We start from the raw sequence: 57,671 nt of genomic DNA, 5'->3' as shown, positions 1-57,671 counted from the left end.
GCTCGTTATTCCTGAAGCTGGCCGCCGAATCCTCGAAAAAGTCGGTTTTCAGGCCTATCAATTCTCACGGGTTGATACCTGGCTTCATCCATCTGCTGATACGAGTAATCAGGGGTATCAGCTGTGGCAAAGCATGAAGGCCATCGGTTCGGGTGGCATTTTTGGCACGGGGTTCAACCAATCGCATGTATATGTACCAGTTCGTGAATCAGATATGATTTTTTCAGTAATTGGTGAGAACTTCGGCTTTATCGGTAGTTGTATTTTAATCTTACTGTATTTCTTGCTGATTTATCAGATGATTAAAGTCACTTTTGACACGAGAAACGTTTTTTATGCGTACATTTCAACCGGCGTGATTATGATGATCCTTTTCCATGTTTTTGAAAATGTGGGAATGAGCGTTGGCTTACTACCATTAACCGGTATTCCACTTCCATTCGTTAGTGCCGGGGGATCAGCGCTGATTGGAAACATGATTGGGATTGGATTGATCATGTCGATGCAATATCACAATAAGAGTTATATGTTTGGTGAAGATAAAGAATTTTCTTAAGGGGCAAATTATTATGGACAAGAATTATTATTGGACAGAAGAAGACAAGAGTGGGGTTGTAACAATTGGTTTAACTGATGAAGGCCGAAATGAGCTTGGCAACATTACGTTTGTTTCTCTGCCAAAGGTTAACGATCAATTGACAACTAGTGATACCTTGCTGAATGTTGAGGCAGATAAAGCTGTTTCGGATATTGAGAGTCCAGTTGCCGGAACCGTTGTCGCCGTGAATAAACAGGCTGAAGACAACCCAGCACTTTTGAATGAATCTGCCAAGGACAAATCATGGATTGCCAAAATTCAGAAATAATTTCCTTGACGGTTAATATTTTTCTAGGTAAACTAGGATTCAATGAGTAAGAGATTAGATCCAAGATGAGTAATTAATTGAAGCTGCAAAGAGAGCTCCTAATGGTGAGACGGAGTCAGTGAAGATTTTTGAAGATGGTCTTGGCAAAATAATTGTTGGTGAGCGTCAGTGAGCCAATAATGGGTGACGTCCATTATTTCGTTGAGTATGATTCATACTCGTAGAGATTATCGTTGAGAAGCGATAATGAACTAAGGTGGTACCGCGAAAAGCTTTTCGTCCTTGTTAGTAATTAATTAATTGCTAATATGGACGGAAAGCTTTTTTATATTTAGGAGTGAAAACGATGATTCGATTTAAAGATGTATCTAAACAATATAGTACAAAAGACGGTGGGTTAACGGCCGTTAATGATGTAAACATCGAGATTAATGATGGGGAGATTTTTGGGATTGTCGGGTACTCCGGAGCAGGTAAGAGTACATTAGTCCGAATGCTGGATGGACTGGAAGCTCCCTCGACAGGTGAGATCGATATCGATGGAACTGATGTTGCCAAGTTAAATGGCAGTGCCCTTCGAAAGCAACGCCAAAAAATCGGCATGATCTTCCAGCATTTTAATCTGTTATGGTCACGGACAGTAATCGATAACGTTGCCTTGCCACTGGAGATTGCTAAGGTTCCCAAAACCAAGCGGGTTCAACGCGCTGAGGAGTTAATCAAGTTGGTCGGTTTAGAGGGCCGCGAGCATTCTTATCCCTCTGAATTATCAGGTGGACAGAAACAACGGGTTGGCATTGCCCGCGCGCTGGCAAATGAACCGACAATTCTAATTTCTGACGAAGCCACGAGTGCTCTGGATCCCGATACGACAAATGAAGTATTGGAATTGTTGTTGAAGATCAACAAAGAAATGAACTTAACCATCCTTTTGATTACCCATGAGATGCATGCAATTGCGAAGACATGTGACAAAGTGGCAGTAATGGATAGCGGTCGAGTGGTTGAAAGCGGAACAGTGTTTGAAGTCTTCCGCCATCCACAGCAACAGGTTACCAAAAACTTTGTCAGCGAAGAATTCACAACCCAAAAGGGTGATACAACGATGACCTTGGAAGAATTGGTAAAGAAGTATCCTGAAGGGCAGTTAATCCGGTTAGTCTTTCACGGGCCGCAAGCAGAGCTGCCAATCGTGTCAGATGTTATCAAACGTTACCCGGATCTCACAATCAGTATTATTTCTGGTGCCATCCATCAAACCCAAGAAGGGGCACTGGGATCGTTGGATCTCCAATTTATTGGGGACGAGGCCAAAATTAATGATGCGCTTGAGTACCTTAAAAAAATGAGAGTTGGAACCGAGGTGATTCATCATGAGTAATACAACCGGCCTTAAGTCATATTTTCAATTCCATAATGTGGATTGGTCGGCAATGATGTCGGCCACTTGGGAAACAATTTGGATGACATTGTTATCGATGGTTGCCGTGGTTGTTTTTGGTATTATTTTAGGCCTCATTCTCTATGAAACCCGTAGCAAATCGGGTTGGGGCTTTAAAGTCATTAATTGGGTCGTGGGTTTACTGGTTAATATTTTTAGGTCAATTCCATATATTATTTTGATTATTTTGCTGTTGCCGGTATCCAAGACCCTGGTTGGGACAATCATTGGACCCAAAGCTGCCTTGCCGTCCCTAATCGTTTCTGCAGCCCCATTTTATGCTCGGATGGTCGAGTCGTATTTCCGAGAAGTGGATTCCGGGGTTATCGAAGCCGTTGAATCGATGGGAGCAACAACCTGGGGTGTGATTACTAAGGTGTTGCTGCCCGAGAGTAAACCGGCGTTGATTGCAGGCGCTACGGTGACCACAATTTCGTTAATTGGCTATACCGCCATGGCTGGGGCAATTGGTGCTGGTGGCCTTGGCAACCTTGTTTACCAAGAAGGGTTCCAAGCATATAACAACACCGTGACGTTAGTTGGAACGGTTATTATTTGTTTATTTGTTTTTGTTGTTCAATTCGTTGGTGACCGGTTCGTGAAGTGGACCGATAAACGGACATTATAATTTGGAGGTTTTCGTATGAAGAAGAAATTATTGAGTTTAGTTGCAGTATTATTTAGTGCGGTGTTGTTAGTTGGGTGTTCTTCCTCAAGCAGTCAAAGTAAGAAAACAACGACCTTAAAAATTGGTGCATCAGCAGTTCCTCATGCTCAAATCTTGAGACATGTTGCGCCACAACTTAAAAAGGAAGGGGTTACGCTAAAAATCACGACCTTCCAAGACTATGTAATGCCTAATAAAGCGCTGGCAAATGGTGAACTGGATGCGAATTACTTCCAGCATGTGCCATTCTTGGATCAGTGGAACAAGGAAAATCATGGTACTTTAGTGAATGCCGGTGGGGTTCATTTGGAGCCAATTGCCGTTTTCTCTAAGAAAGTTAAGAAGCTTCAAGATCTCAAGAAAAATGCCACAATTATTGTCAGCAGTAATACTCCCGATTATGGCCGAGTTTTGACATTGTTTAAAGATGCCGGTTTAATCACAATCAAGAAGGGTGTCAATATTACATCAGCTAATTTCAGTGATATTGCGTCAAACCCTCGTCACTTGAAGTTCAAGCACAGTTATGAACCAAAGCTGTTACCAACCATTTATAAGAACGGTGAAGGCGATGCGGTTGTCATTAATGCCAATTATGCTGTTCAAGCTGGCTTGGATCCACGAACTGATTCAATCGCCATTGAAAAGAGCAGCTCACCATATGTCAATATTATTGCAACTCGCAAGGGCGACCAAAATAAGCCAGCCATTAAAAAGCTTGTTAAAGCCCTTCAATCGAAGAGTACTCAAAAGTGGATTTACCACCATTACAAGGGTGCCGTTCTACCAGTTAAGAATGTAAAGTAATTCGCTTTCAATTAAGAGCCGACCACTATATACTTGATTTGTAACCGAAATCATTTGATATAGGGGGCGGCTTTTTTGAAAGAAAAAAATGTATTTCATGTAAATGGCTTTATTGGATTGATTTGTGTTCTGATCCTGCTGATTTTGGGCGGTTACATGTTATGGAATGGCAGCCAGTCCAGTTCGGTATTGACCGTTATCTCAGGTAGTATTGTAATCATTCTTGATTTATTATTCGCAAGTTCACTGACAATTATCCAACCAAATGAAGCAAAAGTACTCACTTTTTTTGGTCGATATATTGGTACAATCCGCACGTCCGGATTATTCATGACGGTGCCTTTAACAGGCAAGCAGACAATTTCTTTGCGGGTGCGTAATTTCAATAGTTCAATTATTAAGGTGAATGATTCAAAGGGTAATCCAGTTGAAATCGCGGCCGTTATTGTTTATCGAGTCGTTGATTCAGCCAAAGCAATTTTTAGTGTTGAAGATTATGAACAATTTGTGGAGATCCAAAGTGAATCAGCGATTCGGCATATCGCAAGCCAATACCCATATGACAGTTTCGATGAGGATACGGATAAATTGACGCTGCGAGGAAATTCAACCGAGGTCTCAAAAGCTCTTCAAAAGGAATTGCAGGCACGGTTGGACGTGGCCGGTCTGGAAATTGTTGAAACCAGATTGACGCACTTGGCTTACGCAACGGAAATTGCCAACGCAATGCTACAACGGCAACAAGCCACTGCCATTCTGTCAGCCCGAAAGATTATTGTCCAAGGAGCGGTTGCCATTTCAGAAGATGCCGTATCACAGTTGCAGCACGATTTAGGAACCAGTGTGACTGATGAAAAACGGATGCAAATGATTAATAATGTCCTGGTATCGATCATTACCGAACGAGGAACCCAGAACGTCATTAATACTGATAATCTAGAGTAATGGCAACCACTTTGTTGGCAATTTAATTTAAACGACGAGATTGAGACGAAAGGCGATTTGATCCCAGCATTTAACGGAAAGGATCAATTATTCCTGATTTTGGAATAGTTGATCCTTTTTGTTAAATGGCGGAGATCAGCCGTTTGTCACAAGCTTTATCAGAAAGTTAAGTTGCATTTACAAACACTTTGCCGACCCATGTCTCAACCTGGCCATTTTTTGTCAGATAATCATTGTCATGACGGCTTCTTACAGAGAAGACCGCTACAATTTGATTTGGTAGTGTTGACAATTTATAGCTCTGCATATATAGTTAGTTACATAAGTAATCAACCAACGCAGGAGGAATATCATGACAACCGAAATCGTACGCACAAAAGATTTGCATAAAACATATGACCAAAACGGCCCCAAACCATACGAAGCACTGAAAGGGATTACCTTTTCCGTCCAACAAGGTGAATTTGTTGGGATCATGGGTGCTTCCGGTTCTGGGAAAACCACCTTACTTAATATTATGGCAACTTTAGACCAGCCAACCAGCGGATCTGTTGAAATTGATGGTAAAGATGTGACTAATTTAACCGCTAACCAAATGTCAGATTTCCGTTCAGAAAAATTAGGGTTCATTTTCCAAGATTTTAACTTGCTAGAAACTTTGACAGCTCAGGAAAATATTGCTTTGCCGCTTTCGTTGCAAAATAAAAAAGCAGGCGAAACGAAACAGTCAGTTGAAGCAGCCGCCAAGAAATTAGGGATTGATGATCTGTTATCCAAATATCCAACTCAGCTGTCAGGTGGTCAAAAGCAACGAGTGGCCGCTGCCAGAGCTTTGGTTGCCAATCCATCAATTATTTTTGGTGATGAGCCAACCGGTGCCCTTGATTCAACCAATGCTCGGGAACTCCTGGATACCTTGACGAACATCAATCAACAAGGGGTCTCAATTCTCCTAGTGACTCATGATCCGTTTTCAGCTAGTTTCTGTAAGCGAATTTTGTTTATTAAAGACGGCAAGATCGGCGACGAAATTGATGCTGACGGGAAGAGTCGAAATGAGTTCTACCAACAAATTCTCGAAAAGCTTGGAACCTTTGAACAATAATTAACTTCTAAGGAGTGCATTATGTTATTTAAAATTTCATTATCAGGCGTCAAATCTCGGTGGAAAGACTACCTGGTCCTATTTTCAGGCATGATGATCACCACTGCCATTTTCTATATGTTCGAGGCCATCTCGACCAATGATAAGTTCACCACCAGTAGTCCGGTCGGTCAGAATGCCAAATTTGTCTTCATCTTTGGCTCAATTCTGTTGGCAATTATCACCCTGGTGTATGTGTTCTATGCCAACAACTTTTTGATGAGTATGAGAAAGCATGATTATGGTCTCTTCATGATGCTGGGGGCCAAGTCAAAGGTCATCAGCAAGTTAATTATTCTAGAAACTTTAGTGATTGGGTTGGCTTCTACTTTTGTTGGCATTATCCTGGGAGTTGGGTTTACAAAAGGACTCAGTGGCCTATTGAGTAGCCAAATCCATGTTCCATTAACTAACTTTTCTGCTTTTTATATGCCAGCCGTGTGGTCAACCTTGATCTTGTTTTTGGTGTTGTTTGTAATCGCCGGTTTGGTCAACGCCCGAACTTTCATGAAGACATCTGCTCTTAATCTGTTACGGTCTAATCAAGAAAGTGACTGGAAAGATCCAAAGAAACGGACGCTTTTCGTTCAAGCCGTTGTTGGATTAGTCTTGCTGGCGATCGGTTATTACGCTATGTATGATATTAATCACCTTCAACTGTTGGCAATCGGGATTGGGTTAATTACCATTGTCCTTGGTACCTATTTTGTGTTCAATTCCTTCTTTGTCATGATTTTGGAAGCCGTTCAACGCTCAAACACCAGCTACAAAGGTCTTAACAACTTTACGATTTCTCAGTTAAAGTTTAGAATTCGTGACTATACAAAGATTCTTTCAGTCGTTTCGTTACTGTTTGCTTTGGCACTCGGGGCAATCACAGTTGGAATTGGTTTTCAACGAATGGTGCCGATGATGGCCGCCGGTAACAATGCCTATGCGGTTGGGCTGACTAATCCATCTCCTAAAATGAAATCATTAGTTGGCGGCATTGACGGAAAGACTCAGGTCACCTACCAGCAAAAAGTTGATCCCAGCACCAAAAGCGTTTATTATCGGGCAAGCCAGTTTGAAGCTCAGCCATTCAAATACGCTCACTTTACCAATCAGGCCCAGTTAAAATCAAAGATTGATAATGCCAGTCTGACTCAACTGAAAGACCGCGCATCCACAGCCTATGCCAGCCTTAATAATTTACAGACACCGCTAACCAGAAGCTTACGGATTAGGTTGGTTTCTGATACCACCTTTAATCAAATTAATGCCAAGGCCAATACTTTATTATTAGTTCGGGTAAAAGACATGGATGCAGCTGCCACAACACTTTCAAAGATTACTAATCTCCAAACTCGACAGTACGGTAAAAAGGTGAGTGAAGGGCTTGGAGTCGGCGGTGCCTTTGAAACCTATCAACTATTGAAGGGTGTCTTTGGGAGCTTGGAATTCATGGGCATTTTCCTTGGAATTGCCTTTCTAGCTATGCTGGCCAGTTGCTTGATGTTTAAGATTTTAAGTGGAGCTGCCAGTGATAAAACCAGATTTGAGATGCTCAATAAGATTGGGGCCAGAAAATCCGTTCTTAATCGTTCCATTGCCGTTCAGATCCTGGGACTGTTTATTCTTCCGGCTGTGTTAGGCATTATTGACGTGGCCTTTGGCTTACAAATGTTTATTAAGGCCAATCTGTTACACGGCGCCTATCAAACATTTGGCTGGTCGGCTCTCGGGTTTAGTATTCTCTATCTAATCTACTATGGGATTACGGTGATGATCTATAGCAAAATTGTCGTACCTCAGACAAAGGTGGAGAAATAACGTGATGAAAAGAAAAGGTGGGACGATGCGGAATGCAATTTGAATTTAATAGTTCAGAACCGATTTATCGTCAGGTTGCCGAACAGATTGAAGATGCAATTGCTTCTGGCGGGTTTGAAGAAGGGGCACAAATTCCATCGACAACCGAGATTTCAAAAGAGTTCCACATTAATCCGGCAACTGTCCTGAAAGGGATGAATATTGCCGTTTCAAAGCAGTTAATTGAAAAGCGGCGAGGATTAGGAATGTTCGTCAAGCAGGGAGCCAGACAGCGGATAGTAGAAGCTAAACGCGATGGCTTCTTTGACGCGTTTATCGTTAATTTGGTTCGTGAGGCGCGCAATCTGAATATTTCTGAAGAAGAGCTACTAGATTTAGTGAAACGAGGTTATAGTCAATGAGTATGTTGGAAGTAAGTCACGTCTCCAAATCGTATGGGTCCAAAAGTGTCATTGCGGATGTGAATTTAGCCTTTGAGGAAAATAAAATTTATGGGCTTTTGGGCCGCAATGGGGCTGGGAAAAGCACATTGCTCAATATTATTACCGACCGGATTTTTCCCAGTTCCGGTGAAGTTAAAATTGATTCAGAAAACGTTGCCGACAATGATTCAAAGCTCGGCTTGATGTACTTAATGAGTGAAGTTGATTTGTATCCAAATGGCGCGAAACTTTCCCAGATTGTTAAGGACAGTGAGTTGATATATGGTGGGTTCAATCATAAATTAGCTGACAAAATGATTGCCGAATTTAAAATTGATATGGGACAAAAGTTTGGTAAATTATCGACTGGTTATAATTCAATCTTTAAGCTAATCCTTGCACTGTGTCTGCCAGTCAAATTTGTCATATTGGATGAGCCGGTTCTTGGATTGGATGCTAATCATCGAGAATTATTTTATACAGAATTACTTGATTCCTATGCTGACAATCCACGGACATTTATTTTGTCGACTCACTTAATTGAAGAGGTTGCCAATATTATTAGTGACGTGATTATTCTCGATCAGGGTCGAATCATTTTAAATCAGCCGGTTGAAGATGTGTTGGCAAAGACTCATTCAGTTGTTGGCCAAAAAAATGAGGTCGAAGAATACACGAAGGGGCTCAATGTTGTTGGTCATGATGATATGGGAAATATCCGGGCTAACTATGTTTATGGCGACCTGGATGATCGCCGGTTACCTGATACCGTTCAGCTGTCTAATTTTGATCTCCAGAAACTTTTTGTCTTTTTAACTAATCAATATGAGGGGAGCAAGCGACATGAAAACTAAGCAAGTGATTAAATATCTTTTCAAGAAGCAGCTCCCCTTGATTGGGGTGGTTTATTTAACGCTAATCGCCTTGATCATTATCTTACCATTTCTGTTGTCGGTCATCTCAGGAACCCTTTCAAGCTTCTCAATTGTGGATCAATTACGGGGAGGCTCGGTTTCGGCCGTATTTGGATTTTACATTTTCGTGATCTCGACGTTGTCATATGAGAACTTCAAATTTCTCATTCAAAATGGCGTTTCCAGAAGCACCTTTTTTGAAGCGCAGTTAAGCGTTAATGGGTTGCTAATTTTGATTGGGAATACGTTTAATTTACTGTACGGCTATTTATTCCTGTCGCCAATCACCGATAACGCGCCCTTTAATCTATTCACGAGGGTATATGATACTTACTTTTCGAACCCCCTCGTCAATGGGGTGCTCAACTTTGTGATGAGTGCTCTAATGCTGGCGGTTGGCTCATTGCTTGGAATGGTCATTGGTAGTTTTCTGACGCTGTTCTCAAAGGTTGCGCAACGCTTAATTTTAATTATTGCCCCAATTACTGGTGGGGTTGTTCTGTTATTTATCTTTAAGGCGATGATTGATTACCGATTCCGAATGAGTTGGGTGGTCAATTTTGCGAAATTGGTATTGGGATACCAAAGCAGTGGTGCATACAATCCCTTTGCCCTGATTATCTCGTTAATCATTTTTGGCGCTATTTTGATTGTCGTCACCCGGTTCTTATTTGCCAGAAAGCAATTAAAGCGGGACTAATAGTTAATTAGCCAATAAAAACCAGTTTTCAATATATCCCGTGACCGGTTTCCATGTTATACTTAAGTTTCTGGAAACTATACGAATATACGAATAGGGTGGAAATCATGGCAAAGAACAAAAAGCAACACGTTGGCTTGATCTTTGGTGGCAATTCTTCTGAGCACGATGTTTCCAAACGATCAGCCCACAACATCTTTGACGCTATGGACAAAGATAAGTACAAAGTGAGTCTCTTCTTAATGACTAAAAGCGGCTATATCTTAGGTAACGAGGCATCCGCACGGGTATTTAACGGCGAACCTGAAGATGTTGTGGCAAAAGAAGAACTTGCAAAGCTGGATCATAAGAACCCACTTGCTCCCGTGATTAATTTAGGTGGAGTGTCAAATATCGACGTTTTCTTCCCAATTATTCATGGTAACTTAGGTGAAGACGGAACGATTCAAGGATTATTACGGTTACTTCAGAAGCCATACGTTGGCACTGGCGTCTTGGGATCCGCAATGTCATTTGATAAAGACATTACCAAAAAAATCCTGCAGCTCGCTGGCGTTCGAACGACGCATTATGAAGTCATCACGCCAATGACCAGTGAACAATATACTTATCAGAAGTTGAGCGATGAGCTTGGCAAAACTTTGTTTGTCAAGCCAGCTAATCAAGGCTCTTCGGTGGGGATTCACAAAGTTGAAAATGAAGCCGATTATCTTGAAGGGGTTCGCGATGCTTTCCGTTATGACAGCAAAGTTCTGGTCGAAGAAGCCATTGAAGGACCTGAGGAACTGGAAATTTCCGTGCTGGGGAATCATCACCCAATCGTCTCTAAAGTAGGGGCAATTAAAGTGCCGAAAAGTGATGCATTCTATACTTATGACAACAAATTTGTAGATGCAAGTCATGTGGAGTTTGATGTTCCCGTTGATATTTCCGACCGATTAGCTGAAGAAATCACCGAGATGGGATTGGAGACTTATCGCGCTTTGGGGCTAAAAGGGATGGCTCGAATCGACTACCTTGTTTCTCAGGATAGCGTTCCGTATGTCAGTGAAGTCAACACGTTGCCTGGATTCACCAACATTAGCTTGTATCCACAGTTATTTGCTGCTTCTGGAATCTCCTACACTGAATTGATTGATCGTTTGATTCAATTGGCAATCGAGGAATTTGAACGTCAAAGTAAAATCTTATACGATTTCAAACCATTGGATCCAAAAGACCAGATCATCAAAAAGAATTAATAAGTTGAATAAATGAGGCTGGCCGACGATGAAACATTTGGTTTGATCGCGACCAGCCTTTTATATGGGATGGGAATATGAATAGTGATCGACGAGTACCTTTCTTAATAATATTATTTGTTTGCATCATGACCATGCTCAAATGGATCCAAAACGGCCTTCACAGTAGCTGGCTGTTGATGATCTTGCTGTTAATCTTTGTTGGGATGTTGGGTTCAGTCATATTTATCAGCTTACCAAGAGGGTTTAATCAACTTAAACTCACATCAAAGAAATTGATTGGTCTCTACTTAGCGGTTATTTGGCTGGCAATTCTTTGGTTGCCACTGGGGCTGTTTGGGTTCACCAATTTTATCAAAGCCGCAATTCCAGTTTCGGGGGCAATGTTTACCTGGATTACGGTTAATCGCCAGGTGATCGTCATTTCTTTGATGATTCTTTACCTGTTGGCGCTGGGACTGACGCTGAGAATTCGTAAGTTTTTAGTTCTTTTACTTTCAGGGGATGAAGCTGGTTTTATTAGAACCCTCAAATTAGCATGGCGTGATGGCTCCTTTGGCGATCTGGTTAGATCTTGGCTGGCAATCCTCGAAATGGTGGTCGCTGTTTTTGCGATCATCACCGGCATAACCGCTTTCAACCATCTGATATCAAATCAGACAATTTGGTTCATTTCCAAGGGGCTGATCAATTTTGTGGTGCCGATAGTTGAGCTGAAAACAATGTTGAGATTGTTTTCAAGTTCGATTCACTTTGATTGGAAGTCTGGCCGGTTGTGGGTATTTGGTGGGGTTAGCCTCTTATTGACTACCGTTATTGGTGCCGCAAATGTTAACAATGGTCGGCCGCCACGACCCCAAACGATTATCGTTCACCGGGGCGTTATTGATCACAACGGAACCGGGAATACGATTGCGGCATTGAAGAAGAACAGTCGGTTTCATTTTCCATACGTTGAAATGGATATTCAAGAAACCAAGGATCACCATTTTATTTGCGCCCATGATGATACTGTTTCGATTCCTCATAAACGTCCGCAAGAGATCAATACGTTAAGCCTTAAAACCGTAAAAAAATACCATCATGTTGAACTTTTTGGTGATTATTTAAAAATCGCCAATCGATTACACCAACCCTTGATTATTGAACTAAAAGTGACCAACCAATCTGATAAACAAATGGGAACGAGGTTTGCTGATCAATATCGTGCCGGACTGCAGCGGTTACCTCATCGCGTCCATTCAATCGGTTACGCCTATCTTCGCCAAATTAAACGCCAACTGCCGCATACCCAAATTGGGCTGGTCACAATGTTGAACTTTGGTGATATGTCCAAACTGAACGTTAATTTTTACACGTTAGAACATTATACGGTGAGTAACTATCTTATTCGGTCTGCCGATATCGATCAACGGCAAATTTATACGTGGACGGATAATAGCCGGTTGGGGATGTTCCGGTCGGCAATTATGGGCGTTAATGGCCAAGTAACAGATCAAGCACAAAAACTAGCCCACTTGAAGATCAACTTAGATCGTGATCGTTGGGTTCTCTTATTAAATTATTTATTGGATTATCTATAATTTTGCCCCTCTTTTACGTATTTCCTATATAGGAGGTGCGATTTAATATGACAAAACGATGTGCCTGGGCGACCAAGAGCCCAGAATTGATGATTTATCATGATACAATTTGGGGCAAACCAACCAAGGAGTTAAATGAGCTTTTCCGTAGCTTTTGTCTCGAAACGATGCAGGCCGGATTAGCATTTCAGACGGTTCTTAAATTTGAAGATGGCATGAATGAGGCCTTCCATCACTTTTCAATTGATTATCTCGCTGGCTTGACTGATCAAGATGTTGCCCGGTTATGCGAGAATCCAAAGATTATCAGAAATCACTCGAAGATTGCCGGGATGATTCATAATGCAAAAGTGATTCAACAAAATCCGCAACAGTTTATTGATAATACCTGGGGGCCTGTGAATTATATGCAACTGGATCACCTGTTGTCGGAATCAGATCCTGTTCCAGATTTTCACGAGTTCACTAAACAGTTTGTGAATAGCTTCAAAAAAATGGGCTTGAAACGGATTGGACCGGTTACGGTTTATAGCTATTTGCAGGCGGTCGGCGTGGTTAATGATCATATTCTCCAATGCAGATTCCGGTCGTGATTTTTGGCTGATATTGTGAAATTTTGGTTGATATCTGCATGTGAATATAATATGATATTTAGGTTGTGTAGTCAGCGCATCAACTTTAAAATCGGGGGTAAAAGTTAGATATGACTATGAAAATTTCCGGATCGATGATTAGAAAAGCTAGGAAACAAAAGGGGCTGTCTCAAGCTCAACTTGCTGAAGGCATTTGTACGCAAGCAACCATCAGCGGGATTGAAACACAGAATAATTGTTCCAGTTTCGAAATTTTATGTAAGGTGTGCGACCGATTAAAATTGGATTTAACGCAGGTGACCAGCAATCCTGAATATGGTGACAAATTATTTTCGCTGATTGATGAAAGCATGCGTTACAATCGGTTCCAAGAGGCGAGTCAATTCATTAAGCAAATATCTTTTGAAAAGTTGACCAGCAAAGCATCTCGCGGCCGTTATTCCTGTTATCTCGGGTACATCAATTTATTCATTGATGATGACATGAATGAAGCCATTTACAATTTCAACGTTATGTTAACGCGGTATTCAGCCACTGATTATACTTTTTATCAAGCTTGGGCCAACTTGGGGCTTGGTCTTGCTTATCAGAATCAGGGTAAGCCATCGCGAGCACAAGAATATATTGAAGTTAGTACCGAAATCCTAAAAAAGCTCAAGAGTGACGAAAAGCAGGATTTCTTTGCAATTGTTGATTTGTATGTCAGAATTATTGGCTTGTATCTGGATATTGAGAATTATGATTGCGCGCTCGAATTAATTAAGGATATTTCAGTTAAACTCACGCAAGCTGATTTAATTTATAAGTTAGATATTTTAGCTGAGCAGGAATCCAAATGTTATTATGCAAAAGGGCGGGTTGTTTGTGGAACAATGAAGCAATTTGCAGCCTTTTTTATCTCCCAATTACGGGGAAACACGGAACTGTCAGAAAAAATCATTAAGCATAACCAGGCTCATATCGTCGAAACGGTTAAGCAGGAATTGGCTAAAACCGAAGGATTACCGACACTCATTAAATGAGACTGCGACAATCGGCGTTTTGATCTCAGAATTTAGCGAAGAGGACCAACTATTCCTGATTTTGGAATAGTTGGTCCTCTTCGTTAAATGGCCAAGATCAGCCGTTTGACGCAGCTTTTATCTAGGTGGCTACGGCGATCCAAGCGGATGATTACGGATTGAAAATTGATATAAATCTCAGCCCTATTTGGGCCTGAGATTTTTTGCTGAATGGTGTTTTGAAAATCATGGCTTATCTGTCAAACCGGAATCATTAAAATTCAAATTCAAATGGCTGATCCTCATGATTCCAATCAACCGACATTGGCCACCTCAACTCATCCCCTAAACTCGTTTACTAGGGTTCTTGGCTGGCTTATTATCCAAATCGGTTCGGACAACTAACACATCACAAATTGCGGTTCTAGTCACGTACTCAGTTACTGAACCAATCAATAATCGTTCAACGGCATTTAAACCGGTTGCGCCAATCATGATTAAATCGATGTTTAGATTCTGTGGCAAATCACGTGCAATTACCGTCTTTGGTGCGCCATATTCAATTGAGTAGTCAACGTCCTTGATGCCAGCTTGTTTAGCTTCATCAATGTACTTGTCTAGTGTTTGTTTGGCAGTATCAGTCACTTGTTCGACCATTGAGGTATCAAAGCTGGAAATGTTTTGGAAAGCCCTGGTATCAACAACGTGAACAAGGTGAAGTGATGCATCATTTCGTTTCGCAACTGCAACGCCTTTTTTGAAAGCTAATTCCGCTTCGTATGAACCATCAACGGGAACTAGAATTTGTTTGTATTGTTGTAACATTGTACCCACCCCACATTCATCTATTTATCTTAATTGTACGTTATTTTTTCTAAAATACAAAGAAATAAATATGCTAGCGATTGGGATGGTTGATAATATTCATGATAACTGCCTCTAAAATCGTTCCGGCGGCAGTCCCGCAAAGCAGCATGACCAAGGTAAAAATATCATTTTGCCAGAACAAGGCGACAACACCCAGAATGGCAACAATGATAAATGTGATGCCACCCGTTTTTGCGGCCGAGCTCATGCGTTTATTCTCGGAAACGTTGATGCCAAATAATTTTTGATTCAGGTGGGATAGTAAATAGTAGGCGATAAATGCCGCGATGATGATAACCACGACGACTAACAAATTAATAATCATTTTTTACTCCAAATTATTTTCGGCCAGCAGACTGGCGTAGTTTTTTGTATTGTTCTTTAAAAGCTGTTTCAATCCGACCATTGCTCTTTGGCCGATAGTACTGGGCATTCTTGATTTTATCTGGGAGATATTGTTGCTTGACCCAATCATTAGGGAAATCATGCGGGTATTTGTATTCGACCCCACGACCTAATTTGGCGGCACCTTTGTAGTGGGCGTCTTTTAAGTGGAGAGGGACATCCCCATAGTTGCCGGAACGAACATCTTCCAACGCGCTGTCAATTGCCGTCATGGCTGAATTGGACTTAGGGCTTAAGCAGAGTTCGATGATGGCATTTGCCAGAGGAATCCGCGCTTCAGGGAGACCCAATTGCTTTGCGGCAGTGGTCGCCTCAACGGTTCGTTCACAAGCACCAGGATTTGCCAAACCGACATCTTCATACGCAATGACGAGTAACCGCCGGATTAATGAGATCAAATCACCAGATTCAATTAATCGGCTGGCATAGTGAAGGGCCGCATCGGTATCCGATCCTCGAATGGATTTTTGAAATGCGGAAATCACATCATAGTGGGCGTCACCATCTTTATCTGAACTCAGTGCCTTTCGTTGCAAACATTCTTCGACAATTGGTCGAGTGATGTGTATTTTAGCGTCCTTATTTGGCTCCGTTGACTTAACTGCCAATTCGAGTGCGTTTAACGAACTTCGCAGATCACCGTTAGTTGCCGTTGAGAGGAATTTAAGGGCGTCATCGTCAATCTCTACCTTGAAGTTGCCAAGACCGTTGTCAGTGTCGGTCAGTGCACGATGAAGGGCTTGCTCAATATCGGCAGGAGATAGAGGATGAACTTCAAAAATTTGAGCTCGACTTCTAATGGCCGGATTGATATTGATATAGGGATTTTCAGTGGTCGCCCCAATCAGGATGATTGAACCATTTTCCAATAATGGCAATAAGAAATCCTGTTTGGTTTTATCGAGCCGATGAATTTCATCCAGTAGTAACACAACGGTCCCGCTCATTTTGGCTTCCTCGGCCACGATTTGAAGATCCTTTTTGGTATCTGTGGCCGCATTTAACATTCGAAATGCGTACTTAGTTGAACCGGCAATGGCACTGGCAATACTCGTTTTTCCAGTGCCGGGGGGACCATATAAGATCATTGAGGACAACATTTTGGCTTTAACCATTCGGCTGATAATTTTTCCAGGGCCAACCAAATCTTGTTGCCCAACGATATCTTCAATTTTAGTTGGCCGCATTCGATAGGCTAACGGTTGTTGCATAAGATACCTCCTAAGTGATAACAAAAATGACTCTTAACCATTATATCAGTAAAAGAGGGCATAAAAAAAAGCGCTTTGCAATCGCAAAACGCTTGGTGATGAATTAACCCAACTTGTTGTAGTATTCAACAATAAGTGATTCATCGATTTCAGCATCAAGTTCTTCTCGTTGTGGGAGACGAACTAATGAGCCTTCAAGCTTATCAGCGTCGAAGCTAACGTATTGTGGACGACCCACAACAGCGTCAACAGCGTCCTTGATAACTTGGAGATCTTTAGACTTCTCACGAACAGAGATTACTTGACCAGGTTTAACTTCGTATGATGGAATATCAACACGCTTGCCATCAACAGTGATGTGACCATGATTTACAAGTTGACGAGCTTGGCGACGAGTTGTAGCCATACCCAAACGGTAAACCATGTTATCCAAACGTTCTTCAAGCATAATCATAAAGTTAACACCATGCTTACCTTCACGAATTTTACCGGCACGAACGAATAAGTTACTAAATTGACGTTCAGTAAGTCCGTACATGTAACGTAATTTTTGCTTTTCGTGTAACTGTAAACCATATTCTGAAAGCTTTGAACGACGGCCTTGACCGTGATCACCAGGAGCATAAGGACGACGATCGAGTTCCTTACCAGTACCTGATAAAGATACTCCTAAACGACGTGAAATTCTCCAACTTGGACCTGTATATCTAGACATAAGTAATCCTCCAATATTTTTTTGGAGTAAAATAAGCCGTTGCAAACTTAGTATTCGTGCATGTTGCTTTGCTCTTTCGCTCAAGCAGCCGATTGAGTTACTTGCAGAACCAATTAAATGGCAACAACATGTTGACGAGCTTACCGTCTACTGCTGCGTTATTTTACACAACCACCATTGTATAAAGAATTCTATTCTAAGTCAACATGTTTAACGAATATCTCAGCAAATTCGGCGAGTATCTCTTCGTCATCCTCAGTGAAACGGTCGACGATGGGAGAATCGATATCCAACACGCCAATCGGCTGCTTATTTTTAAACAATGGGATGACGATCTCTGAACGTGAGTTGGCATCACAGGCAATGTGGCCTGCAAACTGATGCACATCAGCCACTCGTAATGGTTTTTTCTGAGTTAATGCGGTTCCACAAACCCCACTGCCATTTTTAATGTGCATGCAGGCAACGTTGCCTTGGAAGGGACCCAGGATTAATTCGTCGTTGGCTGGCATATATCGATAAAAGCCGGCCCAATTAATGTCTGTGAGTGACTGATTTAGGAGAGCTGACGCATTGGCCATGTTCGCAGTCAAATCCGTTTCGCCGGTTAATAACGCATCCAGTTGTTGATTCAGTAAATTAGTTGTTTTTTGCATAAGTTCCTTCCTCACTTTAAAAAAATCTGGTGAAACGTATCTACTATGATATAATTCAGGTTAGAGCACTTTTAATTAATTATTAATACATAATATATTGTTTTGTGGATTTTTTCCATATTAATGGTCATTTAATATCTTTATTTCTGAAGGATGGGATCGAATGCTTACTTTGCTGATTGGAATTATTGTGGTGGTTGGGGCTTGTTATCTTGGATTTGTATTTTATCAACGACGAACGATCAAGATGGCAACGGATGTTTATGAGAACAAACGAGATCTGAATAAGATTCCGCTGGATGATGAATTTGCCCTTGCTAAAAAGCTTAACTTAACAGGTGAATCGCAAAAAAAATATGATCAATTGTATAACAAATACCAACATTACAAGAATCAAATGTTGCCCAGCATTGATGAGGGGATTGCTGAGGTTAAAGATGATGGCAAAGGGATTAATTTTATCAAGACCAGAAATGACTGGCAAAACGCCAACCAGGCAATTGAAGACGCTAATTCCGAATTAAAAGAAATTCAGGCTGGCTTAGCCCAGTTATATGATCTTAATAAGCAGCATCATCTGGCACTTGAAGAGCTTGAGAAAAAATATAAGCGACTTCGTGAAGAACTGCTGAACAAAAATGAATCATTTGGGACGAGCATCGATCATTTGGAGAAGATGTTAGCTGATATCGAAGGGACGTTTGATGAATTTACCCAGCTGACTAAAAGTGGGGATCCCAACAGCGCTGAGGAAGTCTTATCTGATTTAAATGCTTCAACCTCAAAGTTAGAGTCTTATATGGAACGGATTCCGAAGTTGAATTCCATGCTGACCAAAGAATTCAACGATCAACTTCAAGAAATTCAAACTGGCTATAAGGAGTTAACAGCTAAGCATTACAACTTTCCAAAGGATCACTTCCCACAAACAATCAAACGGATTCGTACGCAGATTAAAGCCAGCCTCAAACAGCTGGAAAATCTTGACGTCGATGTGGTTGCTAAGTCAGTTGAGGATGTTGCCGACGCAATCGATCACTTATATGACGCTCTTGACCTTGAGCTGAAAGCCCGGCCGCACGTTGAGAAGAATACCAAAGTGATTGGCGAATACATTGCCCATGTCCGCAAGCAAAATAGTGATTTGGCACTCCGGCTGGAAAGCTTGAATAAAAGTTACGTGTTGAATCACCAAGAAATTGAGAATAACCATCAGTATGACCAACAGATTGCTACAATTGAAAAGCAGTATGCCAAGCAAACCCAAGCAATCAAGACCGGCCAAGCTGTTTTTTCAGTGATTGACCAGGAGCAACAAAAAATGATGAAAGATCTTGGCCAAATTGAAGCGTTACAGAAAGAGTTATTTCAGTCAACAATTCAATTGCCAAGCAAAGAAAAGCAGGCTCGCAGTTCACTTGCCAAATTTGATCTGGAAATGCGCAACAAAAAGCGGCGAATTGACAATCATAATTTGCCAGGACTTTCTGATGACTACCAAGACGCCTTTGCGGCAGTTATCCGGGAAATCAATCATTTAAATGATGCAATGAGCAAACCACAAATTGACATGGACGATATTTCCAAGCAAGTGATCATTATTCAGTCAGACATGGATACATTGGATGATAAGACAAATAAGCTGATTGACAATGCAACATTGGCTGAACAGACCATTCAGTATGCCAATCGGTTTGTTAGCTCCAGCCCAGAAATCGCCGCTGCCAACAAGCAGGCCCGGCTCTATTTTGATCAAAAGTATGACTATCAAAAGAGTCTGGATACGATTTCAAAAGCGCTTGAAAAGCAGTCATCCGGGATGTTTACGAAGATCCGGGACGACTATTTTGCGGCCAAAAAGCGAGTTGGATCAACAAAGAAAAATGATGATCATTAACAACTGATGATCTAGATGTGAGGGACCCTGGTGAAATGTTTATTAATCAGGAGTCCCTTTTTAATTCCAAATAAGCTGGTGATCAGTGGTGATTACTAAAAGTTAGGGCACACCTGGCTTGTTCCAAGCCCACTTTGGGTGTATCATCATGAGAGTTATATTTGTTGGAGTCGAACCAATAAATTAGAGAAGAAGGTTTCAAATGATTTATTTTGACAATAGTGCAACAACCCAAGCACTGCCAGAAGTACTTGACACATACAATAAGGTGAGTGAGAAGGTTTGGGGGAATCCCTCCAGCCTTCACAATTTTGGTGAACAAGCATTTAATTTGCTTGAACAATCCCGGAAGCAAATCGCTGATTTATTGCATGTCCATTCAGATGAAATCTATTTCACGAGTGGGGGCACTGAAGGCGACAATTGGGTGATTAAAGGAACGGCAATTGCCAAGCGGGAATTTGGAAAACATATCATTACCACTTCTGTTGAACATGCGGCTGTTCATAATTCAATGGAACAGCTGAAGCAATTGGGTTATGAGATTACGTATTTGCCAGTTGATGAAAATGGTCGAATTTCAATTGACGATTTGAAGCAGGCAATTCGTCCCGACACAATCTTGGTATCTATCATGGCCATTAACAATGAAATTGGCACAATTGAACCCATCCAAGCCGCTGGAGAATTATTAAAAAATTATCCGAAGATTCATTTTCACATTGATGCTGTCCAAGGTTTGGCTAAAGGGATTCAAGAGATGATCTTTAACGATCGCGTGGATTTTGTTGCCTTTTCTGGGCATAAATTTCACGCCCCACGGGGAACCGGCTTCATTTATGGTCGCCGAGGTCGGCGGATCGCCCCACTCATGAATGGCGGTGGTCAGGAAAAGAATCAACGTTCAGGAACTGAGAATTTACCTGGAATCGCCGCCATGGCTAAGGCAGTACGGCTTGTCTTGGAAAAGGAGCCGGCTGCCATTAAGGTAGAACGGCAAATTAAGCAACTCATCATCGATCACATCAGTCGATTTGATAAAGTCGTCATTTTTTCAAAGAATGATGCGACCTTTGCTCCCCACATTTTGTGTTTTGCAATCAAGGGAGTCCGCGGCGAAACAATCGTGCATGCGTTTGAGAAGTACAATATTTTTATCTCAACGACGAGTGCCTGTTCGTCGAAGAGTCATGATGAATCCGGCACTTTAAACGCCATGAATGTTCCAGAAAATATTGCCACCAGTGCTGTCAGAATTTCGCTAGGTGACCAGAACACTCTCGAAGAAGCCAAACAATTCATTAAGGTATTTGATCAGTTGTATGAAGAATTTGACAAATTAAGTTAGGAGCAGCTATGCACTATACAGAAATTATGGTTCGTTACGGAGAACTTTCAACCAAGGGTAAGAATCGAAAAGACTTTATCAAGCAGCTTGGCAGAAACGTTCGGGCCGTTTTGCACCCATTCCCAACATTGGAAGTCAAAGCACAACGGGATCGATTGCACGTTGCGTTGCATGATGAAAATGACAAGCAAGTGATTGCCGCCCTTCAAGGGGTGTTTGGAATTGAAAACTTTTATCCTTCTGTCCAGATTGATAAGGACATGGACGTGATTAAAAAAACGGTCCTCCAAATGGCTCAAGAACAGTACACTCCTGGCGCCACTTTTAAAATTAATACTCGCAGGCAAGATAAGAGCTTTGAATATGATACCAATCAGATTAACAATATTTTAGGTGATCATGTACTGTCAAATATTGATGGGATTTCTGTTGACGTCAAACATCCGGATATTTCAATTCGCGTCGAGATTCGGATGAATGGTGCCTTCATTTCCTCAGAAATTATTCATGGCGCAGGTGGGTTACCAGTTGGTACCGGTGGCCGGGCAACGATGATGCTTTCAGGTGGGATCGACTCTCCAGTTGCCACTTATTTGGCAATGAAGCGTGGCGTTAAAATTGATATGATTCATTTTTACAGCCCCCCATATACCAGCGAGCAGGCCCTTAATAAGGCCAAGCAATTGACCTCGGTTTTGGCCAAGTATTCGGGTAACATTCAATTTATTCAAGTGCCATTTACAGAAGTGCAAGAAACCATTAAAGAGAAGGTTCCAGAGGGTTACTTGATGACAATCCAACGGCGGATGATGCTGCGGATTGCTGCTAAAATTACTCAGAATCGTCATTGCAGCGGTGTATTTACTGGCGAGGCTCTGGGTCAGGTGGCTTCACAGACACTGGAGAGTATGCAGGCAATTAATGACGTAACGACAATGCCGGTTTTGCGGCCGTTGGTTTCGATGGACAAGGAGGATATTATTAAGATCTCCAAGGATATCAATACCTTTGATTTATCCATTCTACCTTTCGAAGACTGTTGTACGATTTTTACACCACCAGCTCCCAAAACGCGTCCTAGCTTAGAGAAATCTCGGAAGTTTGAAGGCTATATTGATGTTGAAGGCTTAATGAAACGAGCAATTGATGGCATTCAAATTACCGATATCAAGGCTGGTCAAGAGTTCATGAATCAAGACCAAGATGTTTTTGCTGAGTTATTATAATTATTTTAGATACTTGCGCATTAGCGATGATTGGGCTACATTAGTCAGTAAGATTAGTTAACCATCAAAGGAGTGTTCTTGATGCAAGTCACGATAAATGGTAAAGAAGAAGATATGTATGGTAACCCACCGGAAGTTGGTGAACAGCTGCCGAAGTTTAAGCTGGAAGATGCCAATGGCAATAAGGTGAAGACAGCCGATATTATTGGTCGGATCACGTTGCTATCAACCGTGCCAGATATTGACACGCCGGTTTGTTCAGTTGAGACCCGAAAGTTCAATCAAGAGGCTGACAAATATCCTGACGTTAACTTTTTGACTGTCTCAAATAACACGGTGGCGCAACAAAAAGATTGGTGTGCCGCTCAGGGTGTCGAGAATTTACAAATGTTGTCTGATGAAAATCTTTCATTGGGTTATGCAATGAAGCTGTATTTACCTAACTTTGGCGCACTGGCCCGAACGATTTTCATCACGGACGCAACTGGTAAGATTGTCTACCGACAAATCGTGCCGGAAATTGGCGATGAACCCGATTATCAAGATGCACTGAACGCTTTAGGAAAAATTGCCAAGCGTGTTGACGATTAGTCAATAGTTCGGTAAGATTAGAGTTAAATTAAAGCATTGAGCAAGAGAGTAGCCCCCAATTCAGTTTCAGAAAGAAAATCATTGATGAGAGATTTTTACTGATTGGTCTGTGAAAGTAACTTGCAAGCTACCCGTTCGAATTTTGAGGGCGGGTCGGTTAATCGACCGTTAACATGATCATTAAGTGGGGCATAATTGCCCAATTTAGGTGGTACCGCGAACGCTTCGTCCTAATTGTAGGATGAAGTGTTTTTTTGTTACATAAGATATCAAGACACCAAGGAAGGGGTAACAACATGGCTGAAACAAATGACAAGCAATCAACGGAACAAACAGAAATGTCAACCAAATATGATCCAACCGCCATTGAAAAGGGCAGATATAACGAATGGCTGGACGAAGGGGTATTTAAACCAAGTGGGGATAAAAAAGCCAAACCATTCTCAATTGTTTTACCACCACCAAATGTTACTGGAAAGTTGCATCTTGGCCATGCCTGGGACACAACTTTGCAGGATATGATTATTCGCCGTAAGCGAATGCAGGGCTACGATACTCTCTGGTTACCGGGAATGGATCATGCCGGTATTGCCACTCAAGCTAAAGTTGAAGCAAAATTACGTGAACAAGGAATTTCTCGTTATGACTTAGGTCGCGAAAAGTTTGTTGAAAAGGTTTGGGAGTGGAAGGATGACTTTGCTGCGACGATCAAGGAACAGTGGGCTAAGTTAGGTCTCTCCCTGGATTACAGCCGTGAACGCTTTACTTTGGATAAGGGATTATCCAAAGCCGTTCGTCGCGTATTTGTGGACCTTTACAACAAAGGGTTGATTTACCGTGGTGAATATATCATTAACTGGGATCCTCAAGCCCGGACCGCATTGTCTGATATTGAGGTTATTCATAAGGATGATAAAGGGGCCTTCTATCACGTTAAATATCCATTTACTGATGGCACAAAATTTAATGGCAAAGATTATATTGAGATTGCAACCACTCGTCCCGAAACGATGATGGGTGATACTGCCGTTGCGGTTAACCCGAGCGATGAACGTTATAAGGAGTTGGTTGGTAAAAAGGTGCTCGTCCCACTGATTAATCGGGAAGTGCCAATTATTGCCGATCAATACGTTGACCCTGATTTCGGAACTGGGATGGTTAAGATTACCCCAGCCCATGATCCAAATGACTTTAAGGTTGGTAATCGTCATGACTTGCCACGGATCAACACGATGAATGAAGATGCGACCTTAAACGAAAATGCCGGTAAGTATGAAGGCATGGATCGTTTCACTGCTCGAAAGGCAATGGTGAAGGATCTTCAAGATCAAGATCTGATGATTTCCATCGATCCGATTGTCCATTCCGTTGGTCATTCTGAGCGAACCGGGGTTCAGGTTGAGGCTCGTTTATCGACTCAGTGGTTTGTGAAGATGAAGCCATTGGCAGAGCAAGCGCTGAAAAATCAAAATACAGACGATAAGGTTAACTTCTTCCCAGACCGGTTTGAAGGGACGTTTGAAACTTGGATGGAAAACGTTCATGACTGGGTTATTTCTCGTCAACTGTGGTGGGGACATCGAATTCCTGCCTGGTACAACAAAAAAACCGGGGAAACTTATGTTGGTATGGAAGCCCCAAAGGATCCTGAAAACTGGCAACAAGATCCAGATGTTTTGGATACCTGGTTCTCATCAGCATTGTGGCCATTTTCAACAATGGGTTGGCCTGAAGATACTGAAGACTTTAAACGTTATTTCCCGACTGACACATTGGTTACCGGTTACGATATCATTTTCTTCTGGGTTTCCCGGATGATTTTCCAAAGCTTGGAATTTACGGAACGCCGGCCATTTAAGGATGTCCTTCTTCATGGATTGATTCGCGATTCCCAAGGCCGGAAGATGTCCAAATCGCTTGGAAACGGCATTGATCCAATGGATGTCATTAATAAGTATGGTGCTGATGCTCTTCGGTGGTTCTTATCAAATGGTGGTACGCCAGGGCAAGACCTTAAATTCACTTACGATAAGATGGATTCTGCTTGGAATTTCATTAACAAGATTTGGAATGCAAGCCGCTATGTTATCATGAATTTGGATGGCATCGACCAACCAACGCTTCCTGATAAATCTGAATGGCAATTATCTGATCGTTGGATTTTAAGCAAATTGAATGCAACTGTTAACAAGGTTAATGAACAGTTTGAAAAGTATAACTTTGGTGAAGCTGATCGGGCACTTTATGATTTCATCTGGTTTGATTTCTGTGACTGGTATATTGAAATGAGTAAGGAAGCCTTGAACAGTGATGATGCTAAGCTCAAAAAGAATACCCAAAATATTTTAGCTTATGTTTTGGATCAAACTTTGCGCTTATTGCAGCCAATTATGCCGTTTGTAACTGAGTATCTTTGGCAGAAAATGCCACATGTTGGCAAATCGCTTGTTACGGCAGCCTTCCCTGAAAGCCACGATGAGTTTGACGATGCTAAATCAGAAAATGAAATGCAGTCGCTGATTGACTTGATCAAGGCGGTTCGAAATATTCGGAGTGAAGCAAATGCACCACTCTCTTCACCAATTGATATGTTGATTCAAACCGATAATCAAACGCTTCAGGAAATCTTTAAAACCAATCGTGATTACATTGACCGGTTCTGTCACTGCAAGGAACTTAAGATTGGGGCAACAATTGACGCACCAAAACTCTCAATGTCTGCTGTGATTACTGATGCGACAATCTTTGTTCCATTGGCCGAATTGGTTGATTTGAATGAGGAGAAAGCTCGGGTTCAAAAAGATGTTGACAAGTTTGAAGCTGAAGTTGCCCGTTCAGACAAAAAGTTGGCTAACAAGAAATTCGTTGAAAATGCGCCTGCCGCTGTTGTCGATGAAGAAAAGCAAAAGAAAGCTGATCATCAATCAAAATTGGATGCAGCTAAGGAACGATTGGCACAGATTACAAATGAGTTATAAATTTGGATAACCTACTGACTCAAGGTGGGTAATATGCAATGTCGAGGCTGGAAGCAAAACGGTGGTTTTGCACCAGCCTCGTTTTGAGGAGAAATCGATGATTAACACTTATGAACGTGCGCTTAAGTTTATTCATGGGCGCAGTAAATTCAAAAAAATTCCTACGTTGAAACGCATGAGAACCTTTTTAGATGAATTAGGGTCTCCCGATAAACAGGTGAATGCGATCCATGTTGCTGGAACGAATGGTAAAGGATCAACAGTTGCCTTTTTAAGAAACATTTTACAGGCGGACGGTAACGTGGTTGGCACTTTTACGTCACCATTTTTGGTCAAGTTTAATGAGCGAATCAGTGTTAACGGGATACCGCTGCCAGATGCGGAGATTCTCAGATTGGTTCAAAAAATTTACCCAACTGTTCAGAAGTTGGATCAGACTTTGCCGGAAGGTGGCCCAACGGAATTTGAGATCATTACTGCCATGATGTTTTCATACTTTGCTGAAGGACATGCGGATGTTGTGATTGTGGAAGTCGGATTGGGTGGTTTATACGATTCGACAAATGTTATCGTGCCCAAGGTTTCTGCGATTGTGACGATTGGCTGGGATCACATGCATATATTAGGAGATACCCTTCCTAAAATTGCCTATCAAAAAGCTGGCATCATTAAGCCGGGAATTCCGGTGGTGGTTGGCCGGATCGATCCTGAGCCGTTAAAAGTGATCAAGGATGTCGCCCAAAAAAAGAAAAGTCCCATTTCAATATTAGGAGACGACTTTAAGGTTGCTGCGTTAAAAGAACATGATTGGCTGCAATCATTTAGCTTTACTTCTGGTAAATACCGGTTCGCCAAACTTTCAACCACTTTGATTGGTGATTATCAAGCTGATAACGCTGCGGTGGCTATTCAAGCTTATCTAGACTATCAAGAAGTAATGGATCAAGCTGTCAGTGAATCAAGCATTATTGATGGAATCAGAAACACCCAGTGGGCCGGGCGATTTGAACGGGTTTCTACTGATCCAACTATCGTGCTAGACGGGGCTCATAACATTTCTGCAGTTGATGAGATTGTCAAACTGCTCCAAAACGATTTTGCTGATCATAAGGTGTATATTTTGATGGGGATTTTGGCTGACAAACAGGCTGATAAGATGGTTCGAAAAATGGCCACCTTTGAGAATGCCGAAATTATCTTGACCCATTTTGCCGGTCCAGGAAAACGCCAAGCGGCTGATCCTGAAGCCTTAGAGCAAAAAGTGGGTCAAACGCCGGATGATATTTTGACAATTGCGGATTGGCAGCAGGCCATTGAAACGATCAAACCCAAGCTTAACGCCGATGATATCCTTTTAATTACGGGTTCTTTATACTTCATTTCCGATGTTCGAAAGTACCTCAAATTGAATTCCAAATAATATCTTAAATAAGTCTTTGATTAAATGGATTTCATTTATTTTTTGATACGGTATGATATACTTGTTTCGTTAAACAATAATAATCAATAAATCTATAATAAATAAACTAAAAATTGTGAATGATAGACAACGAAGGGATGGATAACGTGTTCGGATTTGGGGAAAAAAACATAGGAATTGATCTTGGAACCGCAAATACAATTGTGTACGTCGAAGGTAAGGGCATTGTGCTTCGTGAACCTTCAGTGGTTGCTAAGAGTACTAAAAACGGTGAAATTATTGCCGTTGGAGAAGAGGCTCGGGCCATGATTGGGCGAACGCCAGCAAGTATTCAGGCAGTTCGGCCAATGAAAGATGGTGTGATTGCTGATTATGATACCACCGTTGCCATGATGAAATATTTCATCGAAAAGGCACTTGGTCATTCATCCGGCAAGCCTTACGTTATGGTTTGTGTTCCGACTGGGATTACCGCTGTTGAAAAGCGGGCTGTGATCGATGCCACCCGGGTTGCCGGCGCAAGAGATGCATACGTGATTGAAGAACCGTTTGCTGCCGCAATTGGTGCTGGATTGCCCGTAATGGATCCAACCGGAAGCATGGTTGTCGATATTGGTGGTGGAACCACTGACGTTGCCACAATTTCACTTGGTGGGATTGTTTCAAGTCGGTCTGTTCGAATGGCTGGTGACAAGTTAAACGAGGCAATTTCTCAATATGTCCGACAAAAGTACAATTTGCTGATTGGTGAACGGACTGCCGAACAATTGAAGATTGATATTGGTTCTGCTTCTCCTAAGGCTGCCAAAGAAATTGAAGCTGTTCCTATTCGTGGTCGGGATTTAGTCACTGGTTTACCAACCACGGTTGAAATTAGCGGTACTGATGTTAATAAGGCTATTAATGAATCCGTTGCGGCGATTATTGCAACAATTAAGGAAACCTTGGAAGAAACATCTCCCGAAATTGCCGCTGATGTAATTGATCACGGGATTGTTTTGACCGGTGGTGGTGCATTGCTCAGAAATATCACCGATGTGATTGCTGAAGCAACCCAAGTCCCCGTCTCAATTGCTGCTGATCCACTTGACTGTGTTGCGATCGGAACTGGAGAATCACTTAAGAGTATTAACGTTATGAAGAAAAAGCAATAGTAACGACGCCTAATTTTTGTTAGGCTTGTTTGTTAATGAATAACGAATGGAGGCAATTATGCAAAAATTTTTCTCCAGTCGAAAGCTTGTTATTGTCATAGTATGTTTAATCATTAGTTTTGGCTTGATGACTGTATCAGTCGCTATTCGAAACAAACGGAGCACTCCGCCAATGATCCAACAATTCGGAAATGACATTGTTGGATTTGCGGATAGAGTTGTTGCTGTCCCAATGAATGGGGTTCAGCACGGTTTTGTCTCAGTTAAAAACTTATTGAACACATACCAGGAAAATCAACGACTTAAGTCAAAGGTTGACCTGCTTGCTCAAACACAAGTCAAGGATCAAACGCTGGAACGAGAAAATAAACAACTAAAGCGTCAACTAAATGTTGGGAGTACCTTAACAGGCTACGAAAAGATTAATGCAGCTGTGATTACAAGAACCCCATCTTCATGGGCAAGTCAGGTAATCATTAATAAGGGACAGGCAGCAGGTGTCAAGAAAGATATGCCAGTTATTGCAGGCCCCGGCTTGATTGGAACCATTGCCGAAGTTAACAAAACCAACAGTAAGGTGGTATTGGTTTCAAATACTGCCGAAAATTCCAACCGATTTGCTATCCAAATAGTTGGATCAGATTCAAAGGTGGTCAATGGGATCATCACGTCGTATGATTCCCAGTCTAATCGGATCGTGATGGGAAACATTACTTCTAAAGCCAAGCTGGCCAAAGGCGATCGCGTTTCAACCAGCGGACTCGGCGGTACGATTCCTAAGGGTATCTATGTTGGAACGGTTTCTAAGATTGCTGAAGATGATTATGGCCTAGCCAAGAAAGTTTATATCAAACCAGCTGCCAACCTGAACGACATCGAAGTTGTTTCGGTTGCAGTTCGAGAGTGATAGGGGGCAGATCAATGAAACGAAAGGTTCCTATCGCGATCATTTTTGTTGTCGGCCAATTTTTAGCGTTCTTTATGGACGGTTCTATCAGTCAAATCTTGTCTGGGACTTTGTTCAAGTATCCTAACACAATGGTTCCGTGCTTGACGATGATGTGGTTGATACTAGCCGCATTTTTCGGCAATAGTAAGAAGCTTCATTTAAGTGCCTGGGCAGCAATTATTGGGTTTATTTTTGATATGTATTATACTGGCATTTTGGGCGTATACGTTTTCATTTTTCCACTGGTTGTCTACCTTTGTCAGGTAATTTATCAACAATTACCGCCAAGTTTCATGAGTGGTTTCTTGGTCTATTTCCTCGGAATCACCGTATTAGTAACTTTGGGATTTGTTGCGAATGCTTTCATTGGCCAAGCGTCGACTTCGGTCTCACAATTTTTAGTAAATACGTTAGCACCTACGCTGGCTCTCAATCTTGTCTTTTTAGCGATTCTCTATTTTCCGATTGAGACATTGTATAGGACTCATAGGCGCTAGGAGGGGTTTAAAGCATGCAAGATGCAGCAGTGTTGAAGGGTACAAAGGATGGTTATGAAATCGTTCTGGATGAGAATTCAAATGCTGAAGATATTTTTTCTTCGTTGAGAAAATTATTGAACAGTTTGAAGACTCAAACAGCATCAACTCATCCGCAAACAATTTCATTCGATATTTATACTGGGATGCGGTTATGGTCTGCAGATGATCGGTCAAAAATCGAGACAATCTTTTCGGATTATCCCTACTTTTCCGTGCATAAGATAACATCCGATGTGATTACCAAAGATCAATCCGCGCAGATGTTGGAACAACTCAGCGTCCACGTGATTGACCAGATCATTCGGAATGGCCAAGAAGCGCATATTCAAGGAGATGTCTTATTCCTAGGTAAAGTTCACGAGGGCGGTAAATTACTCGTCAGTGGTAACATCTATGTTCTTGGTGACGTTAAGGGAATTATTCAAGCCGGAGCACCCGATTTTGAAGATAAAATGATTATCGGGGATGTACATAATGCACAACAGGTTCGAATTGGCGAACAATTCGAGATTTTAGACGATACAAAGCGTAAGATGAATAGTGGAACCGTTATTTACGTCAATGATTTGCACGTGCTCGATTACGGAAACGTTGAGGACTTAAAGCAGATTAACCCTAAGTTCTTTAATCAGATAGGAGGAGTCATTAATGGGTAAGGCTTACGTTATAACTTCAGGTAAGGGAGGGGTTGGCAAGACCACATCTTCTGCCAACATTGGAACCGCCCTGGCAATGCTTGGCAAAAAAGTATGCCTCTTAGATCTTGATATTGGGTTACGTAACTTGGATGTTGTCCTTGGTCTGGATAATCGGATTATGTATGACATTGTCGACGTCGCAACCGGTCGAGCTAAGTTGGCTCAGGCGTTGGTGAAGGACAAACGGTTCGACGATTTGCTCTATCTGTTACCTGCTGCTCAAAACACTGATAAGTCAGCATTGAATCAAGATCAAGTCAAAGAAATTGTGGATGAACTAAAACCGGATTTCGACTTTATTTTGATTGACTGTCCTGCCGGAATTGAGCAGGGATTTATGAACGCCATTGCCGGAGCAGACAGTGCAATCATTGTCACAACCCCTGAAATTTCGGCTGTCCGAGATGCCGATCGGGTGGTTGGCTTGCTGGAACAACACCCATTACAAGAACAACCGCGTTTAATTATCAACCGAATTCGGCAGCATATGATGAAGGATGGTTCAGTGATGGACGTGGATGAAATTACTCACCATCTAGGCGTTGAATTGTTGGGCATTGTTTTAGATGATGATGCGGTCATTACCACGTCAAACAAGGGTGAACCGGTTGTCTTGCAACCAGAAAATCCTGCCGGTCAAGGTTATCGAGATATTGCCAGACGTCTTGTAGGAGAATCGGTCCCTTTGATGGAGCTTAAGGACGAAGTTAAGCCAACGTTCTGGCAAAAAGTCACTCATTGGTTCAAGAAAAGCTGAAAACAACTTGACGATATCTAACAAAACGTTTATCATGAGTTTTAATTAATTAAAGAGTATTAAAGACTGTGATCAGAACCGTGAATTGGATTAGTTTACAGAGAGCTTATCAAGGTGGAAGTTAAGCAACTAACCAATTTGCCTCACGTCTGGGAGTCATTTTTCTGAATTGAGTAGGGAAAAGCGGTAAGCGCGTTATTGCTGGAGTTTAGTATTAAACTTATTGAGGTCTTTCACACGAGTGGGAGACGAAATTGAGGTGGAACCACGATCACAATCGTCCTCTTAAGTCATTTTGTTGGCTTAAGAGGATTTTTTTATGATTAATACTAAACTCCGTGAGACGGCAACTGTGAAGTTGTTGCAAACTGAGGTGGAACCGCGAAAACCATCGTCCTCTTGAGATTAATTTCTCGAGGGGACTTTTTTATTGGAGGAATGTCAAATGATTCAATATATCGAACAAATTTTACCAGCATTGTTATCAGGTACCAAAATGACGTTATCGATCTTCTTTTGGACGTTAATTGCCTCAATCCCATTGGGTGCCTTGGTTGGCTTGGGGTTGATCCAAAAATTCAAGCCGTTGGTTTGGCTGCTAAATATTTATGTTTGGCTAATGCGTGGGACGCCGTTGTTATTGCAATTGATTTTTGTATTTTATGGATTACCAATTTTAGGAATTATTTTCCAACGTTATGATGCCGCATTGTTTGCTTTTATCCTTAATTACACTGCTTACTTTGGTGAAATTTTCCGTGGTGGTTTCCAATCTGTTCCAAAGGGGCAATTTGAAAGTGCTCGAGTTCTCCGATTGAGTTATGGCCAGACCATCCGTAAGATTGTAATCCCTCAAGTTTTCAAGATTGTCTTACCATCAATTGGAAATGAAGTTATCAATTTGGTGAAGGACTCCTCATTAGTTTACGTTATTGGTTTGGGCGACCTGCTGAGAGCCGGAAATGTAGCGACTGCAAGGGATGTCACTTTGCTGCCTTTGATCTTAGTCGGAATCATTTACTTGGCGCTTACAGCAGTTTGCACGATTGTCTTGAAAATGATTGAAAAACGCGAAAATGTTTGGCAATAACTTGAGGAGGGAATTTAAATGTTAGAAATCAAAGACTTAACGAAAAAGTTCGGCACAAAGACTGTGATTGATGACCTTTCGATGACTGTCAAAGATAATGAAATAATGGCAATCGTTGGTCCCTCTGGAGCTGGGAAAACGACGCTATTGCGATGCATCACTGGACTAGAGTCGGTGAACCAAGGACAGTTTTTCTGGAATGGGACCCAGTTTGATCCGACAAACACGGATCAAAAAGATACGATTATCGGCGTTGTTTTCCAAGATTACCAACTGTTTCCCAACTTGACCGTGATGGGCAATATCACACTGGCTCCGACGATGGTCAAAAAGTTACCGTTGGCTGAAGTTCAGAAAACAGCTCGCGAGCTTTTGGCTAGATTGGGGTTGGAAGGTAAAGAAGACTTATATCCGTTCCAATTATCTGGCGGCCAAAAGCAACGAGTTGCCATTGTTCGGGCTTTGGCAATGAATCCTAAAATTCTTTGTTATGATGAACCTACATCAGCCTTGGATCCAGCCTTGAGAGATGAGGTGGCCGAAATTATTTTAGGCTTGAAGAAACAACAGATGACTCAGATTGTGGTTACCCATGATATGGATTTTGCCCAAAATGTCGCTGACGAAATCAAACGGGTGGAACAAATCGATTAGAAAGAAGGATGTTTATGTCAAAACTTTTAAAACGAAGTCCACTGATCATCGTCCTTCTGCTGATTGTTTTGGGATTATCAGGTTGTCGTTATGAAAATCGACAAAAGATGAATACTAATCCTGACACTTGGTCCGTTGTATCAAAACAAAAGGAAATTGTGGTCGGATTGGATGACAGCTTCGTGCCAATGGGATTTCAAACGAAAAGTGGCAAGGTTGTTGGCTATGATGTTGACCTAGCCAGAGCCGTCTTTAAACTGTATGGAATCAAGGTTGATTTTCAACCGATTGATTGGTCAATGAACGTCACGGAACTCCGGAATGGCACAATTGACCTTATCTGGAATGGTTTCTCAATCAATCCGCAACGGGAAAAGAAATTAACTTTTAGTAAGCCTTATCTAAAGAATGAGCAGGTTTTGGTATCTAAGAAGAAAAACCACATCGCCAGCTTTGCAGATATGAAAGGCAAGGTTGCGGGGGTTCAAGCAGGATCAGCTGGGGCAATGGATATCGATAATCAACCTAAATTGCTTAAAGATCGGATCAAGGGTCACTCTCCGATCTTGTATGATTCGTTTACTGAAGCCTTTATTGATTTGAATGCGAACCGGATTCAAGGCTTGCTGATTGATAGTATTTATGCAGGTTATTACATTGGTCATCAAAAGAATCGCGCAAGTTATCGAAGTATTCCCAGTGAATTCCCATCTGAATATTATGGTGTCGGGATGAGAAAAGGTGACACCGAGTTGAAGCAAAAAATTGACGCTGGCCTTGATAAACTGGCAAAGAACGGTGAGCTTCATAAGATTGATATGAAATGGTTCGGGACGGATCGTGATAGTACGTTGATTAATAAATAATTGTTGAGGAACTGGCAGCTGTCAGTTCTTTTTTTGTAGAGATGAGTTCAGAGAAAAAGTTTCACATAATAACCAGGGAGGGATAATTTATTCTAGCCTACCTTTAACCGACGTGAGCGGACTTATTATTCCCCAATTGTTGATGGACTGTGCGAGCAATCGGATATGGATTGCCACTCTCTTTATTTTTTCTTACATTTCCAGAATTGTATTGAGAATTCCATTGATTTATCTTAGTATAAAATCTGTGAATAATTGAGGAGGAAGTTAAGTGGCTTATCAGATTGCCAATGGGGTGCAACTTCAGGTTGTTCCTACGAAAAAATTTAAAAATACCAAAGTTGTGATTAATTTTACATTTCCAACTAATCATCGAAATTTTGCCAAGCTTGCTTTATTGGCGGAATTGTTAGAGAACGCTTCCGCCAAATATCACAGTGAGATGTTGGTTTCCCGGAAGTTATCTGAGATGTATGGAGCTAGTTACGGCGTTTCTGTCCTTCGTTATGGTAATCAACATACTCTCCAAGTGAAGATGACCTATCCTAATGACCGTTATTTACCTGGGGATCAGGACTTAACCACCCAAGTGTTTTCTTTTCTTGAGGAAATGATCGAAAATCCGCTGGCGAACGAAGGTCAATTTGACGCTGCATACTTCAAGATTCATCAAACCAATATGATTAATTATTTGGATTCGATTGTAGATAACAAGGAATATTATGCCACGCTTCAATTACAACGGTTGTATTATCCAAATGATCCAGATCACGGGGCGTTTCTACTGGGCGATGTGGCTTCATTTAAACAGATTACCCCAAAGCAACTATATACGTACTATTTGACTATTCTCAAAACGGCCGAAATTACAATATTGGTCGGCGGCGATGTGGCCATCGACAAGATTCAAACTGAATTGAGTCGATTCCGGAGCTTCGGCGATCGTCAACCGGCCAAATATGAGTTAAAAGTGATTCCTGCTCCTGTTAGTCAAGTTGCAACCGGGGAACAAACGCTTGTCGGTTCTCAAAGTATTTTGAGTATGGGGTATCAGTTGCCAATCTATTTTGGAGATCAGGATTATTTTGCAGCAATGATTTTTAATCAGTTATTTGGCGGCTCTTCGCAATCGTTGCTATTTACAAATGTCCGCGAGAAAGAGAGCTTGGCGTATGACATTCATAGCAATTATAATTCGCTTTTCGGGATGGTAACTGTTCAAGCAGGGATCGATCAAAAAAACGAAAAGCAAGTTTCACAAATGGTTCCGCAACAGCTGAATAAAATCGTCGCCGGTGATTACGACGACCAACTTCTGGCCGGTATTAAACAAGCGCTTATTAATCAACATCGCTCAGAAGGCGATCATTTAGCTGCTTTAATTGATAAGCAGTACCTTCAGCAAATTATGGGATTTTCAATTGCTGACACGGAATGGGAATCTCAAGTCAATTCAGTTAATCGCACCGCTATTTCTGCGGTTGCCAAACGGCTTCAATTACGAGCAGTCTTTACATTAAATAGTGAGGAGGGAACCAATGGAGTTGATTGATTATCCAACCTATCATGAAAAATTATTTGTGAGTCGCTTGGCCAATGGGATGATGGTTTACATTCAGCCTAAGCCCGGCTTTAATAAAACGACGGCAATTCTAGGCGTCAATTATGGGTCAATCGACCGGTCTTTCCGTGTAAATGGTGAGCAGGTGGTTCAGCCCGCTGGGATTGCGCACTTTCTTGAACATAAGATGTTTGATAAAAAAGATTATGATGTTTTTGAACTCTTTAATCAAACTGGTGCCCGCTCTAATGCTTATACGAGTTTTACGAAGACTAATTTTTTGTTTTCAACGACTGAATCAGTTCAAGATAATCTCAATATCTTGTTAAATTTCGTTCAAGAGCCCTATTTCACAGCTGAAAAGGTTCAGCGAGAAAAGGGCATCATTGATCAAGAAATTAATATGTACCAAAATGATCCGGATAACCAGGCATATTTCACCACAATCAGCGAACTTTATCCTGATTCTGTGTTGGCAATGGATATTGCCGGGACGGTTCAAACAGTTGATCAGATTCAACTCGCTGATGTTCAGCTTGCTTATCAGTCATTTTATCGGCCTGATAATATGTCATTATTTATTACAGGAAAAGTTGAGCCAGAAGAAACGTTGGGCTGGATTTTAGCCAATCAACAAACCAAACCTAAGCCGAAACCACAAACGATTGAAAGATTAATTGATTTTTCTGAAAACAAGCCAGAGAAGGTTCACCATGTTGACATGAATGTTGCTCGTCCAAAAGTAACGATCGGCCTCCGGGGAAACGATCCAGTTCCGAGCGGTCGGGCAGGTTTAAGATACGAAATTGGTATTTCGATCATGTTTGACCTGTTTTTCGGCGAAAACGCCGGGGAGTATGATAAACTATACCATGATGGAATCATTGATGATTCATTTTCATGGGAGTTTGAAAACGAACGTGGATTTCATTTTGCGGTTCTTGGTTGTGACACAAGTCAAACGGCAGAATTCATTAACAGAATTCGAACAATCATTCATGAAATTCCGTCAACAATTTTATCAAAGACCCAAGAATTTCAACTACAAAAAAACGAACAACTTGGGAACTATATTGAAATGATGGATTCTGAAGAGGCGATTAGTGGTCAGTTTGACGGCTTCATTGGGGAACCTGTTACAATATATGATGAGGTTGAGATTTTAAAAGCCTTAACCTTGCAAGATGTTGCAGAAATTGCTCATTCATTTTTGGATCGAGCAACGATGCAAGAAGTTGTTATTAGTACTAATCACGATCATCAATAACTAATAAAAATATCGTATGATATACTGAATTAAGTGAATAATTAATTGTAATGGAGAATACGTATGAGTGACGAAAAAGATAGCTTAACAATTGGGAAGAAACTGCATGATGCCAGAGTGGCAAAGGGTTATACCCTTGATGACCTGCAAAAAAATACCAAGATTCAAAAACGTTATTTAATTGCGATTGAAGATAATAATTTTGATGACCTTCCTGGAGAATTCTATGTTCGGGCATTTGTGAAGCAGTATGCTGATTCTGTTGGTTTGGATGGAACTGAGTTGCTGAGTCAATATGAAGAAAAGCTTCCCGATACTGAAGATCCGGAATATGTTGACCGAGTGAATGATGATAATCCAGAAACGCGATCGGCACAACGGAAAGTGGACCAGCGAAACGAAAAGCTGCGGAGATATATTCCGATTGCGTCAGTATCTGTTATTGTTTTGATTATTTTGGTTGCGATTTGGGTTGCGGCAGCAAAGAGTACCCGGGACACGTCCAAAACTCAAATTGAGACTTCCAAAGTTTCAGTTTCTGGTGACAAAAATAATAAAGCAAAATCAAGTAGTTCAACTAAGAGTAAAGCAAAAGCCAAGACACCTAAGAAAAAAGCAATTACTTTTAAGAAAGTAACAGCATCTGGTAGTGACGTGACCTATCGAGTAGGCGGCGTTAAAGGCAAGACAACCCTTCGAATTATGACTGCTTCTGCTGCAACCAGCGCATGGACTGCAGTTTCGGCAGATGGCACAACTTTGTGGCAAGCCGCTTTGACAGGTGGAAAGTCTCATACGGTTGCCATTCCAAGTGGGACCAGTACCGTTACTGTTAATGCTGGTAACGCTGCGCAGACCTCAATCTACGTCGGCGGCAAAAAGCTGAAGGTAGCAGACCCAGTTGATAATGGATCAAGCCAAGTTAGAGTTATTACGTTACAATTTGGTAAATCAACGGCTGCCCAATCATCAAGCAGCAGTTCTGCAGCAACGAGCAGTTCTGCAACCACAACAACCGGTTCAACGGGTACAACAACTGGAACAACGAACGGAACGACTACCGGATCTGCTAGCACAACAACTGGGAACACTGGTACAACTGGCAATACCAACACGTCTGGAACAACAAACGGTTATTAATGAGACTGGCTGGTGGAGGAAAACATGAATTTACCAAATAAATTAACGATCTTTAGAATTATCTTGATTCCGTTTTTCATTCTAATTCTTGCCGCACCCATTTTTTCGGGTAGTGTCACGATTGCCGGGACAGTTATTGGGAATGCCCGCTGGGTTGCCACTATTATCTTTATTGTGGCTTCTCTCACTGATTTTTTGGATGGGCAAATTGCCCGGAGAAGGCATTTAGTCACCAACTTTGGAAAATTTGCGGATCCTTTGGCTGATAAAATGCTTGTCATGACTGCTTTTATTTTCCTCGTCGAGATTGGGGAAGTTCCAGCATGGGTGATTGCCATCATCGTCTGTCGGGAATTGGCCGTTACTGGACTAAGATTGATTATTGTTGAAAATAATGGCGCAGTTATTGCTGCTGCTTGGCCCGGAAAGATTAAGACAACGACTCAGATGCTGGCCATTATTCTGCTCTTCTTGAATAATGTCTTCTTTGCGGCCATTAACTTCCCATTAGATCAGATTATGCTGTACACTTGCTTGTTCTTCACGATCTATTCGGGTATTGATTATTTTGTTCAGAATCGATCTGTATTTGCAGATTCATTTTAATAAGTTCATATGAAGTAAAAACGAGGTCAGTGGTTGGACAGGATATTTTGTCATAACCTTGTCCTCGTTTGTTATTTTTTCGTTGAATTTAAATTTTTGAAATGTATTTTACGTATTTAATAAATGAAAGGGGCAATAGAGATGACACTTGAACAGAAGTTGGTTAATGAACTAATCAAACGACATATCACGATTACTGCAGCCGAAAGTCTGACCGCCGGACAATTTCAGAGCACTCTTGGGAACGTTGCTGGCGTTTCTGAAGTGTTTGAAGGAGGGTTCGTAACATACTCCAATAAAGTTAAAGAGCAATTATTGAACATTCCCAGCGAAGTGATTGAAGAGAACGGCGTTGTAAGTGAGCCAACCGCAATCTGGATGGCTAATCAGGCTCGTTCAATTATGAAAAAAGATTTAGGTGTATCATTCACTGGCGTAGCGGGTCCAGATGAACTTGAAGGTAATCCAGCTGGTACTGTTTGGATCGGGATTGCATATGGCACCCAACAGACATTTGCCAAAGAATTTCATTTCTCCGGCGAACGAAATGCCATTAGAAAGGCATCGGTTGATGCTGGGCTACAAATGGCGCTTGATGCAATTCATAATTAATCGAACTTTTGTTCCCTTTTTTATTGCTTTTTTCGAAAATCATTAGTATAGTTAGTTGGTAAACTTTTCCGGTAAGGAAATGGGAGGAATTCAATGGCTGACCAAAGAAAAGTAGCTTTAGATAAAGCCTTAAAGAATATTGAAAAAGAATTCGGTAAGGGGTCCATCATGAGGATGGGCGACAAAGCCGATACGCAGATTTCGACGGTTCCATCCGGTTCACTTGCACTCGATGAGGCGCTCGGAGTTGGTGGTTATCCTCGTGGAAGAATCGTTGAAGTATATGGACCAGAAAGTTCTGGGAAAACAACGGTTGCTCTTCATGCCGTAGCTGAAGTCCAAAAACGTGGTGGGACGGCTGCGTATATCGATGCTGAAAACGCGTTGGATCCAGTTTACGCGACCCATTTAGGGGTTAATATCGATGATTTGTTACTGTCGCAACCTGATACTGGTGAGCAGGGACTACAAATCACTGATGCTTTGGTGACGAGTGGCGCAGTTGATATTGTTGTCATCGATTCAGTTGCCGCTTTGGTACCTCGGGCCGAAATTGAAGGCGAAATGGGGGATGCCCACGTTGGTCTTCAAGCCCGATTGATGTCACAAGCACTGCGAAAATTATCCGGAACAATTAGCAAGACCAAAACAATTGCGATCTTTATTAATCAGATTCGTGAAAAAGTCGGGGTTATGTTTGGTAATCCAGAAACCACTCCTGGTGGCCGTGCATTGAAATTCTACGCCACCATTCGACTTGAAATTCGTCGTGCTGAACAAATTAAGGACGGCACCAATATCATTGGTAACCGAGTTCGAATTAAAGTAGTGAAGAATAAGGTTGCGCCACCATTCAAACGTGCCGAAGTGGATATTATGTATGGGAAAGGAATTTCTCAATCTGGCGAATTGGTCGATATGGCTGTGGATAAAGATATTATCGATAAGTCCGGTTCTTGGTATTCATACGGTGAGGAACGGATTGGTCAAGGTCGCGAGAACGCCAAATCATACCTTGAGGAACATCAAGATATGTTTAAAGAGGTTGAGAAAAAAGTTCGCGATGCGTATGGAATTCCTGACGATACGGCTCCTGACGAAAAGCCAAAGTCGTCTTCAAAATCAGATGACAAGAAGGCCACGAAGGCTTCTAAAAAATCCGATAGCAAAACCGAAGCAACTGAAAATATTGATTTAAATATTGGTAAGTAGTGTTCGTGGATATTTTTAGCAATTACAAGAAGGTTCCCGATGATGGGAAGCTTCTTTTTTTGACCTCGAATTGATCTATATTGAACAAGCCCGTTCATAAATGAGAACCTTTTAATTTGAAAATATGGATAATTAATAGTTGCCAGTTGATAATTAGAGATACTTCATTGCATAAGAAATCACAAATGCTTTTATTTGAATCTACTATAGTATCATGCTAATCTTATGGTGTTGAAAGATGTAAGCGCATTCAAGAAAGGATGATACATGATGAAGATTGGAATTCCAAAAGAAATAAAAGAACAAGAAAATCGTGTTGGCATGACTCCAAGTGGTGTTGCTAATTTAATTCATGCCGGTCATGACGTGGTTGTTGAGGAAGGTGCTGGTGTAGGTTCTGGCTTTTCAGATGACCAGTATCGTGAAGTTGGTGCAGAAATTGGAACAGTAGATGATGCTTGGAATGTTGAGATGGTTATTAAAGTTAAGGAACCACTTCCATCCGAATATAAATACTTCCACGAAGATCTGATTGTTTATACTTACTTCCACTTGGCGGCGGACCCTGATTTGACCAAAGCTTTGCTGGACAGTAAAGTAACTGCGGTTGCATACGAAACAATGGTTGGCAGAAATGGTGGTTTACCGCTACTCTTCCCAATGAGTGAGATTGCTGGCCGAATGTCTATTCAAATCGGTGCTCATTTTCTAGAAGAACCTCACCAAGGTAAAGGAATTCTGTTACCAGGTGTTACGGGAGTCCATCGTGGCAATATTACAATTATTGGTGCAGGAACTGTCGGCTTTAATGCTGCTAAGATTGCAGTTGGATTAGGTGCGAACGTCACAATTCTGGATATTAACGCACAGCGTCTAGCTCAAGTTGACGACATTTTCAACGATAAAATTCAAACCTTAATTTCTAATCCTCATAATATAGCTGAGTCCGTTAAGAATTCTGATTTAGTGGTTGGTGCAGTTCTGATCCCAGGTCATACTGCTCCCAAGTTGGTCACAACTGAGATGGTTGAGAGTATGGAAGATGGGTCTGTTATTGTTGATGTACCAATTGATCAAGGTGGTATCTTCGAAACAAGTGTTAAGGCAACGACTCATGATGATCCAATATATATTTCTCATGGGGTTGTTCATTATACAGTTGCCAATATTCCAGGTGCCGTACCAAAGACAGCTACTGATGCATTATCAAGCGCAACTTTGCCTTATGCCGTTGAGATTGCAAGTAAAGGGCTAGCTGAGGCAGCTAAGGACAATACTGTTTTAACTGGAATTAACACGTTCGAGGGTAAAATCACGAACCAAGCTGTTGCAGAAAGTTTGAATTTGGCTTACGAACCATTTAACTAATTTAATTAAGAACAACGATTTAGCAGGGGATTCAATATGAAAAATAGTCGAATTAATATTGATTTGGTATTGAAAAATGCCAAAGATAGTAAACGTGAGCGGACACTCGGGCTATTTGATCTTTCAATCATGGGGATTGGTGCCATTATTGGTACCGGAATTTTAGTCCTGACTGGAATCGTTGCTGCAACAGCTGCCGGTCCGGCTGTTATCGTTTCCTTTTTGATTGCTGGTTTTGCCAGTGCGGTAGTCGGGTTGTGTTATTCAGAACTGACAACCAGTATCCCTAACTCGGGAAGTGCATATGTTTATGCATGGGTAGCGATTGGTCAACGAATGGCCTTTCTTGCTGGTTGGACGTTGCTTGGAGTCTATATTACAACGCTAGCTACGGTTGCCAATGGTTGGACAGGTTACGTTAAGGCATCACTTTCAGAAATCGGGATTAATTTACCAACATCGTTAATGGCATCTCCTTCTAATGGTGGTATTGTCAATCTACCGGCGGTGCTCATGATTTTACTAATTACTTTCGTTTTAACTCGAGGTACGAGTGAAAGTAAGATTTTTAATAATGTGTTGGTAATTATTAAACTCGCAGTCATTCTGTTATTCATTGTTGTGGCAGTTCAAAATGTTAATGTGAATAATTGGACGCCATTCATGCCGTTTGGTGTACGGGGGATTTTTTCAGGTGCTTCGTTAGTATTCTTCACATTTCTTGGCTTTGATGCACTGGCTACATCAGCAGAAGAGACTAAGAATGTTCAAAAGACATTACCAAAAGCGATCATTATCTCCTTGGTTGTTGTTACCACCCTTTATATTGTGGTAAGTATAATTATGACCGGAGTGGTAAGTTATCGACAACTTAATGTTCCAGAGTCGATGGCCTATGTATTAATGGCGAAGGGGCACACCGTGGCAGCCCAGATTGTTTCAGTAGGGGCTATCATTGGTATTCTGGCTGTTGTTTATGCATTTGTCTATGCTGCTTCTAACATTATGATGTCCATGAGCCGAGGTGGCTTTTTGCCAAGAGGTTTGTCAAAATTGAATCAATCTAGTAAGAGTCCAAACCGGGCGCTTTGGTTAATTGGCTCAATTGGGGCAGTCTTGGCGGGAGTTTCTAACGTTAAGCAGTTGGCTACAATTTCAAACGTGGGATCATTGTGTGTGTTCTTTTTAATTTCACTGATTGTTGTTTTACTCAGAAGAGAACAACCTAACTTGGAACGTCCTTTTAAATTACCACTAGGTTACACAATTCCTGTGTTGGCAATGGTATCTTGTTTGGTTTTGTTGGTTAGTACAACGCTTGATGCTTGGATCACTTATCTCATTTGGTTAGTTGTTGGCGGTTTAATCTTTATTCTTTATTCTCGTCACCATGTTGATTTTGAACAAGCTACTTCTGAAGATGATAACAGTAGCGATAAGAAAGCTGCTCGAGATGATCAGTCACTTCAGTCAAATAGTTGAGCGTACCATTACTTCTGAAAAATGTATATAGATATAAAATTAAGTGATTACTGCTGTTTGTTAGCGGTAATCATTTTTTTATCAAGTGGATAACGGCAACAAAGGATTTGTATAAAGAAATTAATTTATTTTGATAGTTCGCAAATTAGTTGTCATATACAACTAATCATCGCTACCGCATAAGATGATTGACACCAGTGCCAACAAACATTAAAATGATAGTTGTGTCAATAATCAAATAACATCTTATAATTGGTTTAGAAAATAATCATTTTATGATGATTTGGAGGTGAAGCCATGAGTATGGCTGGAATAATCCTCGCAATCATCGCTATTATTGTTGTTGGTTTTGTTGGTATTATTAGTTTTGTTATCGGCAAGTCTACACAAAAGAAGATCCAGGAAAAAGATCTTGATGCGGCAAATGGTTCTGCAAAGAACATTCTAGTTGAAGCCAAGAAAAAGGCGGAAACAGTTGTTAAAGAAGCAACTTTGTCAGCTCAGGAAAAGAACCATCGCTATCGTTCTTCAGTTGAAAAAGAACTAAAGAATCGACGAGCGGAGATTCAAAAACAAGAGGATCGTTTGTTGCAGCGAGAAGAGGCTCTTGACCGGAAAGATAGTGCTTTTGAGCGTAGAGAGAGCACTCTTAACCGAAAAGAGCAAAAAATTAATCGTGAACAACAAAACTTAACTACACAACAAGAAGAAGCAAACTCACTTATTCAAAAACGTCAAGCTGAAGTTGAGAAGGTTGCGGCTTTTACTCAAGAAGAGGCCCGTAATCTGATCATTCAAGAAACTAGTGAACAGTTGGCCGATGAGAAAGCCCGGATGGTAAAGGAAAGTTATTACCAGGCTCAATCTGAAGCTGATGAAAATGCTAAGAATCTGATCATCGAAGCAATTCAACAAAGTTCAGCGGATGTGGTTTCCGAAACCACGGTTTCCGTTGTGAGTCTTCCGAACGAAGATATGAAAGGAAGAATCATTGGTCGCGAAGGTCGAAATATCCGAACCTTCGAGACCCTGACTGGAATTGATTTGATCATTGATGATACACCACAGGCTGTGGTATTGAGTGGATTTGATCCAATACGGCGGGAAGTTGCCAAGATGACCTTGGAGAAGCTTATTAAAGACGGCCGGATTCATCCAGCTCGGATTGAAGAGATGGTTGAAAAGAGCCGTAAAGAACTTGATGAGCGGATTCAAGATATTGGCGAAGAAACCCTGTTTGATTTAGGAATCCATTCAATGAGTCCAGAGATGATCAAATTAGTCGGTCAGATGAACTTTAAGATTTTCCATGGTCAGAATTTACTTGGTCATTCAATTGAGGTTGCAAAGTTGACTGGTGCATTTGCATCAGAATTAGGTGAGGATGTTACTTTAGCTAAACGCGCAGGATTATTACACGATATCGGCAAAGCTGCTAACAATGGGGTTGAAGGTTCACACGTTCAAGTTGGCGTTGACTTAGCCAAGAAGTATCACGAAAGTCCAGTTGTGATTGATGCAATTAAGGGTTATGACGAAGATCATAAACCCGAATCAATCATTGCTGAATTGGTTGCGGTGGCAGGTAAGATTGCCATTTCACGGCCAGGGGCTCACAGTGATTCACTTGAAAGCTTCGTCCATCGACTTGATAGCCTTGAAAAAATTACCGACAGCTTTGACGAGGTACAAAAGAGCTATGCAATCCAAGCTGGTCGAGAGATCAGGGTAATTGCAAAGCCCGAAGATATTACGGATACTCAAGCAATTGTGCTTGCCCGTAAGATTAAACAAAAGATTGAAACTGAAATGAAGTATCCTGGTCACATTAAGGTTACGGTGATTCGGGAAGTTCGTTCAGTCGAATATGCAAGATAAAAGATCAGGGACTCTGGTCTTTTTTCTTTTATAAATGTTAAAATTATTTCAAACAAACTAGAAAGTATTGAGGAAAAAGTTAATGCGAGTTCTTTTTATTGGTGACGTTGTTGGAAATATGGGCGTTCATATGATTGAAACGTACCTACCCAAGCTTAAACAGGAGCTTCGCCCGCAGGTAACAGTTGTGAATGGCGAAAATGCAACGCCCATGGGCAGAGGAATTACCCAAAGTATCTACAAAAGAATGATGGGTGCTGGCGTTGATGTTGTCACGCTAGGTAATCATGCGTGGAGCAACAATGAAATATTGGACTTCATCGATGACAGCAAACGCCTGATTCGCCCGTACAATTTTCCAAAACGGACGACACCAGGAAAAGGGTATACAATGGTCAACGTCAACGGTCATCAACTGGCAGTGCTTAATTTTCAAGGACGGGTTTTCATGGATAATCTGGACGATCCGTTCGCGCTGGCGGATGAATTAATTACTGAAATCAGCAAAACCACTCACTGCATTTTTATGGACTTTCATGCGGAAGCGACTAGTGAAAAATTAGCCATTGCCCGTTATCTCGACGGCCGGATTTCCGCGATTGTCGGCACGCACACTCATGTGCAAACGAACGATGCCCGAATTTTACCCAAAAAGACCGGCTTTTTGACCGATGCCGGAATGACTGGTCCAGCAGATGGGATGCTGGGCATGAAGCCAGAAAGCGTGATCAACCGATTTTTGAACCAACGGCCTGCCCGATTTGAAGTCTTAGAAACTGGCCGGGGAATTATTTCCGGCTGTTACATCGATATTGACGATAAGACTGGCCATACAACACAAATTAAAACTGTGATGTTAACGGACGACCAAATTAATTAATCACTCATCTTAAACATACTGGGAAAAACGAATTTGATTTAAGGGGACTTATAGGTGGCAAAGCAAGCACAAACACCAATGATGGTACAGTATCAAAAGATTAAGGACCAATATCCGGACGCATTTTTATTCTACCGTCTCGGTGATTTTTATGAGATGTTCAATGAGGATGCAATCAAAGGGTCACAGCTTTTGGAATTGACCTTAACTAACCGTAGTCGGAATGCTGAGCACCCGATTCCAATGTGTGGGGTGCCTCATAAAGCCGTCAAAAATTACATTGATATTTTGGTAGATCAGGGTTACAAAGTTGCGATTTGTGAGCAGATGGAAGACCCCAGGCTAACTAAAGGGATGGTTAAGCGCGAAGTCATTCAGTTGGTAACACCCGGAACCCAAGTGGACGTTGGCAGCGAAAATGCCAAGACAAATAATTATTTAACGGCCGTGGTCGCGGATAAGTCAGGCCAACAATTTGCTTTTTCATATGTTGATTTGTCGACAGGTGAACTAAAAGTTGCCGAATTGACAACGCAGGCTGAGTTGGTGAACGAATTAGTTTCACTGCAAACTAAAGAAACAGTCATTGATCCAGACTTGCCAACAACGATTCAAGAGACGATTAAAAAATTAGGCATTCTCCGATCGACCCAAACGGAAGTGCCAGTCAATTCTTCGGTCAGCTACCTTAGCCAGGACGTTGATAATCCACTCATGAGGCGCGTTTTAAAGATGCTGCTGGATTATATTCAAACCACTCAAAAACGCAGCCTGAGCCATCTTAAACGGGCTGTCGTGTACGAACCGTCCGACTTCCTGGAGATGGATCACAATTCGCAATATAATCTTGAATTGATCAAAAATATTCGAACCGGTAAAAAAGCCGGGACGTTGCTTTGGCTATTGGACCAAACCAAGACTGCAATGGGTGGGCGAAAATTAAAACAATGGATCGAACGACCACTTGTCAATGCTAATAAGATTAATGAGCGCCACGATGCGGTTGCGGTCCTGCTTGATCATTATTATGAGCGCAACCAGCTTCAGGACGAACTTGTGAAGGTGTATGATTTGGAGCGCCTGGCTGGCAGGATCGCCTTTGGCAGTGTCAACGGCCGTGACTTGATTCAGTTGAAAGCTTCTTTGCAACAGGTGCCAAAGATTAAGTACATTTTGGAACAAATTGCAGACAAAAGTTTTCAAGACATGCTTGAAAAGCTCGTTCCACTAGACGATGTTGTCGGCGAAATTGAGTCGGCGATTGTTGAAGAACCCCCGATTTCCGTTACGGATGGTGGGGTTATTAAGGATGGCTTTGATGATCAACTGGACAAGTACCGTGATGCCACTAACAATGGTCAAAAGTGGTTAGCTGAACTTGAGGCTAAGGAACGCAAAATAACGGGCATTAATAATTTGAAAGTCGGCTTTAATCATGTCTTTGGATACTATATTGAAGTCACCAAGGTCAATTTGAGCAAAATACCAGCAGATCGTTACCAGCGCAAACAAACTTTGGCGAACGCAGAAAGATTTTCAACCCCAGAATTAAAAGAAAAAGAAGCCCTGATCTTGGAAGCTGAAGAACAGAGCAAGACACTGGAATACAAACTATTTGTCAAAATTCGTGAAGACATCAAAAAATCGATTAAGCGAATTCAAGATTTGGCAGATTCAATTGCTTCTGTGGATGTCTTACAAAGTTTTGCAGCCGTTAGTGAGGAATATCGATTTATTCGACCAACCCTGACCGCTAAACATGAGGTGGCCATTAAAGACGGCCGCCACCCGGTTGTTGAAAAAGTATTAGGCCATCAGCAGTATGTTCCAAATGACGTTACTATGGATGACCACACGAGCGTTCTTTTGATTACCGGACCCAATATGTCTGGTAAGAGTACCTATATGCGGCAGATGGCATTAGCGGTTATCATGAATCAAATTGGTTGTTTTGTACCTGCGAAGAAGGCAGTGATGCCTGTTTTTGATAAAATTTTTACTCGAATTGGCGCTGCTGACGACCTGATTTCTGGAAAAAGTACGTTCATGGTCGAAATGAAAGAAGCCAATGATGCCATCGAGAATGCAACGCCCAACAGTTTAATCTTATTTGATGAAATTGGTCGGGGGACTGCGACTTACGATGGAATGGCATTGGCTCAAGCGATTATTGAATATGTGCATAACAATATTGGTGCTAAAACGCTGTTCTCTACCCATTATCATGAGTTGACAACTCTGGATGAGAGTTTGAAACAGTTACAAAACGTTCACGTTGGTGCTACTGAGTCAAATGGTGAATTAGTTTTCCTTCACAAAATTCAACCAGGTCCAGCGGATAAATCTTACGGAATTCACGTCGCTAAATTGGCTGGGTTACCAAACAACCTATTGAGCCGGGCAAATGATATACTTACTAAATTAGAGCAGCAGGCGGAAGCCGATCAAAAGCGGAAGGGAAGGCAGCCAAAACCAACTCGCCAGCCTAAATCGGATACTGAAGAGCAGATTTCGCTGTTTCCACTTGAAACCGTTGATGACAACCAAGCTGAAGTGGTTTCTGAGATTAAGCAGCTTGATTTGATGTCGAAAACGCCAATGCAGATTATGAATCAAGTCTATAAATGGCAACAGAAGATAAGCAGGGAGTAAGGTGATCTCTTTGAATAAAATTCATGAATTACCATCGATTTTAGCGGACCAAATCGCAGCTGGTGAAGTTGTCGAGCGGCCAGCATCAGTGGTGAAAGAATTAGTTGAAAATTCAATAGATGCCAAAAGTACTGAGATTGATATTACCGTTGAAAATTCTGGCTTAAAGTTAATCAAAGTTGTGGACGACGGCAATGGAATTGACAGTTCCCAAGTCAAGACTGCCTTTTTACGGCATGCGACCAGTAAGATTACTGAGCAGCGGGATCTCTTTCGGGTCCGGACATTAGGCTTTCGTGGTGAAGCCCTCCCGAGTATCAGTTCCGTATCAAATGTGTTGATGAAGACGTCTACGGGTTCAATTGGGACTCAAATCGAGTATAAGGGTGGTAAGCTTGTTGAGCAAAAAGCCGCTGAATCTCGTAAAGGAACCACGGTTGAAGTCCGATCGTTATTTTATAATACCCCTGCACGGTTAAAATACTTGAGTTCTCCCAACACTGAACTGGCCAAAATTTCAGATATCGTGAACCGCTTGGCACTAAGTCACCCTGAAGTTGCCTTTTCATTTATTAGTAATGGCCGTGAACTTTTACGGACGTCTGGAAGGGGTGACTTGAGACAGGTTCTCGGCGCAATTTATGGAGTCAAAACCGTTGCCAAGTTGGCCCCGATTTCTGCGGAAGGCATGGATATTAATGTAGCTGGTTTTGTGAGTCTGCCAGAATTAACCCGGTCGAGTCGCAATTATATTTCATTGATTTTGAATGGTCGGTTTATTCGTAATTATCCACTCACTAAAGCCGTCATTGAAGGCTACGGGTCAAAATTGATGATCGGCAGGTTCCCAATTGCAGTGGTTAAAGTTGATATCGATCCTGCTTTGATTGATGTCAATGTTCACCCAACCAAACAAGAAGTCCGCATTAGCGATGAACCTGAAATCGGCAAATTAATTGTTGGGGCAATCAAGCAGATGCTTTCAGACAAGCAATTGATTCCTGACGCGACTCGGGATTTTAAGAAGCCGTTTAACGTGACGCCAAGACAGTTTGATGTTTCAACAGCGGATCAAGAGCAGACCAATCAGCCTTTATTCGAAGCCGATCCTGCCCCGATGGTTACGGCGGATCAGCCTGAGGTCACGCCAGTGGTTGTTAAGACAAAGGCTGATCTAAATAGTCCAGCCGTTGCTCAATTTGATGAATTAATGCAGGCAGAACCAAGTGCAGTTCCAATTTTTGAAGATGCTGGGAATCCACCTGTACCATCTGTCAGTACGCTGAATCGGCAAAAGAAACCTGAACAGTCTGAACTAGTCTCTGAATCTGGTTTTCCAAACCTGCAATACATTGGTCAAATTCATGGAACTTATTTGGTTGCTGAGTCCCCGGATAGTATGTATTTGGTGGACCAACACGGTGCCCAGGAGCGGATTAACTACGAGCATTATCGAAAGGCAATTGGGGAAGTTTCTGACGATCAGCAGAATTTATTGGTGCCAATTGTCCTTGACTACTCAACAGCTGACTTTCTGTTGATAAGTGAACATTTGGATTTGCTGAGGACACTGGGGATTCATCTGGAACAGTTTGGTCAAAATAGTTTCATTGTCCGTGAACATCCGATGTGGTTTAAGGCTGGTCAAGAAGAGGATACAATCAAAGAAATGATTGACTGGATTTTATCGGATCATAAAATTTCAGTGGCTGCATTTCGAGAAAAAACGGCCATCATGATGAGCTGTAAGCGCGCGATTAAGGCTAATCATCATTTGGATGAGCGCCAAGCCGTTGCCCTTCTCAAGCGTTTGCCAGAGTGTGAAAATCCATATAACTGTCCTCATGGCCGCCCAGTACTTGTTAAATTTACCAACGAAGATATCGAAAAAATGTTCAAACGAATCCAAGACCCGCATCACACTGACCAAGAGATTCTCTAATTTATTGTCGTGGTGAGCTGTCAATTGTGATACAATTTAACAAGCAAACATACGTTTTTTGAAGAGGAGTTTCTCATGTTCGAGTTTTTTGATGGTTATGTCGTGGATATTAAGCCAACTCACATTGTATTGCTTGTTGGCGGGGTTGGGTATTTGATCTATGCAGCTGACCCGTTTCAATTTAAGATCGATAGCAAAACGGCGGTTCGGGTTTATGTTTATCAATCAGTAAGTGATTCAGCAATTCTCTTATACGGGTTTCATGATATTGAAGATAAGCAATTGTTTGAAAAATTGATCGCCGTTTCCGGAATTGGGCCCAAGAGTGCCTTAGCAATTCTTGCTGGTAATGACCGTGATGGCCTGGTTGCCGCAGTTAAAAGCAAAGATGTTAAATTTCTGACGAAGTTCCCTGGCGTGGGTAAGAAGACCGCCCAACAGATTATTTTGGATCTGCAGGATAAGTTAAACGATATCGCAACTGATGGGGTGATGCCTCAGGCAAAGTTGAGTGCCACTCCGCAATCCCAAGAATTAACAGATGCCTTATCTGCCCTTCAAGCACTGGGATATGGCGCCAAGCAGGTTGATGGAATTGAAAGTGAACTTGCAGCCAAAACGGGTCTGTCGACTGACGAATATTTGAGCATGGGGCTTAAATTACTGATGCATTAAAAGGGAGGATGATAATTTGACCGAACCAAAAGATGATCGACTTATTTCTCCCGATAATGTTGATTCTGAAGAGAGCAGCATCGAAAAGTCACTGCGGCCACAAACGCTTAGTGAATATATTGGCCAAGATGACGTTAAAAATAAATTGGGTGTTTATATCGAAGCCGCAAAGCAACGGGAAGAATCTCTGGATCACGTTTTGTTGTATGGACCGCCTGGATTAGGAAAAACAACTCTGGCCATGGTGATTGCTAACGAAATGGGTGTCAGTATCCGGACCACTAGTGGGCCTGCTATTGATAAGCCCGGTGATTTACTTTCTTTGTTAAATGAGCTGCAACCCGGGGATGTCTTATTCATCGATGAGATCCATCGGTTGCCAAAAGTTGTTGAAGAAATGCTCTATTCTGCAATGGAAGATTTTTACGTCGACATTATTGTGGGTCAGGGATCGGGAGCCCATCCGATTCATTTCCCGTTGCCGCCATTTACGCTCATTGGAGCAACGACGCAGGCCGGAATGCTTGCTGCACCGCTTCGGGACCGGTTTGGCATTGTTGAACACATGAACTATTACCGGGTTGCTGATCTTGAAGATATTGTTAAGCGAACGGCTGACATTTTCCAGATCCCGATCCTTGAATCTGGTGCCCATGAGATTGCATTAAGATCCAGGGGGACGCCTCGAGTTGCAAACCGACTCTTAAAACGGGTCCGGGATTTCGCTCAAGTTTCCGATCGGGATCACATTGATCTGGAGATTGTTCGTTATGCGCTCGACAAGCTTAAAGTTGATGATTTGGGCTTGGATGACACAGATATTAAGCTATTGAAAACGATGATTAAATATTATGATGGTGGACCGGTTGGCTTAAATACATTGGCGGCAAATATCGGCGAAGAAACCGATACAATTGCAGAAATGTATGAACCATACCTTCTTCAAATTGGATTGATTAAACGGACAGCCAGGGGAAGAATGGTTACACCAAAAGGTTACGATCATTTGAATTACCCAATGCCGAATAAGCACGAAGGGAACTAATTATGAAAACAAATTACACACTTGAAGACTTTGATTATGATCTACCTCATGAATTGATTGCGCAAACACCGATTAAAGATCGCGATGAGTCTCGATTACTGGTTTTGAATAAAGACACTGGTGAGATGCAGGACCGGCATTTCTACAACATTATTGATTATTTAAATCCTGGAGACGCGTTAGTGATGAACGATTCCAAGGTGATGCCTGCGCGAATCTACGGTGTCAAAGCAGATACTGGGGCTAATATGGAAATCCTTTTGCTGCATAATATTGAGGCAGACCGCTGGGAAACGTTAATGAAACCTGCTAAGCGGGCTAAGGTTGGAACTGTGATCGACTTTGGTGAAGGCCAATTAAAGGCCGTTGTAACTAAAGAATTGGATCATGGTGGGCGAGAAATTGAATTCAAGTACGAGGGCATTTTTATTGAAATTCTTGAAAAATTAGGTGAGACCCCATTGCCACCATACATTAAAGAGAAGTTGGATGACCCAAATCGCTACCAAACGGTTTACGCCAAGGAAATGGGCTCTGCGGCCGCTCCGACAGCTGGCTTACACTGGACAAAGGAATTACTCCAGAAGGTTGCTGACAAGGGCGTCCATCTGGTATATTTAACCCTTCACGTGGGACTAGGAACATTCCGGCCCGTTGACGAGGAAAATATCGAAGATCACAAGATGCACAGCGAATTCTATCGCTTATCTCAAGAAGCAGCCGATACTTTGAATGATGTGCGTCACAATGGTGGCAAAATCGTTGCGACTGGGACAACTTCTATCCGGACGTTAGAGACTGTTGGGACTAAATTCAACGGTGAAATTCGGCCGGATTCAGGGTGGACAGATATTTTCATCAAGCCTGGCTATCAATGGCAAGTGGTGGACTCATTTATCACCAATTTTCATTTGCCTAAATCAACGCTTGTTATGCTGGTTGCGTCATTTACTGGCAGGGAAAACATTTTAAATGCATATGAGCATGCCATCCAAGAAAAGTACCGTTTCTTTAGTTTTGGGGATGCAATGTACATTCATTAACGGCTGATTAGCTCTTGCAAGGAGGACTTTACATGCAACCAGCGATAACTTATCGCTTGATTAAAAAGGAAAAACACACTGGCGCCCGGCTTGGTGAAATCACCACGCCCCACGGGACGTTTAGGACCCCAATCTTTATGCCGGTAGGAACTCAGGCAACAGTTAAAACATTGGCCCCTGAGGAGCTGGATAAAATGGGGGCAACCATTGTTTTGGCCAATACGTATCATTTGTGGTTACGACCTGGTGAAGACATTGTTAAAGAAGCTGGTGGCCTACACAAGTTTATGAATTGGCATAAAGGGCTCTTAACTGATTCGGGTGGCTTTCAAGTGTTTTCACTTGCTAAAAATCGGGATATTACCGAACAAGGCGTCACATTCAAAAATGAGTTAAATGGTTCCAGGATGTTTCTTTCGCCAGAAAAAGCCATTCAAATTGAGAATGATTTGGGTCCAGACATTATGATGAGCCTAGATGAGTGTCCGCCATTCTTTGAATCTTATGATTATGTTAAGAAATCAGTTGAGCGGACGAGTCGTTGGGCCGAACGGGGGTTAAAAGCCCACCGTAATCCTGATACCCAAGGCCTCTTTGGAATTGTGCAAGGCGCTGGATTTGAAGACCTCAGACAACAATCTGCCAAAGACTTGGTCAGTTTGGATTTCCCGGGTTATTCAATCGGTGGCTTGTCGGTTGGTGAATCCAAAACGGAAATGAATCGAATTTTGGAAGCGACAACGCCATTGTTACCTGAAAATAAACCTCGTTATTTGATGGGTGTCGGCGTGACGGATTCCTTGATTGATGGGGTCATTCGTGGAATTGACATGTTTGATTGTGTGTTGCCAACGAGAATTGCCAGGAATGGGACCGTGATGACTTCTCATGGTCGTTTGGTCGTCAAAAATGCCCAGTTCGCCCGAGATTTCACTCCCTTGGATGATCAGTGTGATTGTTATACCTGCCGTAACTACACGCGGGCATATATTCGTCATTTGATCAAAGCAGATGAGACGTTTGGTCTGCGTCTTTGCAGTTATCATAATTTGTATTACTTAATTCACTTGATGAAACGGGTTCAGCAGGCTATTATGGATGATAATTTGCTGGATCTGCGGGCAGAAGTATTTGAGCAGTATGGGTATAATAAACCTAACGCAAAAAACTTTTAGACCTAGACGGTTGACAACTTATTTGGTAAAGTATTCTTATGAAAGTGTGGGTGAAAAATATTGAATGGTTCTTCTAGTAGTTATCTCTCGATCTTAATGATCGTTGCCTTATTTGCATTGATGTATTTCTTGATGATTCGTCCTCAACGAAAGCAGCAACAAAAGCGTCGGGAACAATTGTCGAAGATTAAACCTGGTGATTCAGTGGTTACAATTGGCCGTTTACACGGTGTTGTTGATGAAATCAACGAAGCCGAAAAGACCGTTACCTTGGATTGTGATGGCATCTACTTGGTTTTTGATTTGAGCGCTGTTGCTCAAATTAAGCAACCGGGTATTGCACCGGCTGCTACAACTGATACTAAGACGAATTCTGCTAAAACAGATGAGGCTCCTACATCAGATGCAGCTGATGATAAGTCTGCGGCTTCTGACCAAGCAAGCGATTCTGCAGCTGATCAGAATAAAGAAAGTAAGTAAGTTCCAATTACTTGGGTTGGTACCGGAACGTGATGTTTTGGCCAACCATTTTTTTTGCGATAATAGAGAACGTACGTTTGATTAAGAGGTTGATAATCATGACTGTTAACGGTAGAAAGATCATACATGTTGATATGGATGCCTTCTACGCCTCAATTGAAGAACGTGAAGATCCCAGTTTGAAAACCCAGCCGCTGATTGTTGCTCGCGATCCAAGAAGGACAGGTGGCCGTGGGGTTGTTTCAACTGCTAATTACAATGCCCGACGATTTGGCGTTCATTCAGCGATGAGTGCCCAGAAAGCTTTGGAGCTGTGTCCGAAAGCTGTTTTTCGATTTTCTGGTTTTGGCCTGTATCGGTCGGTTTCAGATCAAATTCATGAAATTTTTCATCAATTTACCGATGCGGTTGAGTCAGTTGCCCTTGATGAAGCTTATCTAGACATTACTCACAACAAGCGGCATCTTTCTGATCCAATTCAGGTTGCCAGAATGATTCAAACAGAAATCTGGCAACAAACAAAGCTGACTTGCTCCGTGGGGGTGTCGTATAATAAATTTTTGGCGAAAGAAGCTTCCGATTACGCAAAGCCGGTTGGAATTACCGTGATCCCTCAAAAAGACGCCATTGAATTTCTGACCAAGTTACCGATTGAGAAGTTCCGCGGGGTGGGTAAAAAGACAGTTCCCAAAATGCAAGCCTTGCAGATTGCAAACGGCGCTGATCTATTGCAGTGGTCACAAATGGATTTGATTAAACATTTTGGCAAGTTTGGGTATGTTTTGTATGAACGCGCCCGGGGCGTTGATGAACGTCCAGTTGAATATCAACGAGTTCGAAAGTCAATTGGCAAAGAGCGGACTTTCGGACCGGAAATCAGGACAAGTTCAGAAGTAGACGCTCAACTGCAACGGATCGCTGAAATGGTGGTTCAAGCAATGGACAACAAAAAGAAACATGGTAAGACGTTGGTCCTCAAAATTCGGTACAAGGATTTTTCAACCTTCACAAAACGCGTGACTTTGGATGATTACATCAAAAATGACCCAGCTGATTACTTTGCCCTTGCAAGTGACTTGTTGACGGATATGCCTGATATTTCTACCGGTGTCCGGCTATTAGGGATCACGATTACTAACCTGGATGATTTAACGTACGAAAATATTGCATTGGACTTATTCCATAACGGCGATGTTCAAAAGACCTAGTTTATATTATTGGCGTTCTAGTGTATACTTAAGTGTTCGACAATAAAGTAATTGGAGTAATGACATGTCAATTAAAGAACAAATTTTAACGACTATTAAACAATATAAAACCATCATCATTCATCGCCACAAGCGACCAGATCCTGACGCGATCGGCTCTCAAATGGGATTGGCTCAAATTCTCAAGGCATCTTTCCCAGATAAAACGATCCTTTGCGCTGGTAAGCAGTACGATGGATTTGCTTGGCTTGGCAAAACCGATGAGATTTCTGATGATCAGTATAAAGATGCATTAGTAATCGTCGTTGATACAGCTAATCAGCCACGGGTTGACGACGATCGGTTCAATAAAGGCAAGCTGATGATTAAGGTTGATCACCATCCAAACGATGATGCATTTGGCGATATCATGTGGGTTGAGCCCGAAGCTTCCAGCACCTCTGAATTGATTTACGACTTTTTTGCCGCTAATCGTGCGGAGTTGACCATGCCTGCCGAAGGTGCCCGATTATTATACGCAGGGATTGTGGGTGATACGGGTCGGTTTATGTATCCATCAACTTCCTCGCACACTTTAGCAGTTGCGTCTAAGTTGACTGAATATGATTTTTCAGCCAGTGAGGTCAATAAGATTGAGGATGAGATTGATATTCCATTGGCCCGTTTGTCTGCCTATGTTTATGACAACTTAACCATCCTCGATAGTGGAGCAGCTTATCTGGTCCTTTCAGATAAGGTATTAGAGCCATTCAAACTTGGCGATGACAGTACATCAGCTGTCGTACCATTACCTGGGAAAATCAAAGATGTGATTTCGTGGGCAATCTTTGTTCAGCAAAAAGACGGGGGGTTCCGGATTCGGTTACGTTCGAAGGGTCCTTCGATCAATGAACTTGCTAAAAAGTATGGCGGCGGTGGTCATCCACTTGCGAGTGGAGCCGTGGTTGAAGACGAAAAGCACATCGATGGATTCGTCAAAGATTTAAATGAGGTCGTTTCTAACTACAAGAAGTAGGAGAGTATATGAGCAATTTTTCAGAATTTAATTTAAAACCCTATATATTGGCTGCCCTGAAGGATATTGGTTTTTCTACGCCGACACCAGTTCAGGAAAAACTGATTCCAAAGATTATGCAAGGCAGGGATGTTGTGGGGCAATCCGCTACCGGTAGTGGGAAGACGCACGCTTTTTTACTGCCAATCTTTAATCAGCTTGATCCGGATGTCCACGAAGTTCAAGCCGTTATTACCACCCCAAGTCGAGAATTAGCCTACCAAATTATTGATG

The 57,671-nt window shown here is 41.9% G+C and carries 54 protein-coding genes and 1 other annotated feature (2 of these 55 only partly in view); of the genes, 49 read left to right on the top strand and 5 right to left on the bottom strand.

Going from position 1 to position 57,671, the window contains the following annotated elements; genetic code table 11:
• From FD12_RS10110 to FD12_RS10040, 15 genes are all read left to right on the top strand, one after another.
• On the top strand, positions 1-556 hold the final stretch of the coding sequence (locus FD12_RS10110) for an FtsW/RodA/SpoVE family cell cycle protein (RefSeq protein ID WP_056982974.1). 647 nt of this gene lie to the left of the window's left edge; only the last 556 of its 1,203 coding nucleotides appear in the window; its start codon lies off the left edge, out of view; its stop codon occupies positions 554-556.
• Between the two features lie 13 nt (positions 557-569).
• Positions 570-866, top strand: a complete 297-nt coding sequence (locus tag FD12_RS10105; RefSeq protein WP_054746536.1) for a glycine cleavage system H family protein — start codon at positions 570-572, stop codon at positions 864-866.
• Positions 867-1,212: 346 nt separating this feature from the next.
• Positions 1,213-2,247 carry a methionine ABC transporter ATP-binding protein gene (locus FD12_RS10100; RefSeq protein WP_056982973.1) on the top strand — a complete coding sequence of 345 codons (1,035 nt, stop codon included), beginning with the start codon at positions 1,213-1,215 and terminating at the stop codon, positions 2,245-2,247.
• Positions 2,240-2,935 carry a methionine ABC transporter permease gene (locus tag FD12_RS10095; protein ID WP_056982972.1) on the top strand — a complete coding sequence of 232 codons (696 nt, stop codon included), beginning with the start codon at positions 2,240-2,242 and terminating at the stop codon, positions 2,933-2,935. The genes FD12_RS10100 and FD12_RS10095 overlap by 8 nt, the downstream gene beginning before the upstream one ends.
• Positions 2,936-2,950: 15 nt before the next feature.
• Complete coding sequence (locus FD12_RS10090; protein ID WP_054746537.1) at positions 2,951-3,781, top strand: MetQ/NlpA family ABC transporter substrate-binding protein; 831 nt, start codon at positions 2,951-2,953, stop codon at positions 3,779-3,781.
• 75 nt (positions 3,782-3,856) lie between these two features.
• Positions 3,857-4,726 (top strand): SPFH domain-containing protein, encoded by an 870-nt coding sequence (locus tag FD12_RS10085; RefSeq protein ID WP_056982969.1) that lies wholly within the window; start codon positions 3,857-3,859, stop codon positions 4,724-4,726.
• A 352-nt stretch (positions 4,727-5,078) separates the two neighbouring features.
• Entirely contained in the window at positions 5,079-5,831 is a 753-nt protein-coding gene (locus FD12_RS10080) for an ABC transporter ATP-binding protein (protein ID WP_054746538.1), read from the top strand.
• Positions 5,832-5,852: 21 nt separating this feature from the next.
• Entirely contained in the window at positions 5,853-7,682 is a 1,830-nt protein-coding gene (locus FD12_RS10075) for an FtsX-like permease family protein (protein ID WP_054746539.1), read from the top strand.
• Positions 7,683-7,714: 32 nt separating this feature from the next.
• Entirely contained in the window at positions 7,715-8,083 is a 369-nt protein-coding gene (locus tag FD12_RS10070; protein WP_054746540.1) for a GntR family transcriptional regulator, read from the top strand.
• Positions 8,080-8,958 carry an ATP-binding cassette domain-containing protein gene (locus FD12_RS10065; RefSeq protein WP_056982967.1) on the top strand — a complete coding sequence of 293 codons (879 nt, stop codon included), beginning with the start codon at positions 8,080-8,082 and terminating at the stop codon, positions 8,956-8,958. Before FD12_RS10070 ends, FD12_RS10065 begins: the two co-directional genes overlap by 4 nt.
• Positions 8,948-9,718, top strand: coding sequence for a hypothetical protein (locus FD12_RS10060; RefSeq protein WP_054746541.1), 771 nt, complete (start codon positions 8,948-8,950; stop codon positions 9,716-9,718). The genes FD12_RS10065 and FD12_RS10060 overlap by 11 nt, the downstream gene beginning before the upstream one ends.
• Before the next feature lie 107 nt (positions 9,719-9,825).
• The gene (locus FD12_RS10055) at positions 9,826-10,959 is read left to right on the top strand and encodes a D-alanine--D-alanine ligase family protein (protein WP_056982965.1); all 1,134 of its coding nucleotides are present in this window, start codon (positions 9,826-9,828) and stop codon (positions 10,957-10,959) included.
• 77 nt (positions 10,960-11,036) lie between these two features.
• The gene (locus FD12_RS10050) at positions 11,037-12,542 is read left to right on the top strand and encodes a glycerophosphodiester phosphodiesterase family protein (protein ID WP_082622238.1); all 1,506 of its coding nucleotides are present in this window, start codon (positions 11,037-11,039) and stop codon (positions 12,540-12,542) included.
• A gap of 47 nt (positions 12,543-12,589) precedes the next feature.
• A complete protein-coding gene (locus tag FD12_RS10045; protein WP_082622237.1) occupies positions 12,590-13,135 on the top strand; it encodes a DNA-3-methyladenine glycosylase I in 546 nt (181 codons plus the stop codon).
• A 110-nt stretch (positions 13,136-13,245) separates the two neighbouring features.
• Complete coding sequence (locus FD12_RS10040; protein ID WP_056982961.1) at positions 13,246-14,157, top strand: helix-turn-helix domain-containing protein; 912 nt, start codon at positions 13,246-13,248, stop codon at positions 14,155-14,157.
• Positions 14,158-14,481: 324 nt separating this feature from the next.
• On the opposite strand, the gene FD12_RS10035 is transcribed toward FD12_RS10040, so the two are convergent.
• The 5 genes from FD12_RS10035 to FD12_RS10015 form a co-directional block, all read right to left on the bottom strand.
• Positions 14,482-14,961: a universal stress protein gene (locus FD12_RS10035; protein ID WP_056982958.1), complete on the bottom strand. Its 480-nt coding sequence runs from the start codon at positions 14,959-14,961 to the stop codon at positions 14,482-14,484.
• Positions 14,962-15,034: 73 nt separating this feature from the next.
• Positions 15,035-15,328 (bottom strand): hypothetical protein, encoded by a 294-nt coding sequence (locus FD12_RS10030; protein ID WP_054746545.1) that lies wholly within the window; start codon positions 15,326-15,328, stop codon positions 15,035-15,037.
• Positions 15,329-15,341: 13 nt separating this feature from the next.
• On the bottom strand, positions 15,342-16,619 hold the full coding sequence (locus FD12_RS10025) for a replication-associated recombination protein A (protein ID WP_056982956.1): 1,278 nt from the start codon (positions 16,617-16,619) through the stop codon (positions 15,342-15,344).
• 103 nt (positions 16,620-16,722) lie between these two features.
• Positions 16,723-17,334, bottom strand: a complete 612-nt coding sequence (gene rpsD / locus FD12_RS10020; RefSeq protein WP_054746547.1) for a 30S ribosomal protein S4 — start codon at positions 17,332-17,334, stop codon at positions 16,723-16,725.
• A 191-nt stretch (positions 17,335-17,525) separates the two neighbouring features.
• Positions 17,526-17,990 (bottom strand): GAF domain-containing protein, encoded by a 465-nt coding sequence (locus tag FD12_RS10015; protein ID WP_056982953.1) that lies wholly within the window; start codon positions 17,988-17,990, stop codon positions 17,526-17,528.
• Between the two features lie 163 nt (positions 17,991-18,153).
• Between FD12_RS10015 and ezrA the strand changes: the two genes are divergently transcribed.
• The 34 genes from ezrA to FD12_RS09845 all read left to right on the top strand — a co-directional run.
• Positions 18,154-19,887, top strand: a complete 1,734-nt coding sequence (gene ezrA, locus FD12_RS10010; RefSeq protein WP_056982951.1) for a septation ring formation regulator EzrA — start codon at positions 18,154-18,156, stop codon at positions 19,885-19,887.
• A 202-nt stretch (positions 19,888-20,089) separates the two neighbouring features.
• Positions 20,090-21,235, top strand: a complete 1,146-nt coding sequence (locus FD12_RS10005) for a cysteine desulfurase family protein (RefSeq protein ID WP_056982950.1) — start codon at positions 20,090-20,092, stop codon at positions 21,233-21,235.
• Between the two features lie 8 nt (positions 21,236-21,243).
• Positions 21,244-22,461: a tRNA uracil 4-sulfurtransferase ThiI gene (thiI, locus tag FD12_RS10000; RefSeq protein ID WP_056982948.1), complete on the top strand. Its 1,218-nt coding sequence runs from the start codon at positions 21,244-21,246 to the stop codon at positions 22,459-22,461.
• Between the two features lie 81 nt (positions 22,462-22,542).
• Positions 22,543-23,052, top strand: a complete 510-nt coding sequence (gene tpx / locus FD12_RS09995; protein WP_054746548.1) for a thiol peroxidase — start codon at positions 22,543-22,545, stop codon at positions 23,050-23,052.
• 27 nt (positions 23,053-23,079) lie between these two features.
• Positions 23,080-23,288: a binding site (T-box leader), on the top strand.
• Between the two features lie 60 nt (positions 23,289-23,348).
• Positions 23,349-26,030, top strand: a complete 2,682-nt coding sequence (locus FD12_RS09990) for a valine--tRNA ligase (RefSeq protein WP_056982946.1) — start codon at positions 23,349-23,351, stop codon at positions 26,028-26,030.
• Between the two features lie 97 nt (positions 26,031-26,127).
• On the top strand, positions 26,128-27,450 hold the full coding sequence (locus tag FD12_RS09985; protein ID WP_056982944.1) for a bifunctional folylpolyglutamate synthase/dihydrofolate synthase: 1,323 nt from the start codon (positions 26,128-26,130) through the stop codon (positions 27,448-27,450).
• Between the two features lie 137 nt (positions 27,451-27,587).
• Entirely contained in the window at positions 27,588-28,604 is a 1,017-nt protein-coding gene (locus FD12_RS09980) for a rod shape-determining protein (RefSeq protein ID WP_054746549.1), read from the top strand.
• 58 nt (positions 28,605-28,662) lie between these two features.
• The gene (gene mreC, locus FD12_RS09975; RefSeq protein WP_186825924.1) at positions 28,663-29,511 is read left to right on the top strand and encodes a rod shape-determining protein MreC; all 849 of its coding nucleotides are present in this window, start codon (positions 28,663-28,665) and stop codon (positions 29,509-29,511) included.
• Positions 29,512-29,525: 14 nt separating this feature from the next.
• Positions 29,526-30,050: a rod shape-determining protein MreD gene (gene mreD / locus FD12_RS09970; protein ID WP_054746551.1), complete on the top strand. Its 525-nt coding sequence runs from the start codon at positions 29,526-29,528 to the stop codon at positions 30,048-30,050.
• Positions 30,051-30,064: 14 nt separating this feature from the next.
• Positions 30,065-30,748, top strand: a complete 684-nt coding sequence (locus tag FD12_RS09965; protein ID WP_056982942.1) for a septum site-determining protein MinC — start codon at positions 30,065-30,067, stop codon at positions 30,746-30,748.
• Entirely contained in the window at positions 30,741-31,547 is an 807-nt protein-coding gene (gene minD, locus FD12_RS09960; protein ID WP_054746552.1) for a septum site-determining protein MinD, read from the top strand. Before FD12_RS09965 ends, minD begins: the two co-directional genes overlap by 8 nt.
• A gap of 445 nt (positions 31,548-31,992) precedes the next feature.
• The gene (locus FD12_RS09955; RefSeq protein WP_056982940.1) at positions 31,993-32,637 is read left to right on the top strand and encodes an amino acid ABC transporter permease; all 645 of its coding nucleotides are present in this window, start codon (positions 31,993-31,995) and stop codon (positions 32,635-32,637) included.
• Between the two features lie 18 nt (positions 32,638-32,655).
• The gene (locus FD12_RS09950; protein ID WP_054746553.1) at positions 32,656-33,291 is read left to right on the top strand and encodes an amino acid ABC transporter ATP-binding protein; all 636 of its coding nucleotides are present in this window, start codon (positions 32,656-32,658) and stop codon (positions 33,289-33,291) included.
• Between the two features lie 14 nt (positions 33,292-33,305).
• Entirely contained in the window at positions 33,306-34,157 is an 852-nt protein-coding gene (locus tag FD12_RS09945) for an amino acid ABC transporter substrate-binding protein (RefSeq protein ID WP_056982938.1), read from the top strand.
• A gap of 271 nt (positions 34,158-34,428) precedes the next feature.
• Positions 34,429-35,709: an EF-P 5-aminopentanol modification-associated protein YfmF gene (gene yfmF / locus FD12_RS09940; RefSeq protein ID WP_056982936.1), complete on the top strand. Its 1,281-nt coding sequence runs from the start codon at positions 34,429-34,431 to the stop codon at positions 35,707-35,709.
• Entirely contained in the window at positions 35,696-36,985 is a 1,290-nt protein-coding gene (yfmH, locus tag FD12_RS09935; protein WP_056982934.1) for an EF-P 5-aminopentanol modification-associated protein YfmH, read from the top strand. The genes yfmF and yfmH overlap by 14 nt, the downstream gene beginning before the upstream one ends.
• Before the next feature lie 63 nt (positions 36,986-37,048).
• Positions 37,049-38,125 carry a helix-turn-helix domain-containing protein gene (locus tag FD12_RS09930; RefSeq protein ID WP_056982932.1) on the top strand — a complete coding sequence of 359 codons (1,077 nt, stop codon included), beginning with the start codon at positions 37,049-37,051 and terminating at the stop codon, positions 38,123-38,125.
• Positions 38,126-38,149: 24 nt separating this feature from the next.
• Positions 38,150-38,731 (top strand): CDP-diacylglycerol--glycerol-3-phosphate 3-phosphatidyltransferase, encoded by a 582-nt coding sequence (gene pgsA / locus FD12_RS09925; protein WP_056982930.1) that lies wholly within the window; start codon positions 38,150-38,152, stop codon positions 38,729-38,731.
• Between the two features lie 141 nt (positions 38,732-38,872).
• Positions 38,873-39,343, top strand: a complete 471-nt coding sequence (locus tag FD12_RS09920) for a nicotinamide-nucleotide amidohydrolase family protein (RefSeq protein ID WP_054746554.1) — start codon at positions 38,873-38,875, stop codon at positions 39,341-39,343.
• 93 nt (positions 39,344-39,436) lie between these two features.
• Positions 39,437-40,555 carry a recombinase RecA gene (gene recA, locus FD12_RS09915; RefSeq protein ID WP_056982929.1) on the top strand — a complete coding sequence of 373 codons (1,119 nt, stop codon included), beginning with the start codon at positions 39,437-39,439 and terminating at the stop codon, positions 40,553-40,555.
• 270 nt (positions 40,556-40,825) lie between these two features.
• Positions 40,826-41,923, top strand: coding sequence for an alanine dehydrogenase (gene ald / locus FD12_RS09910; protein ID WP_054746556.1), 1,098 nt, complete (start codon positions 40,826-40,828; stop codon positions 41,921-41,923).
• A gap of 36 nt (positions 41,924-41,959) precedes the next feature.
• Entirely contained in the window at positions 41,960-43,405 is a 1,446-nt protein-coding gene (locus FD12_RS09905; RefSeq protein ID WP_054746557.1) for an amino acid permease, read from the top strand.
• A 297-nt stretch (positions 43,406-43,702) separates the two neighbouring features.
• Positions 43,703-45,283 carry a ribonuclease Y gene (rny, locus tag FD12_RS09900; protein ID WP_056982927.1) on the top strand — a complete coding sequence of 527 codons (1,581 nt, stop codon included), beginning with the start codon at positions 43,703-43,705 and terminating at the stop codon, positions 45,281-45,283.
• Between the two features lie 82 nt (positions 45,284-45,365).
• Positions 45,366-46,163, top strand: coding sequence for a TIGR00282 family metallophosphoesterase (locus FD12_RS09895; RefSeq protein ID WP_056982925.1), 798 nt, complete (start codon positions 45,366-45,368; stop codon positions 46,161-46,163).
• A 54-nt stretch (positions 46,164-46,217) separates the two neighbouring features.
• A complete protein-coding gene (gene mutS / locus FD12_RS09890; RefSeq protein ID WP_164480513.1) occupies positions 46,218-48,815 on the top strand; it encodes a DNA mismatch repair protein MutS in 2,598 nt (865 codons plus the stop codon).
• Positions 48,816-48,825: 10 nt separating this feature from the next.
• On the top strand, positions 48,826-50,757 hold the full coding sequence (mutL, locus tag FD12_RS09885; RefSeq protein WP_307725444.1) for a DNA mismatch repair endonuclease MutL: 1,932 nt from the start codon (positions 48,826-48,828) through the stop codon (positions 50,755-50,757).
• A gap of 75 nt (positions 50,758-50,832) precedes the next feature.
• Positions 50,833-51,432 carry a Holliday junction branch migration protein RuvA gene (gene ruvA, locus FD12_RS09880; RefSeq protein WP_056982920.1) on the top strand — a complete coding sequence of 200 codons (600 nt, stop codon included), beginning with the start codon at positions 50,833-50,835 and terminating at the stop codon, positions 51,430-51,432.
• Positions 51,433-51,448: 16 nt separating this feature from the next.
• On the top strand, positions 51,449-52,477 hold the full coding sequence (gene ruvB, locus FD12_RS09875) for a Holliday junction branch migration DNA helicase RuvB (RefSeq protein WP_054746559.1): 1,029 nt from the start codon (positions 51,449-51,451) through the stop codon (positions 52,475-52,477).
• A gap of 2 nt (positions 52,478-52,479) precedes the next feature.
• Positions 52,480-53,520 carry a tRNA preQ1(34) S-adenosylmethionine ribosyltransferase-isomerase QueA gene (gene queA, locus FD12_RS09870; protein WP_054746560.1) on the top strand — a complete coding sequence of 347 codons (1,041 nt, stop codon included), beginning with the start codon at positions 52,480-52,482 and terminating at the stop codon, positions 53,518-53,520.
• 32 nt (positions 53,521-53,552) lie between these two features.
• Complete coding sequence (gene tgt / locus FD12_RS09865; protein ID WP_056982918.1) at positions 53,553-54,695, top strand: tRNA guanosine(34) transglycosylase Tgt; 1,143 nt, start codon at positions 53,553-53,555, stop codon at positions 54,693-54,695.
• A gap of 96 nt (positions 54,696-54,791) precedes the next feature.
• The gene (yajC, locus tag FD12_RS09860) at positions 54,792-55,175 is read left to right on the top strand and encodes a preprotein translocase subunit YajC (protein WP_054746715.1); all 384 of its coding nucleotides are present in this window, start codon (positions 54,792-54,794) and stop codon (positions 55,173-55,175) included.
• Positions 55,176-55,273: 98 nt separating this feature from the next.
• Entirely contained in the window at positions 55,274-56,383 is a 1,110-nt protein-coding gene (gene dinB / locus FD12_RS09855) for a DNA polymerase IV (RefSeq protein WP_054746561.1), read from the top strand.
• A gap of 64 nt (positions 56,384-56,447) precedes the next feature.
• The gene (locus FD12_RS09850) at positions 56,448-57,398 is read left to right on the top strand and encodes a DHH family phosphoesterase (protein WP_056982916.1); all 951 of its coding nucleotides are present in this window, start codon (positions 56,448-56,450) and stop codon (positions 57,396-57,398) included.
• An 8-nt stretch (positions 57,399-57,406) separates the two neighbouring features.
• Positions 57,407-57,671: the 5' portion of a DEAD/DEAH box helicase gene (locus tag FD12_RS09845; protein WP_056982914.1), read on the top strand. It continues 1,097 nt past the right edge of the window; the window shows 265 of its 1,362 coding nt (coding positions 1-265); it begins with the start codon at positions 57,407-57,409; the stop codon falls past the right edge of the window.

This window comes from Lentilactobacillus rapi DSM 19907 = JCM 15042 (genome assembly GCF_001436255.1).
In the GTDB taxonomy this organism is placed as follows: domain Bacteria; phylum Bacillota; class Bacilli; order Lactobacillales; family Lactobacillaceae; genus Lentilactobacillus; species Lentilactobacillus rapi.
This window is presented reverse-complemented; position numbering and strand designations above follow the sequence as displayed.

Excerpts from the sequence above, each read along its gene's own strand:
- FD12_RS10105 (WP_054746536.1), top strand. The coding sequence starts at position 570 with ATGGACAAGAATTATTATTGGACAGAAGAAGACAAGAGTGGGGTTGTA.
- FD12_RS10100 (WP_056982973.1), top strand. The coding sequence starts at position 1,213 with ATGATTCGATTTAAAGATGTATCTAAACAATATAGTACAAAAGACGGT.
- FD12_RS10095 (WP_056982972.1), top strand. The coding sequence starts at position 2,240 with ATGAGTAATACAACCGGCCTTAAGTCATATTTTCAATTCCATAATGTG.
- FD12_RS10090 (WP_054746537.1), top strand. The coding sequence starts at position 2,951 with ATGAAGAAGAAATTATTGAGTTTAGTTGCAGTATTATTTAGTGCGGTG.
- FD12_RS10080 (WP_054746538.1), top strand. The coding sequence starts at position 5,079 with ATGACAACCGAAATCGTACGCACAAAAGATTTGCATAAAACATATGAC.
- FD12_RS10075 (WP_054746539.1), top strand. The coding sequence starts at position 5,853 with ATGTTATTTAAAATTTCATTATCAGGCGTCAAATCTCGGTGGAAAGAC.
- FD12_RS10070 (WP_054746540.1), top strand. The coding sequence starts at position 7,715 with ATGCAATTTGAATTTAATAGTTCAGAACCGATTTATCGTCAGGTTGCC.
- FD12_RS10065 (WP_056982967.1), top strand. The coding sequence starts at position 8,080 with ATGAGTATGTTGGAAGTAAGTCACGTCTCCAAATCGTATGGGTCCAAA.
- FD12_RS10060 (WP_054746541.1), top strand. The coding sequence starts at position 8,948 with ATGAAAACTAAGCAAGTGATTAAATATCTTTTCAAGAAGCAGCTCCCC.
- FD12_RS10055 (WP_056982965.1), top strand. The coding sequence starts at position 9,826 with ATGGCAAAGAACAAAAAGCAACACGTTGGCTTGATCTTTGGTGGCAAT.
- FD12_RS10050 (WP_082622238.1), top strand. The coding sequence starts at position 11,037 with ATGAATAGTGATCGACGAGTACCTTTCTTAATAATATTATTTGTTTGC.
- FD12_RS10045 (WP_082622237.1), top strand. The coding sequence starts at position 12,590 with ATGACAAAACGATGTGCCTGGGCGACCAAGAGCCCAGAATTGATGATT.
- FD12_RS10040 (WP_056982961.1), top strand. The coding sequence starts at position 13,246 with ATGACTATGAAAATTTCCGGATCGATGATTAGAAAAGCTAGGAAACAA.
- FD12_RS10035 (WP_056982958.1), bottom strand. The coding sequence starts at position 14,961 with ATGTTACAACAATACAAACAAATTCTAGTTCCCGTTGATGGTTCATAC.
- FD12_RS10030 (WP_054746545.1), bottom strand. The coding sequence starts at position 15,328 with ATGATTATTAATTTGTTAGTCGTCGTGGTTATCATCATCGCGGCATTT.
- FD12_RS10025 (WP_056982956.1), bottom strand. The coding sequence starts at position 16,619 with ATGCAACAACCGTTAGCCTATCGAATGCGGCCAACTAAAATTGAAGAT.
- rpsD (WP_054746547.1), bottom strand. The coding sequence starts at position 17,334 with ATGTCTAGATATACAGGTCCAAGTTGGAGAATTTCACGTCGTTTAGGA.
- FD12_RS10015 (WP_056982953.1), bottom strand. The coding sequence starts at position 17,990 with ATGCAAAAAACAACTAATTTACTGAATCAACAACTGGATGCGTTATTA.
- ezrA (WP_056982951.1), top strand. The coding sequence starts at position 18,154 with ATGCTTACTTTGCTGATTGGAATTATTGTGGTGGTTGGGGCTTGTTAT.
- FD12_RS10005 (WP_056982950.1), top strand. The coding sequence starts at position 20,090 with ATGATTTATTTTGACAATAGTGCAACAACCCAAGCACTGCCAGAAGTA.
- thiI (WP_056982948.1), top strand. The coding sequence starts at position 21,244 with ATGCACTATACAGAAATTATGGTTCGTTACGGAGAACTTTCAACCAAG.
- tpx (WP_054746548.1), top strand. The coding sequence starts at position 22,543 with ATGCAAGTCACGATAAATGGTAAAGAAGAAGATATGTATGGTAACCCA.
- FD12_RS09990 (WP_056982946.1), top strand. The coding sequence starts at position 23,349 with ATGGCTGAAACAAATGACAAGCAATCAACGGAACAAACAGAAATGTCA.
- FD12_RS09985 (WP_056982944.1), top strand. The coding sequence starts at position 26,128 with ATGATTAACACTTATGAACGTGCGCTTAAGTTTATTCATGGGCGCAGT.
- FD12_RS09980 (WP_054746549.1), top strand. The coding sequence starts at position 27,588 with ATGGATAACGTGTTCGGATTTGGGGAAAAAAACATAGGAATTGATCTT.
- mreC (WP_186825924.1), top strand. The coding sequence starts at position 28,663 with ATGCAAAAATTTTTCTCCAGTCGAAAGCTTGTTATTGTCATAGTATGT.
- mreD (WP_054746551.1), top strand. The coding sequence starts at position 29,526 with ATGAAACGAAAGGTTCCTATCGCGATCATTTTTGTTGTCGGCCAATTT.
- FD12_RS09965 (WP_056982942.1), top strand. The coding sequence starts at position 30,065 with ATGCAAGATGCAGCAGTGTTGAAGGGTACAAAGGATGGTTATGAAATC.
- minD (WP_054746552.1), top strand. The coding sequence starts at position 30,741 with ATGGGTAAGGCTTACGTTATAACTTCAGGTAAGGGAGGGGTTGGCAAG.
- FD12_RS09955 (WP_056982940.1), top strand. The coding sequence starts at position 31,993 with ATGATTCAATATATCGAACAAATTTTACCAGCATTGTTATCAGGTACC.
- FD12_RS09950 (WP_054746553.1), top strand. The coding sequence starts at position 32,656 with ATGTTAGAAATCAAAGACTTAACGAAAAAGTTCGGCACAAAGACTGTG.
- FD12_RS09945 (WP_056982938.1), top strand. The coding sequence starts at position 33,306 with ATGTCAAAACTTTTAAAACGAAGTCCACTGATCATCGTCCTTCTGCTG.
- yfmH (WP_056982934.1), top strand. The coding sequence starts at position 35,696 with ATGGAGTTGATTGATTATCCAACCTATCATGAAAAATTATTTGTGAGT.
- FD12_RS09930 (WP_056982932.1), top strand. The coding sequence starts at position 37,049 with ATGAGTGACGAAAAAGATAGCTTAACAATTGGGAAGAAACTGCATGAT.
- pgsA (WP_056982930.1), top strand. The coding sequence starts at position 38,150 with ATGAATTTACCAAATAAATTAACGATCTTTAGAATTATCTTGATTCCG.
- FD12_RS09920 (WP_054746554.1), top strand. The coding sequence starts at position 38,873 with ATGACACTTGAACAGAAGTTGGTTAATGAACTAATCAAACGACATATC.
- recA (WP_056982929.1), top strand. The coding sequence starts at position 39,437 with ATGGCTGACCAAAGAAAAGTAGCTTTAGATAAAGCCTTAAAGAATATT.
- ald (WP_054746556.1), top strand. The coding sequence starts at position 40,826 with ATGAAGATTGGAATTCCAAAAGAAATAAAAGAACAAGAAAATCGTGTT.
- FD12_RS09905 (WP_054746557.1), top strand. The coding sequence starts at position 41,960 with ATGAAAAATAGTCGAATTAATATTGATTTGGTATTGAAAAATGCCAAA.
- rny (WP_056982927.1), top strand. The coding sequence starts at position 43,703 with ATGAGTATGGCTGGAATAATCCTCGCAATCATCGCTATTATTGTTGTT.
- FD12_RS09895 (WP_056982925.1), top strand. The coding sequence starts at position 45,366 with ATGCGAGTTCTTTTTATTGGTGACGTTGTTGGAAATATGGGCGTTCAT.
- ruvA (WP_056982920.1), top strand. The coding sequence starts at position 50,833 with ATGTTCGAGTTTTTTGATGGTTATGTCGTGGATATTAAGCCAACTCAC.
- queA (WP_054746560.1), top strand. The coding sequence starts at position 52,480 with ATGAAAACAAATTACACACTTGAAGACTTTGATTATGATCTACCTCAT.
- tgt (WP_056982918.1), top strand. The coding sequence starts at position 53,553 with ATGCAACCAGCGATAACTTATCGCTTGATTAAAAAGGAAAAACACACT.
- yajC (WP_054746715.1), top strand. The coding sequence starts at position 54,792 with ATGATCGTTGCCTTATTTGCATTGATGTATTTCTTGATGATTCGTCCT.
- dinB (WP_054746561.1), top strand. The coding sequence starts at position 55,274 with ATGACTGTTAACGGTAGAAAGATCATACATGTTGATATGGATGCCTTC.
- FD12_RS09850 (WP_056982916.1), top strand. The coding sequence starts at position 56,448 with ATGTCAATTAAAGAACAAATTTTAACGACTATTAAACAATATAAAACC.